Annotated in this window: 45 protein-coding genes and 3 pseudogenes (1 of these 48 running past the window's edge); 22 read left to right on the plus strand and 26 right to left on the minus strand. The window is 70.5% G+C overall.

The window, feature by feature from the left end; genetic code table 11:
- Window positions 1-93: 93 nt before the first annotated feature.
- Window positions 94-696: a hypothetical protein gene (locus ADK36_RS31925; RefSeq protein WP_053199996.1), complete on the minus strand. Its 603-nt coding sequence runs from the start codon at window positions 694-696 to the stop codon at window positions 94-96.
- 109 nt (window positions 697-805) lie between these two features.
- Here ADK36_RS31925 and ADK36_RS31930 point away from each other — a divergent pair, with 109 nt between their 5' ends.
- The 3 genes and pseudogenes from ADK36_RS31930 to ADK36_RS31940 all read left to right on the plus strand — a co-directional run bounded on the left by ADK36_RS31930 (window position 806) and on the right by ADK36_RS31940 (window position 2896).
- On the plus strand, window positions 806-1879 hold the full coding sequence (locus ADK36_RS31930; RefSeq protein ID WP_053199998.1) for a sialidase family protein: 1074 nt from the start codon (window positions 806-808) through the stop codon (window positions 1877-1879).
- A 52-nt stretch (window positions 1880-1931) separates the two neighbouring features.
- Window positions 1932-2657, plus strand: a complete 726-nt coding sequence (npdG, locus tag ADK36_RS31935) for an NADPH-dependent F420 reductase (protein ID WP_048587498.1) — start codon at window positions 1932-1934, stop codon at window positions 2655-2657.
- A 3-nt stretch (window positions 2658-2660) separates the two neighbouring features.
- Window positions 2661-2896 (plus strand): annotated as a pseudogene (locus tag ADK36_RS31940) (hypothetical protein).
- Here the strand turns inward: ADK36_RS31940 and ADK36_RS31945 are convergent.
- Window positions 2886-3686, minus strand: coding sequence for a site-2 protease family protein (locus tag ADK36_RS31945; protein ID WP_048587500.1), 801 nt, complete (start codon window positions 3684-3686; stop codon window positions 2886-2888). The pseudogene ADK36_RS31940 and the gene ADK36_RS31945 sit on opposite strands and share 11 nt — an antisense overlap.
- A 110-nt stretch (window positions 3687-3796) precedes the next feature.
- Between ADK36_RS31945 and ADK36_RS31950 the strand changes: the two genes are divergently transcribed.
- Window positions 3797-4483: a DUF6578 domain-containing protein gene (locus ADK36_RS31950; protein ID WP_048587501.1), complete on the plus strand. Its 687-nt coding sequence runs from the start codon at window positions 3797-3799 to the stop codon at window positions 4481-4483.
- Window positions 4484-4607: 124 nt separating this feature from the next.
- A complete protein-coding gene (locus ADK36_RS31955; protein WP_053199999.1) occupies window positions 4608-8153 on the plus strand; it encodes an AfsR/SARP family transcriptional regulator in 3546 nt (1181 codons plus the stop codon).
- 41 nt (window positions 8154-8194) lie between these two features.
- Here ADK36_RS31955 and ADK36_RS31960 read toward each other — a convergent pair whose 3' ends face one another.
- The 6 genes from ADK36_RS31960 to ADK36_RS31985 form a co-directional block, all read right to left on the minus strand.
- A complete protein-coding gene (locus tag ADK36_RS31960) occupies window positions 8195-9028 on the minus strand; it encodes an ABC transporter permease (RefSeq protein WP_048584762.1) in 834 nt (277 codons plus the stop codon).
- Window positions 9025-10050, minus strand: a complete 1026-nt coding sequence (locus ADK36_RS31965; protein WP_048584822.1) for an ATP-binding cassette domain-containing protein — start codon at window positions 10048-10050, stop codon at window positions 9025-9027. The genes ADK36_RS31960 and ADK36_RS31965 overlap by 4 nt, the downstream gene beginning before the upstream one ends.
- Window positions 10051-10269: 219 nt before the next feature.
- On the minus strand, window positions 10270-11505 hold the full coding sequence (locus ADK36_RS31970) for an MFS transporter (protein WP_053200001.1): 1236 nt from the start codon (window positions 11503-11505) through the stop codon (window positions 10270-10272).
- A 179-nt stretch (window positions 11506-11684) separates the two neighbouring features.
- Window positions 11685-12746 carry an endonuclease/exonuclease/phosphatase family protein gene (locus tag ADK36_RS31975; protein WP_048584764.1) on the minus strand — a complete coding sequence of 354 codons (1062 nt, stop codon included), beginning with the start codon at window positions 12744-12746 and terminating at the stop codon, window positions 11685-11687.
- 188 nt (window positions 12747-12934) lie between these two features.
- On the minus strand, window positions 12935-13564 hold the full coding sequence (locus ADK36_RS31980) for a TetR/AcrR family transcriptional regulator (RefSeq protein ID WP_048584765.1): 630 nt from the start codon (window positions 13562-13564) through the stop codon (window positions 12935-12937).
- Between the two features lie 99 nt (window positions 13565-13663).
- The gene (locus ADK36_RS31985; RefSeq protein WP_048584766.1) at window positions 13664-15250 is read right to left on the minus strand and encodes an MFS transporter; all 1587 of its coding nucleotides are present in this window, start codon (window positions 15248-15250) and stop codon (window positions 13664-13666) included.
- 181 nt (window positions 15251-15431) lie between these two features.
- On the opposite strand from ADK36_RS31985, the gene panB reads away from it, so the two are divergent.
- Both panB and ADK36_RS31995 read left to right on the plus strand, forming a co-directional pair.
- On the plus strand, window positions 15432-16307 hold the full coding sequence (gene panB, locus ADK36_RS31990) for a 3-methyl-2-oxobutanoate hydroxymethyltransferase (protein WP_048584767.1): 876 nt from the start codon (window positions 15432-15434) through the stop codon (window positions 16305-16307).
- Window positions 16308-16524: 217 nt separating this feature from the next.
- A complete protein-coding gene (locus ADK36_RS31995) occupies window positions 16525-17058 on the plus strand; it encodes a GNAT family N-acetyltransferase (protein ID WP_048584768.1) in 534 nt (177 codons plus the stop codon).
- Window positions 17059-17126: 68 nt separating this feature from the next.
- Here ADK36_RS31995 and ADK36_RS32000 read toward each other — a convergent pair whose 3' ends face one another.
- Window positions 17127-17549, minus strand: coding sequence for a MerR family transcriptional regulator (locus ADK36_RS32000; RefSeq protein ID WP_048584769.1), 423 nt, complete (start codon window positions 17547-17549; stop codon window positions 17127-17129).
- A gap of 116 nt (window positions 17550-17665) precedes the next feature.
- Between ADK36_RS32000 and ADK36_RS32005 the strand changes: the two genes are divergently transcribed.
- The gene (locus tag ADK36_RS32005) at window positions 17666-18637 is read left to right on the plus strand and encodes an SDR family NAD(P)-dependent oxidoreductase (protein ID WP_048584823.1); all 972 of its coding nucleotides are present in this window, start codon (window positions 17666-17668) and stop codon (window positions 18635-18637) included.
- A gap of 57 nt (window positions 18638-18694) precedes the next feature.
- Here ADK36_RS32005 and ADK36_RS32010 read toward each other — a convergent pair whose 3' ends face one another.
- The 3 genes from ADK36_RS32010 to ADK36_RS32020 all read right to left on the minus strand — a co-directional run bounded on the left by ADK36_RS32010 (window position 18695) and on the right by ADK36_RS32020 (window position 22101).
- Window positions 18695-20638 (minus strand): S53 family peptidase, encoded by a 1944-nt coding sequence (locus ADK36_RS32010; RefSeq protein ID WP_048584770.1) that lies wholly within the window; start codon window positions 20636-20638, stop codon window positions 18695-18697.
- 162 nt (window positions 20639-20800) lie between these two features.
- Window positions 20801-21424 (minus strand): DUF305 domain-containing protein, encoded by a 624-nt coding sequence (locus ADK36_RS32015; RefSeq protein WP_048584771.1) that lies wholly within the window; start codon window positions 21422-21424, stop codon window positions 20801-20803.
- The gene (locus ADK36_RS32020) at window positions 21421-22101 is read right to left on the minus strand and encodes a DUF3105 domain-containing protein (RefSeq protein WP_048584772.1); all 681 of its coding nucleotides are present in this window, start codon (window positions 22099-22101) and stop codon (window positions 21421-21423) included. Before ADK36_RS32020 ends, ADK36_RS32015 begins: the two co-directional genes overlap by 4 nt.
- A 130-nt stretch (window positions 22102-22231) precedes the next feature.
- On the opposite strand from ADK36_RS32020, the gene ADK36_RS32025 reads away from it, so the two are divergent.
- A complete protein-coding gene (locus ADK36_RS32025; protein ID WP_048584824.1) occupies window positions 22232-22672 on the plus strand; it encodes an Rrf2 family transcriptional regulator in 441 nt (146 codons plus the stop codon).
- 14 nt (window positions 22673-22686) lie between these two features.
- Here ADK36_RS32025 and ADK36_RS32030 read toward each other — a convergent pair whose 3' ends face one another.
- Window positions 22687-23895, minus strand: a complete 1209-nt coding sequence (locus tag ADK36_RS32030) for a globin domain-containing protein (protein ID WP_048584773.1) — start codon at window positions 23893-23895, stop codon at window positions 22687-22689.
- A 341-nt stretch (window positions 23896-24236) separates the two neighbouring features.
- Between ADK36_RS32030 and glnA the strand changes: the two genes are divergently transcribed.
- Window positions 24237-25598, plus strand: a complete 1362-nt coding sequence (gene glnA / locus ADK36_RS32035; RefSeq protein ID WP_048584774.1) for a type I glutamate--ammonia ligase — start codon at window positions 24237-24239, stop codon at window positions 25596-25598.
- A gap of 74 nt (window positions 25599-25672) precedes the next feature.
- Here glnA and ADK36_RS32040 read toward each other — a convergent pair whose 3' ends face one another.
- Window positions 25673-26116: a VOC family protein gene (locus ADK36_RS32040; protein WP_048584793.1), complete on the minus strand. Its 444-nt coding sequence runs from the start codon at window positions 26114-26116 to the stop codon at window positions 25673-25675.
- A complete protein-coding gene (locus ADK36_RS32045) occupies window positions 26116-26640 on the minus strand; it encodes a pyridoxamine 5'-phosphate oxidase family protein (protein ID WP_048584794.1) in 525 nt (174 codons plus the stop codon). The genes ADK36_RS32040 and ADK36_RS32045 overlap by 1 nt, the downstream gene beginning before the upstream one ends.
- A gap of 171 nt (window positions 26641-26811) precedes the next feature.
- On the opposite strand from ADK36_RS32045, the gene ADK36_RS32050 reads away from it, so the two are divergent.
- Complete coding sequence (locus ADK36_RS32050) at window positions 26812-29811, plus strand: bifunctional [glutamine synthetase] adenylyltransferase/[glutamine synthetase]-adenylyl-L-tyrosine phosphorylase (RefSeq protein WP_048584795.1); 3000 nt, start codon at window positions 26812-26814, stop codon at window positions 29809-29811.
- Window positions 29812-29883: 72 nt separating this feature from the next.
- On the opposite strand, the gene ADK36_RS32055 is transcribed toward ADK36_RS32050, so the two are convergent.
- Together ADK36_RS32055 and ADK36_RS32060 are read right to left on the minus strand one after the other, a co-directional pair.
- A complete protein-coding gene (locus ADK36_RS32055; protein ID WP_048584796.1) occupies window positions 29884-30867 on the minus strand; it encodes a phosphatase PAP2 family protein in 984 nt (327 codons plus the stop codon).
- Window positions 30868-31009: 142 nt separating this feature from the next.
- Window positions 31010-32044 carry a LacI family DNA-binding transcriptional regulator gene (locus ADK36_RS32060; RefSeq protein WP_048584797.1) on the minus strand — a complete coding sequence of 345 codons (1035 nt, stop codon included), beginning with the start codon at window positions 32042-32044 and terminating at the stop codon, window positions 31010-31012.
- 443 nt (window positions 32045-32487) lie between these two features.
- On the opposite strand from ADK36_RS32060, the gene ADK36_RS32065 reads away from it, so the two are divergent.
- From ADK36_RS32065 to ADK36_RS32080, 4 genes are all read left to right on the plus strand, one after another.
- Window positions 32488-33756 carry an extracellular solute-binding protein gene (locus ADK36_RS32065; protein ID WP_048584798.1) on the plus strand — a complete coding sequence of 423 codons (1269 nt, stop codon included), beginning with the start codon at window positions 32488-32490 and terminating at the stop codon, window positions 33754-33756.
- A gap of 107 nt (window positions 33757-33863) precedes the next feature.
- Window positions 33864-34868, plus strand: coding sequence for a carbohydrate ABC transporter permease (locus tag ADK36_RS32070; protein WP_048584799.1), 1005 nt, complete (start codon window positions 33864-33866; stop codon window positions 34866-34868).
- 13 nt (window positions 34869-34881) lie between these two features.
- Window positions 34882-35775, plus strand: coding sequence for a sugar ABC transporter permease (locus tag ADK36_RS32075; protein WP_048584800.1), 894 nt, complete (start codon window positions 34882-34884; stop codon window positions 35773-35775).
- 239 nt (window positions 35776-36014) lie between these two features.
- Window positions 36015-37691, plus strand: a complete 1677-nt coding sequence (locus ADK36_RS32080) for a glycoside hydrolase family 13 protein (RefSeq protein WP_053200004.1) — start codon at window positions 36015-36017, stop codon at window positions 37689-37691.
- 60 nt (window positions 37692-37751) lie between these two features.
- On the opposite strand, the pseudogene ADK36_RS46945 reads toward ADK36_RS32080, so the two are convergent.
- Window positions 37752-37886, minus strand: a pseudogene (locus ADK36_RS46945) (dihydrofolate reductase family protein); the annotation flags it as partial.
- Window positions 37887-38120: 234 nt separating this feature from the next.
- Here ADK36_RS46945 and ADK36_RS32090 point away from each other — a divergent pair.
- The 6 genes and pseudogenes from ADK36_RS32090 (at window position 38121) to ADK36_RS32110 (ending at window position 49049) form a co-directional block, all read left to right on the plus strand.
- Window positions 38121-39548: an alpha-amylase gene (locus tag ADK36_RS32090; RefSeq protein ID WP_048584803.1), complete on the plus strand. Its 1428-nt coding sequence runs from the start codon at window positions 38121-38123 to the stop codon at window positions 39546-39548.
- Between the two features lie 92 nt (window positions 39549-39640).
- A complete protein-coding gene (locus ADK36_RS32095) occupies window positions 39641-41041 on the plus strand; it encodes a glycoside hydrolase family 30 protein (protein WP_107083871.1) in 1401 nt (466 codons plus the stop codon).
- Between the two features lie 95 nt (window positions 41042-41136).
- A pseudogene (locus ADK36_RS50610) lies at window positions 41137-41265 on the plus strand (non-reducing end alpha-L-arabinofuranosidase family hydrolase); the annotation flags it as partial.
- A 116-nt stretch (window positions 41266-41381) separates the two neighbouring features.
- Window positions 41382-46802, plus strand: coding sequence for a pullulanase-type alpha-1,6-glucosidase (pulA, locus tag ADK36_RS32100; RefSeq protein ID WP_048584805.1), 5421 nt, complete (start codon window positions 41382-41384; stop codon window positions 46800-46802).
- Window positions 46803-46885: 83 nt separating this feature from the next.
- Window positions 46886-48658, plus strand: coding sequence for a fused response regulator/phosphatase (locus ADK36_RS32105; protein ID WP_048584806.1), 1773 nt, complete (start codon window positions 46886-46888; stop codon window positions 48656-48658).
- A 28-nt stretch (window positions 48659-48686) separates the two neighbouring features.
- On the plus strand, window positions 48687-49049 hold the full coding sequence (locus tag ADK36_RS32110; protein WP_048584807.1) for a 5-carboxymethyl-2-hydroxymuconate Delta-isomerase: 363 nt from the start codon (window positions 48687-48689) through the stop codon (window positions 49047-49049).
- Window positions 49050-49061: 12 nt separating this feature from the next.
- Here the strand turns inward: ADK36_RS32110 and ADK36_RS32115 are convergent, their stop codons facing one another.
- The 5 genes from ADK36_RS32115 to ADK36_RS32135 form a co-directional block, all read right to left on the minus strand.
- On the minus strand, window positions 49062-49751 hold the full coding sequence (locus ADK36_RS32115) for a TetR/AcrR family transcriptional regulator (protein ID WP_107083869.1): 690 nt from the start codon (window positions 49749-49751) through the stop codon (window positions 49062-49064).
- A gap of 56 nt (window positions 49752-49807) precedes the next feature.
- Window positions 49808-50836, minus strand: a complete 1029-nt coding sequence (locus tag ADK36_RS32120) for a PDR/VanB family oxidoreductase (RefSeq protein WP_053200005.1) — start codon at window positions 50834-50836, stop codon at window positions 49808-49810.
- Window positions 50836-51732, minus strand: coding sequence for a metal-dependent hydrolase (locus ADK36_RS32125; RefSeq protein WP_048584810.1), 897 nt, complete (start codon window positions 51730-51732; stop codon window positions 50836-50838). The genes ADK36_RS32120 and ADK36_RS32125 overlap by 1 nt, the downstream gene beginning before the upstream one ends.
- An 82-nt stretch (window positions 51733-51814) precedes the next feature.
- Window positions 51815-53740: a hypothetical protein gene (locus ADK36_RS32130; protein WP_053200007.1), complete on the minus strand. Its 1926-nt coding sequence runs from the start codon at window positions 53738-53740 to the stop codon at window positions 51815-51817.
- Window positions 53741-53922: 182 nt separating this feature from the next.
- Window positions 53923-54420: a tetratricopeptide repeat protein gene (locus tag ADK36_RS32135; protein WP_048584828.1), complete on the minus strand. Its 498-nt coding sequence runs from the start codon at window positions 54418-54420 to the stop codon at window positions 53923-53925.
- 100 nt (window positions 54421-54520) lie between these two features.
- On the opposite strand from ADK36_RS32135, the gene ADK36_RS32140 reads away from it, so the two are divergent.
- The gene (locus tag ADK36_RS32140; RefSeq protein WP_048584812.1) at window positions 54521-54952 is read left to right on the plus strand and encodes a hypothetical protein; all 432 of its coding nucleotides are present in this window, start codon (window positions 54521-54523) and stop codon (window positions 54950-54952) included.
- Between the two features lie 103 nt (window positions 54953-55055).
- Here the strand turns inward: ADK36_RS32140 and ADK36_RS32145 are convergent, their stop codons facing one another.
- From ADK36_RS32145 to ADK36_RS32155, 3 genes are all read right to left on the minus strand, one after another.
- Window positions 55056-56609, minus strand: coding sequence for a DUF1996 domain-containing protein (locus ADK36_RS32145; RefSeq protein WP_048584813.1), 1554 nt, complete (start codon window positions 56607-56609; stop codon window positions 55056-55058).
- 203 nt (window positions 56610-56812) lie between these two features.
- Window positions 56813-57466, minus strand: coding sequence for a LuxR C-terminal-related transcriptional regulator (locus ADK36_RS32150; RefSeq protein ID WP_048584814.1), 654 nt, complete (start codon window positions 57464-57466; stop codon window positions 56813-56815).
- On the minus strand, window positions 57451-57671 hold the end of the coding sequence (locus ADK36_RS32155) for a sensor histidine kinase (protein ID WP_053200009.1). The gene runs 1063 nt beyond the window's last position; only the last 221 of its 1284 coding nucleotides appear in the window; its start codon lies off the right edge, out of view; the stop codon is at window positions 57451-57453. The genes ADK36_RS32150 and ADK36_RS32155 overlap by 16 nt, the downstream gene beginning before the upstream one ends.

Here is a 57671-nt window from a genome sequence, read left to right on the forward strand (position 1 = left end):
GAGCGGGGGCGTCGTCCGTCACGAGGGGTCATGCGCGGGGGGGGCTGGTGGCGGAGGCAAGCGGATTTCGTGGACGTGGGCAGTCGCGCGCGCTCACCAGCCGGCGGGCGGCGGTGCCGTCAGTGAGTCCGCCAGCCGCGACAAGCGTTCCCGGAACCCTCGGCGCCTCCTCCCGGAGGGCGTCGCGTTCTCGCCGGCGGCCGCGCTCACCAGATGCTGCACGGTGTCCAGGTCCAGCTCCGCGCCCTGCGGCACGGCGAGCGTCTCGTGCGCCATGGTCGTCAGCTCCCCGTCGCCGGTGCCGAGCGCCAGCACCGTCGCCCCGGACCGCCGGACGTCGTGCACCCGTTCCAGGAGCGGGGCCCCGGGCTCGTCCGGCGCCACCACCAGCAGCGTCTCCCCGCGCCGTGCCGCAGTCAACCGCCCCAGACCGACCGCCAGATGCGCCGGATCGGAGGCCCGCGGGTCATGCCGTACGAGAGTCGGGGCCAGCTCCGGGGTCCCCGACCACGCGGCCTCGTCCACCAGGTGGGCCGCCAGATGCCACGGCTCGTAGTGCGGCGTGCCGACGAGCAGCAGCCCGCCCCCGTGCGCCACCGCCGACGCCCGCAGCGCCCCCGCGAACCGCCGGGTGGCTCCCAACCACTCGGTTCCGGCGAGTACTTCGCGCAGCAACGCGACACGTACGGCGTCCATGCGACCGCATCCTGCCCTAATCCACCACTCGTGACCCGGAGTTCACCACGAATTCGCCCAACCCGGGCAGAGGGGATCCGTCGAACCGTACAACCGTCCAGGAGCCCTCATGACCGAGACCAGCGTCCCCTTCCGCGCCGGCCGCGAGGGCTACGCGAGCTTTCGCATCCCGGCCGTCGTCGTCACCGCCGGGGGCACGCTCCTCGCGTTCTGCGAGGGCCGGGTCGGGTCCGCCAACGACGCCGGGCACATCGACATCGTGCTGAAGCGGTCGACGGACGGCGGCCGTACCTGGGGCCCGCTCACGGTGGCCGCCGACAACGGCAGGCACCTCGCCGGCAACCCCGCACCCGTCGTCCTCGACACCGGCCGCATCCTGCTCGTCCACATCCGCAACCACGCCGACGCCACCGAGGCCGCCATCCTGCGCGGCGAGGTGAGCGACGCCGACGGCCGCCGGATCTGGGTGCGCCACAGCGATGACGACGGTGTCACCTGGTCGAGCCCGAAGGAGATCACCGCGCAGGTGAAGCGGCCTGGGTGGCGCTGGTACGCCACCACGCCCGGCCACGCGATCCAGCTGAGCACCGGCCGGGTCGTCGTTCCCGCCAACCACACGATCCCGCCCACCGGCGCCGACGTCGGCAACGAGGCCAAGTACAACAGCGGGCACTGTCTCCTCAGCGACGACCGGGGGGCCACCTGGCGCATCGGCTACCTCGACGAGAACACCAACGGCTACATCAACGTCAACGAGACCACCGCCGCCGAACTCCCCGACGGCCGCGTGTACTTCAACACCCGCAACGACTCCCCGTCCCCCGGCAACCGCGCCGACGCCTACTCCGCGGACGGCGGCACGACCCTGGTGAAGCCCTTCCGCCCGCAGGCCGGCCTGTCCGCCCCGATCTGCGAGGGCAGCGTCCTGCAGCTCCGCGACCCCGACGTCCTGCTCTTCTCCGGTCCCGCCGACCCGGCCGTCCGCGCCCTGATGACCATCCGCGCCTCCACCGACGACGGCGTCACCTGGCGTTCCGCGCACACCGTGGACGGGCTGCCCGCCGCGTACTCGGATCTCGTACGGATCGACGACGCGACGGTCGGACTCCTCTACGAGACCGGCGACTTCGGCGCGTACGAGACCATCACCTGCCGGCGGGTGCCCGTGACGGACCTCACCTGAGCGGTGGGGGAGGGCCGGGGAGGCGTGCGGTCGGCCGACGTAAGGTCGGCCCATGACCTCTACCGACAGTGCACAGCAGCCCGCCGGGACCCCCGCGAAGGCCCCGGCCAAGGACCCCTGGGACCTTCCCGACGTCTCCGGGCTCGTCGTCGGCGTGCTCGGTGGGACCGGGCCGCAGGGCAAGGGCCTCGCCTACCGGCTCGCCAAGGCCGGGCAGAAGGTGATCATCGGTTCGCGGGCCGCCGACCGCGCCCGGTCCGCCGCCGACGAACTCGGGTACGGCGTCGAGGGCGCCGACAACGCCGAGTGCGCGCGGCGCAGCGACCTCGTGATCGTCGCCGTGCCGTGGGAGGGCCACGGCAAGACCCTCGAAGCGCTGCGCGAGGAGCTGGCGGGCAAGCTGGTCGTCGACTGCGTCAATCCGCTCGGCTTCGACAAGAAGGGTGCCTACGCGCTGAAGCCGGAGGAGGGCAGCGCCGCCGAGCAGGCCGCCGCCCTGCTGCCGGACTCGCGGGTGACGGCGGCCTTCCACCATCTGTCGGCGGTCCTGCTCCAGGACCCGGAGATCGACGAGATCGACACGGACGTCATGGTGCTGGGCGAGGTTCGCGCCGATGTCGAGATCGTCCAGGCACTGGCGGGCCGCATTCCCGGCATGCGCGGCGTCTTCGCGGGGCGGCTGCGCAACGCCCACCAGGTGGAGTCGCTGGTCGCGAACCTGATCTCGGTGAACCGGCGCTACAAGGCACACGCGGGGCTGCGCGTCACGGACGTCTGAGGGATGGGGGACACTGGTCGCCGTAGCAGTGTCCCCCGAAGGAGCCGACCGAAATGCCCCGCCTTGGTGTCTACGCCCTGATCGTCTGTCTGCTGGCCGTGGCCGCGGCCGTGATCTCCTTCGCGCAGGGCAGCCTGCTCGGGATCGTGTGGGTGCTGCTGGCCGGGCTGTCCTCGAACATGGCCTGGTACTACGTCAAGCGCGCCAAGGACGAGCGACGGGGCTCCGTCACGGGCTGATCGCGCAGTACTCGCTGGTGTCCTGCCAGAAGCGGTAGAGGCTTTCGCCGCAGTAGCGGTCCAGGCCGTGGACGCCCAGGTTGTCCAGCACCGTGTAGATCAGCCGGAAGAACTCCTGGTTCACCGCGGAGAGCATGAGCAGCGCGAACACGAGCAGCAGGCCGAACGGGGCGAACGGCTCCACCTGGCGCTTGACGCTCTGCGACAGCCAGGGCTCGATCACGCCGTAGCCGTCCAGGCCCGGGATCGGCAGGAAGTTCAGGATCGCCGCCGTGACCTGGAGCAGGGCGAGGAAGGCGAGCGCGAACCGGAAGTGCGGGGGGACGCCGTCCAGGGCGTCCAGCCAGAACGGGGCGGTGCACACGACGGCGAACAGCACATTGGTCAGCGGCCCCGCGGCCGAGATCAGACTGTGCCGCCAGCGCCCGCGGATCCGCCCGTGCTCGATGAAGACGGCACCGCCGGGCAGACCGATGCCGCCCATGATCACGAAGATGACCGGGAGCACGATGCTGAGCAGCGCGTGCGTGTACTTCAGCGGGTTGAGCGTCAGGTAGCCCTTCGCGCCGACCGAGATGTCGCCGCTGTGCAGGGCGGTACGCGCGTGTGCGTACTCGTGCAGGCACAGGGACACGATCCAGGCGGCCGTCACGAACAGGAAGACGGCCAGGCCCGGCTGCTCGGCGAACCCGGTCCAGGTGGCCCAGCCCGTCACGGTCGTGACGGCCAGGATCCCCAGGAAGACGGGGCTGATCCGCCGGTCGCTGCGGCGGCTGAGAGCGGTGGTCATGAGGGCGGGCTCCTGGGGGACGGGAGGACGGGGACGGGCCTGCCCGACCGTACCGGGCGCACGGGGAAAACGTCTCGCGGTGGGCCGGTGGTTCCGGAGAGGGTGGGGGCATGGGGCTTTGGCATGTGTTCTACGAGGACTGGCAGATGGAGTGCTGCGGTACACCGTTCCGACTGGGGGACGAGGTGAGCTGGCCGCTGCTGCTCAGTGACGCCGACGAGGTCCTGGGCGGCGGCTGGCACGACCAGCTCACCAGGATCGCCGGTCCGGTGGAGGACGTACCGGGCACGGCGGGCGCGACCCGCGTGGTCCGCGGGGAGACGGGGCTGACGGTCGCGTTGCAGGAGGACCCGGTCGACGTCGTCCCGGCGGAGGACCTGGGCGAGGTGCCTCCCGGCGACCGGATTCACGCGGTCGGCCTGCTCACGGCCGAGTCCCACACCGGCGCCGACCTGCCCGCCGCCCGGGGCCGGGTACGCGCGATCCAGGTCGTCACACAGGGCTTCGCCGAGCCGGTGCCGGGTTCCGGCACCTGGGAGCCGGTCGTGGGGGAGCGGTCGCTGCGGTCGGTACGGGAGTGCCCGAAGTGGTTCGCGAAGGCCGACGCCGGCGTCCTCGTGACGCTGGAGGTGCCGGACACGGACTCCTTGCTGTCGTACGCCCTCCGGGAGAACCGCGGCATCCCCCACGAGGGCGCGGCACCGGGCGCCGAGACCGAGGGCCTGCCGCCCGAGACCCTGGCGGCCGTACTGGAGATCCTCAGCAGGGCCCCGGCAGCCGGGCCGGAACGCCCCTAGAGCCTGTCCCCAGGGGTGCGGGGCCGGGTGGAGGTGCGCTTTGCCGCCCGGGCGGACCGGCCCGCTTCCCGCCGACCCGCCTCCCACCCCAACCCCGCGCCCCTCGCCGAACCGACCGGAGACAATGGACCCCGTGCGCTATCGCATCCTCGGCACCACCCAGGCAGTACGCCCCGACGGCAGCACCGTTCCGCTCGGCGGGGCACGTCTGCGTGCCCTTCTGACCGTGCTCGCGTTGCGGGGCGGCCGGACCGTGCCGGCGAGCATGCTGGTCGACGAGGTGTGGGCGGCCGGGCCGCCCGCCGACGCCACGGGCGCGTTGCAGGCGCTCGTCGGCCGGTTGCGGCGGGCGCTCGGGGCGGACGCGGTCGTCTCGGCGGACGGCGGATACCGCCTCGCCGCCCTGCCCGACGACATCGACCTGCACCGGTTCGAGCGGCTCGTCGGCGAGGGCACGCGCGCGTTGGCCGACGGCGACCCCGACAAGGCCGCCGTCGCCCTCGACGACGCCCTCGCGCTCTGGCACGGCCCCGCCCTCGCCGACCTCCCCGACCGCACCGCCGAGGCGTCCCGCCAGGAGGCCCGGCGCCTCGACGCCCTGCGCGCCCGCCACACCGCCGCCCTCGCCCTCGGGCACGCCGAGCAGTCCCTGCCCGAGCTGACCGCCCTGTGCGACAGCCACCCCCTGGACGAACCCCTCCAGGCGCTGCGCCTGCGCGCCCTGCGCGACGCGGGCCGCACGGCGGAGGCCCTGGCCGCCTACGAGGACGTACGACGACTCCTGGCGGACCGGCTCGGCTCGGATCCGGGGCCGGAACTGCGGTCGCTGCACGCGGAGTTGCTCCGGCCGGCGGAGGGCGGGCACGGGGTCGGCAGCTCCCGGGCGCCCAGTGGTCCCGCCCGCGACGGGCATGCCACCCGTTCTCCCGTCGGTGCCGACGACACCGGCCCGGAGGCGGCGCGCTCGACCTCCGGCAGTGCCGGCCCAGGCGCGTTCCGCGCGGTGACCGGACCGGGCGCTCCCAGCGATGCCGACGCTCGCCCCACGACCCCGGCCACGCCCGACGCGTCGCACACCCGCCGCACCGTCATCCGCCCCACCCAGCCCCTCGCCGCCCACCCGGACGCCGTCGTTCCGCCCGCCACCCCGCACCCGCCCCCCGGCAACCTCCGCGCCCGCCTCACCTCCTTCGTCGGCCGCGAAGCCGACATCGAGACCATCCGCGGCGACCTCGCCGGGGCCCGGCTCGTCACCCTGCTCGGCCCCGGCGGAGCCGGGAAGACGCGGCTGTCGCAGGAGGCCGCCGAGAGCGTGCGGGACGGCGCGCCGGACGGGGTGTGGCTGGTCGAGCTCGCGCCGGTCGACGACCCCGCAGCCGTACCCGAGGCCGTCCTCACGGCGGTCGGCGCCCGCGAGACCGTGCTGTACGGCGCCGGGGCCGAGGCCATGCGCGCCGGAGCGGAGCGCCCCGACGACCCCGTCGAGCGGCTCGCCGAGCACTGCGGCAAGCGTCGGATGCTGCTGATCCTCGACAACTGCGAGCATGTCGTCGAGGCCGCCGCCCGCCTCGTGGCGGAGCTGCTGGAGCGCTGCCCGGAACTGACGGTCGTGGCCACCAGCCGTGAACCCCTCGGCGTACCGGGGGAGTTGCTGCGGCCCGTCGAGCCGCTGCCCGAGCCGGTCGCGCTGCGGCTGCTCGCCGACCGGGGCGCGGCCGCCAGACCCGGCTTCCGCGTCGACGCCGACGACGCGACCGCGGCGGCCTGCGTCGAGATCTGCCGCCGCCTGGACGGCCTTCCCCTCGCCATCGAGCTCGCCGCCGCCCGGCTCCGTATGCTGACGCCGCGCCAGATCGCCGACCGGCTCGACGACCGCTTCCGCCTGCTGACCTCCGGCAGCCGTACCGTACGGCCCCGTCAGCAGACCCTCCGGGCGGTCGTCGACTGGTCCTGGGAGCTGCTGGACGAGGACGAACGGGACGTGCTGCGGCGGCTGTCCGTCTTCGCGGGCGGCTGTGACCTGCCCGCCGCCGAGGAGGTCTGCGGGCCCGCTGCCCTCGACACGCTCGGCTCGCTCGTCGACAAGTCCCTGGTCGTGGCCGCGCCCTCGGCGGACGGCGCGATGCGCTACCGGCTCCTGGAGACCGTCGCCGAGTACGCCGCCGAGCGACTCGACGAGACGGGACGGCGCGCCGAGGCCGAGCGCGCGCACCTGACGTACTACCGCGAACTCGCCCGCACCACCGACCCGTTGCTGCGCGGCCCCCGCCAGCTCGCCGCCATCGAGCGGCTGGAGCGCGAGTACGAGAACCTGAGGGTCGCCCTGCGCCGTGCCGTCACCGACCGTGACGAGCAGGAGGGGCTGTGCCTCATCCTGTCGCTCTCCTGGTACTGGCAGATGCGCGACCTGCGCATCGAGGCCCGCACCTGGTCCCGCGAGGTGCAGGCCCTCGGCCCCGACCCGTTCTCCGAGCCGGCCCGTCGAGCGCGGCCGGTGTGGGAGCGGTGCACGGACGCCCCGCCCCCGTGGACGGGAGAGGTTCTCGACGAGGCCCGGCGCGGTATCCATCTCGTCCATCTCGCCTGCATGGACACCGAGCTGGACGCCTGGCAGACCCCAAAGGCGCAGGCCAAACTGCGCGCCATCGCCGCCACCTACGAGCCCGGCATGCCGCAGACCTGCCGTCCCCCCGGCTCCCTCTGGTTCTTCGCCGTCATGCTGACCGGGGACATGGAGCGGCTGCGGGAGGTCATCGACGCCACCGTCCGCACGTCCCGCGAAACGCCCGGGTACGACTGGGAACTCGCCGTGGCCCTGCACTGGCGCGCCAACCTGCTCGCCAACCGCAGCGACTGGGCGGGCGACGCCACCCGTGACGCCGACGAGGCGCTGGAGATCTACGGGCGCCTCGGGGACCTGTGGGGCACCGCCGAGGCCCTCTCCGCGCGCGCCGAGGCATGCGAGCGCAAGGGCGAGTGGGAGACCGCCGCCGCCAACTACGAGGCGGCGATCGAGCACGCCGAACGGCTCGGCGCCCGCGCCCAGATGTCGGTCCTGAACGCCCGCCTCGGCAGCGCGCTGATGGAGATGGGCGAGTCCGAGCGCGGCGAACGCCTGCTGCACGAGGTGATCGCCGGCAGAGAGGGCGCGCGCAACGAGGCGATGCCGGCCGCCCGGATGTTCCTCGCGGGCCACCTCGGCATGACCGGCCGCATCCCGGAGGCGCGTGAGCAGCTCCGGCTGCTGCGCGAGGAGTTCTCCGTCGCCAGCTTCGTCATCTTCGACGCCTACATTCTCGGCTCGGAGGCATGGCTGGAAGCCGTCGACGGGTGCTACGAGGAGTGCCTGGGCAAGACCCGCCGGGCCCTGGAGCAGGCCGCGGACCCGCTGTCCCTGGCCATCGCGCCCAGCATGCGCACCCTGTTCCTGCACATCGCCGCCCTGGCCCTCGCCCACGTCGACGAGGGCGGCCGCGCCCGCGACGGCGCCCGCTGCGTCGGTGCCGGCGACGCGCTGCTGCCGTCCGGACATGTCCCGACGGCCATCGAGCGCGAGACGCGCGACAGGGCCGCACGGGAGCTGCGCGCCGTACTCGGCGACGAGGCGTACGAGTCGGCGCACGCGGAGGGCGGCGGCCTCTCCCCCGAGGAGGCCGCCGCACTGGTCTGACGCGGGCCGAGGGCCATCTCCGACCCGTGCCGTCGAGCCGGTCAGCTCTTCGTACGGAACTTGTGGATGGCGACCGGTGCCATGACCGCCGTGATGGCCACCGACCAGGCCAGCGTCACCCACAGGTCGTGCGCGACCGGCCCGCCCACCATCAGGCCGCGCGCGGCGTCCGCGAGCGTGGACAGCGGGTTGTAGTCGGTGAACGCCTGAAGCCAGCCCGGCATCGACGTCGTCGGCGCGAAGATCGACGAGCCGAACTGCAGCGGGAACAGCACCAGGAAGCCCATCGCCTGCACGGACTGCGCGCTCTTCATGATCACGCCCAGGGTGAGGAACACCCACATGATCGACGACGCGAACGCCGTGGACAGGGCCACCGTCGCGAACAGACCGGGCCAGTTGGTGATGTCGAACCCGACCGCCACGGAGACGATCATCAGCACGGTGGTCGCGAACAGCATCCGCAGCAGCTCCACCGAGATCTTCGCGAAGAGAACCGAACCGCGCCCGATCGGCAGGGACCGGAAGCGGTCCATGACACCGGAGTTGAAGTCCTGGCTGAACCCGGTGCCGACGCCCTGGGACAGCGTCATGCTCATCATCGCGATCATGCCGGGGATCACGTACTGCACGTACTGGTCCTGACCGCCGCCCAGCGCCTGCCCGATCGAGCCGCCGAACACGAACACGAACAGCAGGGTGAAGATGACCGGCATCAGCAGCGCGTCGGCCATCGACTCCGGGTCCTGCCGGATCCACAGCAGGTTGCGGCGGACGAGGGCGCCGGTGTGCCGAAGATGCGCGCGCAGGGTGATGCGGGCGTCGTCGGTGCCGGTTACGGCCGTGGGGGCCGGGGAAACGGTGGTGGCGCTCATACGGCGACCTCCTCGCGGGCGTCGGCGGGCATGGAGTCCTGCGGGGCACTGGCGCGGTGGCCGGTGAGCGACAGGAACACCTCGTCCAGGCTGGGCAGTTCGGTGGTGATGGAGGCGAGCGTGATGCCCTGCGCGGTGACCGCGCCGACGATGGCGGTGAGCTGCTCGTCGCTGAGCACCGGGACGAGCAGGGTGCCGGTCTCGGTGTCCACGGTGGTGGTCGCGAGGCCGGTGATGCCGAGCTCGTCGAGGTAGCCGGCGAGAGGCCGCAGCTGGAGGGCGTCGGCCGGCCGGATCCGCAGGGTCCGCCCGCCGACCTTGGCCTTGAGCTCCTCGATGCCGCCGCCCGCGATGACCTTGCCCCGGTCGACCACGGTCAGCTCGGAGGCGAGCTGTTCGGCCTCCTCCATGTACTGGGTGGTCAGCAGCACGGTCACCCCGTCGCCGACCATGGCCTTGACCTCGTCCCACACCTCGTTGCGGGTGCGCGGGTCCAGCCCGGTGGTCGGTTCGTCGAGGAAGAGGACGGAGGGCCGGCCGATCATGGAGGCGGCCAGGTCGAGCCGCCGCCGCATGCCGCCGGAGTAGGTCGAGGCGGGCCGCTTGGCCGCCTCGGTCAGCGAGAACCGCTCCAGCAGCTCATCGGCACGCGCGCGTGCGTCCTTCCGGGGCAGATCGAGCAGCCTCCCGATCAGATACAGGTTCTCCCACCCGGGAAGCTTCTCGTCCACGGAGGCGTACTGCCCGGTGAGGCCGATCACCCGCCGCAGCTGCCGAGGCTGCCGCACGACGTCGTATCCGGCGACGACGGCCTGTCCGGTGTCCGGTGCCAGCAGCGTGGACAGGATCCGCACCAAGGTGGTCTTCCCGGCCCCGTTCGGCCCGAGCACCCCCATGACGGTGCCCTCCCGCACATCCAGGTCCACCCCGTCCAGCGCCTTGGTCTCGCCGTAGTGCTTGACCAACCCCCGTACCGAGACGGCCGTGCTCGCACCGCCCGGGTTCTTGTCGATTCGCGTCATGGAGACGACGGTGTCAGCCCCCACCGACAAACCACCGACAGCTCACCGACACGACCGACAGGTGAACGACAGGGCCTGTGGCGGCACCCCCCAAGGGGGCCCAAGGGGGCCCTTGGGCCCCCTTGGGGCGCGGGGAACTGCGCGACCAGCCACAACGGCGCAGCAGTCGACAGACCACAGACCGCGGCACATCCGTGGTCGCGCCCTTGCCCCGACAGCTCAGTACCGAACCGCCTCGGCCCGCTCCGGAACCCGCCCCGCAACCACACGCTCCCGCCCGCCCCGCGGAGCGACTCGCGGAGCGACCCGACGCCGGTCCACCGCATACGCGACCGACGCCACCCCGAGCCCGAGCACGGCCAACGCCGCTCCGACCAGCGCCGGAGACGTCACACCGAAGCCGGCCGCGAGGGCGAGCCCTCCGATCCAGGCGCCGCCGGCGTTCGCGAGGTTGAAGGCCGCCTGGTTCGCGGAGGAGGCCAGGGACGGAGCCGACGACGCCTTCTCCATCACCATCAGGTTGAGCGGCGAGCCGGTCACGAACGCCGCCATGCCGAGCAGCGCCACCGCCAGGGCCGCGCTCCACGCCGTTGACATCAGGACCGGGAACAGGGCCAGCACCGCGGCCAGCGACAGCAGCCCCCCGAACAGCGTCCTGCGCATCGAGTGGTCCGCCAGCCGCCCGCCCAGCAGGTTGCCGACGGTCGCGCCCACGCCGAACAGCGCCAGCAGCAGCGTCACGCTGGCGTCGGCGTACCCGGCGGAGTCGGTCAGCATCGGCGTGATGTAGCTGTACGCGGCGAAGAGCGCGCCGAAGCCCGCGACCGTGGTGCCGAGCGCCAGCCACACCGGCAGGGAGCGCAGCGCGGCCAGCTCGCCGCGCAGGCCGGCCGCCGGAGCGGCGTGCGCCTCACCGCGGGGGATGAGCAGCGCCAGCGCCGCCATCGCGGCCAGGCCGATCGCGCTCACGCCGAGGAAGGTCGCCCGCCAGCCCATGCTCTGCCCCATGAGCGTGGCCACCGGCACGCCCGCGACGTTGGCCATCGTCAGGCCCAGGAACATCAGCGACACGGAGCGGGCCTTGCGCTCCGGCGCGACCATGTTCGTCGCCACGACCGCGCCGACGCCGAAGAAGGCGCCGTGCGGCAGACCGCTCAGGAAGCGGGCGGCCACCAGCCAGTGGTAGTCGGGGGCGAAGGCCGACAGGGCGTTGCCCGCGACGAACAGGGCCATGAGGCCGATCAGGACCGTGCGGCGCGGCATACGGGCCGTGACCGCCGCCAGCAGCGGGGCGCCGATGACGACGCCCAGCGCATACGCCGAGACCAGGTGCCCGGCGGTGGGGATCGAGATGTCCAGGTCGTTCGCGACTTCGGGCAGGAGGCCCATCATCACGAACTCGGTCGTACCTATGCCGAAGGCGCCGACGGCCAGGGCGAGCAGGGCCAGGGGCATGAAAAGAGCCTGTGCCTTTCAGGGGGTCGAGAGCAGAGTTCCGAACTTGTATGTTCAGTTACGGAACAAAGCCTCTCAGGCTCAGTATTCCGGCAGCTGACGATCAGGTTGCCGGGACCCGTCCGGAACCGGCCGACCCGTGGCTGGGCATGTGCTGACCAGGGGTTTTCAAGAGCGGGTCAGGACGCGGATGTGTCGACCTTCACACGCGCCGCCACCGGCAGATGATCACTTCCGGTCTCCGGCAGCGTCCACGAGCTCATCGGCTCGACGCCCTTCACCATGATCTGGTCGATCCGCGCCATCGGGAACGACGCCGGCCAGCTGAACCCCATCCCGCTGCCCGAAGCACCCTGCGTGGAGCGCATCTGGGCGGTGACGGCGCGCAGGGCGCGGTCGTTCATGGTGCCGTTCAGGTCGCCGAGCAGGACGACCTTCCGCACCGGCTCGTCGGCGATGGCCTCACCCAGCGCGTTGGCGCTCTTGTCGCGCTGCCGCGCGGTGAACCCGGCCTCCACCTTCACCCGCACCGACGGCAGATGGGCGACGTACACCGCGACCTGCCCGGACGGCGTGGCCACCGCGGCCCGCATGGCGCGGGTCCAGCCCAGCTTGATGTCGACGGGCTTGACGCCGCTCAGCGGGTACTTGCTCCACAGCCCGACGGTGCCCTGCACCGTGTGGTACGGGTACGTCGACGCCAGCGCCTTCTCGTACGTCGGGACCGCCGCCGTCGTCAGCTCCTCCAGGGCCACGACGTCCGCGCCGGACGCGGCCACGTCCTTGGCGGTGCCGGCCGGATCGGCGTTGTCGGCGTTGACGTTGTGCGTGGCCACCGTCAGGTCGCCGCCGCTGCCGGTCTTGTCGCTGAGCTGGCCGCCGAAGAGGTTCAGCCACACGATCGCCGGGAGCAGCACGGCGACGAGCGCGGTCGCGGACTTCCGCACCAGGGCCAGCAGGACCAGCACCGGGACGCACAGACCCAGCCAGGGCAGGAACGTCTCGGCCAGACTGCCGAGGTTGCCGATCGCGTTCGGGATCTTCGCGTGCAGCCCCATCACCAGGGCGAGGATCACCGCGAGGGCGGCCAGCACGATGCCGCGACGCCAGATGCGCCGGTCGCCGCGCCAGCCCGCCGACAGGCCCTTCAGGTGGTTCGTCAGGCGCCGAAGCCCGGATTCCCGACGCTCGGGACCCGAGCCGCCGTTGTCCGTCTCCGTCACGTACGCCTGCTGCGCCATACCGTCGCCTCACTACCTGCCGTGCACACCGTCGTCCCCCCGCGCCCAAAGAAACCCTAGGGGATGATCGGCTCCGATCCTGCCGTACTGATGACGGCCGTACGGGGGCGAGGACGTACAAGTCGCCTTCGGGAGTTCCGGTCACGGCGAGGGAAAGCGCGCTCTGTGACGAAACGCGCACATGCGATCTACGAGGTGCGTGAACTGACGGGCCGTAGACCTTCGAGCACGGCGTCGGCCATCTGCTCCGCCAGCCCCTCGGGGAGGTCGGTGTCCGGGCGCATGACCGCGCGCACCAGCATCGGACCGAAGATGATGTCGTTCATCACGTCGACCTCGATGTCCGTGCGCAGTTCGCCGTTCTCCTGCCCGCGGCGCAGGATCGCGTGCTGTTTCCTGCGCCGCGGCTCGACGACGATCGCGTGGTAGGCGTCCCAGATCTTCGGTGTGCTCTTCATCTGGGCGATGACGTTGTGCAGGAGCACCGACGAACGGGTCATCAGACCGCGCTGGCGCAACTGCTCCAGCAGCGCCACGAGATCGTCGCGCACCGAGGTCCCGGGCAGTTCGGGGTCCGGGGGTTCGGCGGCCCGCACGACGTCGACGAAGAGTTCCTCCTTGCCGCTCCAGCGGCGGTAGATGGTGGCCTTGCCGACGCCCGCGGTACGGGCGATGCGCTCGATGGAGAGTTCCGCGAGCGGCACGCCGTCCTCCAGCAGCTTCAGGATGCCCTCCATGATGGCCCGTTCCACGGCCTCGCTGCGGGGGCGGCCCCTGACCGGGCCGTCCGGCCGGGGCTGGCTGTCGGCGAGGCTCACTTGGTTCGGTCCTTTCCGTGGGCTGTGCTGATTCTCCCCCCGGATACGACGACGTCGCGCACGCGTCGGCGCCCGTCGGCGTGTGTCGCCGCCCTGTTCCTACTCGGTGGCGACCAACTCCCGCTTCTCCTCGCCCTCCTGGGGTGCCGTCGGCCGCCCCGGCAGGAAGAGCGCCACGACCACCGCGCCGAGCACCGCGATGCCCGCGCCCCACAACGCCGTGACGTGCATGGAGTGCAGGAAGGCGGTGTGGGCCGCGCCGACGAGGGACTCGCCCTGCGGGCCGAGCCGGCCCGCGAAACCGAGTGTGGCCTCGATGGACTCGCCCGCTGAGTGCCGTACGCCCTCCGGGAGCACCGTGAGCCGGTCCTCGATGCCGTTGCGGTACGCGGTCGACATGACGGAGCCGAGCACGGCGATGCCCAGGGCGCCGCCGACCTGGCGGAAGGTGTTGCTGAGGGCGGAGGCGGAGCCGGCCTTCTCGCGGGGCAGGGCCTGCATGATGACGACGCTGACCGGGGTCATGATGTGTGCCATCGCGGCGCCCATGAGGAAGAAGACGACCTCGAGGATCCAGATCGGCGTGTCCGCCTCGAACGTGGCGAACGCGGCCAGCGTGAGCGCGATGAGCAGCATGGCGCCGGTGGTCGTGGCCCGGTTGCCGAACCGGTCGACGACGAGCCGGGCACGCGGCGCGAAGATCATCTGGGCGGCGGCCAGCGGCAGCATCAGCAGGCCGGTCTCCAGCGGCGAGTAGCCGCGCACGCTCTGGGTGTAGAAGACCGAGAAGAAGGTCACGCCCATCAGCGCGAAGAAGACCAGCGCGATGACGCCGATCGCGGCCGAGAAGACCTTGTTCTTGAAGTACGTGACGTCGATGGACGGATGGTCGCTGCGCTTCTCGAACACCACGAAGGCGGCGAGGACGGCGAGCCCGGCGGCGATGGTCGCCAGCACCGTCACGTCCGTGAAGTCGGCGAGCTGGCCGCCCTTGATGATGCCGTAGACGAGCAGGACGAGCCCGACGACGGAGAGCACGACGCCGATCGGGTCGATCCGTCCCGGGTCCGGGTCACGCGAGTCCGGCACCAGCCACAGCATCAGCGCGAGCGCCAGCAGCACGATCGGTACGTTGATGAGGAAGACGGACCCCCACCAGAAGTGGTCGAGCAGCACGCCACCCGTGATGGGCCCGATGGCGATGGCGAGCCCGACGCCGCCGGCCCAGATGCCGATGGCCTTGGGCTGCTCGTCGCGCTCGAAGACGTTCATCAGGACGGCGAGGGTGGCCGGCATGACGAAGGCGGCGCCCAGGCCCATCACCGCGCGGAAGGCGATGAGCTCGCCGGGCGAGCCGGAGAACGCGGCGAGGGCGGAGCCGATGCCGAAGGCCGCGAGCCCGCCGAGCAGGACCTTCTTGCGGCCGAGCCGGTCACCGAGGATGCCCGCGCTGAACAGCAGCCCGGCGAAGACGAGCGTATAGGCGTTGATCGCCCACTCCAGCTCGCTCTGGGTGGCGCCCAGCCCGGTCGGGGCCGGGGTCGAGATGGTCTTGATGGCGACGTTCAGGATCGAGTTGTCAAGGACGACGATCAGCAGGCTCAGCATCAGCACGCCGAGAATCGCCCAGCGACGCCGGTGCACGGCTTCCGGTATGCGGGGGGCTGTGGCGGCGGGAGAAGTCATGCTGTCGAAGGTACCGGATTTACGATACGGGACCGTCTCGTATCTTAATTTCTTACCGAGAACTTACGCGCGGCGGAAGTCACGCGGCGTGGCCTAGCCCTCCCTGGCACGAAGTGCCACCATGGGAGGGATCCGGGGACGCCGTCAGGGCGCCTCGAGATGACGTGAAGGAGCCGTTGCAATGACGCAGCTTTCGGCTGCCCAGACGCCTCAGGCGAAGCCCTCCGACGGCAGCAAGGCGCTGTACGGGGGGAAGGGCACACGCCGCATCACTGTCCGGGACATCGCCCTCGCCAAGGAGCGGGGCGAGAAGTGGCCCATGCTCACCGCCTACGACGCGATGACCGCGTCCGTCTTCGACGAGGCCGGGATCCCGGTCATGCTCGTCGGTGACTCGGCGGGCAACTGTCACCTCGGGTACGAGACCACCGTGCCCGTCACGCTCGACGAGATGACCATGCTGTCGGCCGCCGTCGTACGGGGCACCTCACGCGCCCTGATCGTCGGCGACCTGCCCTTCGGGTCGTACCAGGAGGGTCCGGTCCAGGCGCTGCGCTCGGCGACCCGGCTGGTCAAGGAGGCCGGCGTCGGCGCCGTGAAGCTGGAGGGCGGCGAGCGCTCGCACGACCAGATCCGGCTCCTTGTCGAGTCCGGCATCCCGGTGATGGCCCACATCGGCCTCACCCCGCAGTCCGTCAACTCCATGGGCTACCGCGTCCAGGGCCGCGGCGAGGAGGCGGCCCAGCAGCTGCTGCGCGACGCCAAGGCGGTCCAGGACGCGGGCGCCTTCGCGGTCGTCCTGGAGCTGGTGCCGGCGGAGCTGGCGGCCGAGGTGACGCGCGTTCTGCACATCCCGACGGTCGGCATCGGCGCCGGACCGGAGACCGACGCGCAGGTCCTGGTCTGGACGGACATGCTGGGCCTGACCGGCGGCCGCGTGCCCAAGTTCGTCAAGCAGTACGCCAACCTCCGCGAGGTCATGGGCAACGCGGCGAAGGCGTTCGCGGACGATGTGGTCGGCGGAACGTTCCCGCTGGAGGAGCACTCCGTCCACTGAGTCCTACCGGGACCCACCGGGCTCACTGAGCCACTGCGGTACCACGGCAGCCCGCCGATCTTCCCCCGTCGGCGGGCTGTCGCCCCCCTTTGCGTCTGAACCGGCGCCGCTCTCGCGGACGTGGTTGCTCGTCGTCGTGGTTCCTCAATCGATGGTTGCTCTCGGGGGTCGCGGAAATGAACTTGGCCCGGATCTGCGGGACTTGAAGAATGGCGGCATGCGGATTCGGACGGCACGGCCTGAGGACGCGTCAGCGGTCGCCGATGTGTATGTGCGGTCCTGGCGGGCGGCCTTCGTCGGCCTCCTTCCGCAGTCCTACCTCGACGCCATGGATCCAGGCCGCGAGGAGCCCGGCTGGAAGGCGCTCATCGCCGAGGCGCGGTGGCCGTCGTCGGGCGTGCTGGTGGCCGAGTCCGACGCAGGGACCGCCGGGATCGCCGGCATTGTCGGATTCACCGGCTTCGGCCCGTCCCGGGAGGCCCCGGCCGTCGCGGAGATCGGCACGCTCTACACCCTGCCCGAGGTCTGGAGCACCGGCACCGGAAGGCAGCTGATGCGCGGTGCGCTGACGACCCTCGACCGGGCCGCCCACTACACGCACGCCACCCTGTGGGTCCTGGAGGCCAACGCACGCGCCCGGCGCTTCTACGAGACCACCGGCTGGAGCCCGGACGGCGCGTCCGTGACGGACACCACCGGCGGCGCATCACTGGGCAAGCTGCGCTACCGGCGCGCCGTCGGCGAGGCGTAGCTCGGGCCCGCACCGCCTTCGGAGCCCGCCTTCAGTGCCCGCTTCGGAGCCCGCTCCAGAGCCCGCCTTCAGACCGTCGGGTCCCAGAGCCCGTCGGCCTGTCCGCGGGCGAGGTGCTCGGCGTAGACGCCGACCTTCCAGGCGATGACCGACCGGCACTCCTCCAGCGCCCGGATCTGCGCCTCGACGCGCTGTTGATGGCTGTCGAGGAGCCGGAGACGCTCGGCCTCGTTGCCCGGACCCTGCCGGACCAGCTCGGCGAACCGCTTGAGGTCGGCGAGCGGCATGCCGGATTCGCGCAGCTTGACGCAGATCAGCAACCAGTCGACATCCACGCGCGTGTACCGGCGCCGGCCGCCCGAGGTGCGCCGCACCGGTCCGACCAGCAGGCCCTCGCGCTCGTAGAAGCGCAGGGCGTGCACGCTGAGTCCGGTTCGCTCGGCGACCTCGCCGATGCTCAGTGACTCCCCGCGAGTCTCGGCAGTCGTCATGCGGCCCAGCCTAGGAGTTGAGCCACGACCCGAGTCCAGGACTTGATCTAGACCTCGCTCTAGATCCTAGCGTCGTCGGCATGACCACCACGACGACCTTGACCACCTTGGCCACCATGACGACCACTGCGCAGCAGCCGCTCGGCTCGCCCTTCTCCGCCGCCGGCACCGCCGACGACGTCCTGGCGGGCCTCGACCTCTCCGGCGCGACCGCCGTCGTCACCGGGGGCTCTTCGGGGCTCGGCCTGGTGACCGCCCGGGGCCTTGCGGCGGCCGGAGCCCGGGTCGTCGTCCCGGCCCGCCGGCCCGGAACCGCCCGCGCCGCTCTCGCCGAGGCGGACGGGTGCGAAGTCATCCCCATGGACCTGACGGACCTCGAAAGTGTGCGCACCGCCGCCGCGCGGATCGCCGACTCCGTCGACCGGATCGACCTCCTCATGGCCGTCGCCGGCGTCATGGCCACCCCCGAACGCCGCGTCGGGCCCGGCTGGGAAGCCCAGTTCACCGCCAACCACCTGGGACACTTCGCCCTCACCTGCTCGCTCTACCCGCTTCTCGCCGCCGCCGACGGGGCACGCGTCGTCGTCAACAGCTCAGCCGGACACACCCTCACCGACATCCGCTGGCACGACCCGCACTTCCGCACCGGCTACGACAAGTGGCTCGCCTACGGCCAGTCCAAGACGGCCAACTCCCTGTTCGCCGTACGGCTCGACGCCCTCGGGAGGGAGGACGGCGTCCGGGCGTTCGCGCTCCATCCGGGCCGGATCATCACCGGCCTCCAGCGGGAGATGACTCTTGAGGAGCAGGTCGAACGCGGCTGGATCGACGAGGACGGCAATGTGATCGGCGCCGGCTTCAAGACGCCCTCGCAAGGCGCCGCCACCGGCCTCTGGGCAGCCACCTCGCCCCTCCTCGACGGCCGCGGCGGGCTCTACCTCGAAGACTGCGACGTCGCGCGTATCTCCGCTCCCGACGAGCCCATGGACGACGGCGGCGTCCGCGCCTACGCCGTCGACCCGGACGCCGCCGCACGGCTGTGGGAACTGTCCGCCGCGGCGACCGGGGCCACCCCGATCACCCGCTGAACGACCGGGTGGCGCGGCCCGCGTCCGCGCGCCGCGCCACCCTGCCGAAAACGCCGGTCAGCGCCGCCGGTACGACTCCACATAACCGGCCGCGGGCGTACCCACCCCGGTCACGTCGTCGTAGCCCTTCACGGCGCTCAGCGAGCTGTCCTTGCCGAGGGAGCGTACGGACGTGGTGAGGCCGTCCGTCGCGTCGTAGCCGTTGACGTAGTCGACGCGCGCGACCGCGAGGCCGGAGCCCGTCGGGTTGTCCGTGACGTCGTGGTACGCCTGCGACCCGTACCGCGCGTAGATCGACGGGTTGGCGAACCCGATCGGCTTCCCGCCGCGGGCCTCCTGGGCCAGGGCCTGGACGGCCGCGATGACCGGCGCGGCGAGCGAGGTGCCGCCGATGCGGTACTCGTCGTACGCCTGCGTCTTCCCGTCCGGCAGGGTCTGCGTCTGGCCCACCAGGAACCCGGTGTTCGGGTCGGCGATCGCCGCGATGTCCGGGACGACGCGGTTGCCGTCGGCGCTGTTGGCCTTGGCGAGCGCTTCCGGCACGACGCCCTGCTGCCAGTACGGCTCGGCGACGGTCTTGCTGGTGCCGCCGCCCGCGCCCGAGTTGAAGGCGCCGGGGAAGTCGGTCCAGCTCTTGCCGTCGGCCGACAGGACCGCCTTCTCGGTGCCCCAGCCGGTCTCCCACAGGTACTTGTCGCCCTTGCCGACCGCCAGCGAGGTGCCGCCGACCGCCGTCACCCACGCCGAACTCACCGGGATGTCGACCTGCTTGGTGCCGCTGCTCGCGACCTCGTCGCCGTCGTCGCCGGAGGAGTAGTAGAAGCCGATGCCCTCGACCGCGCCGAACTGGAAGACCTGGTCGTAGGCGGCCGCGAGGTCGGGCGTCTGGGCGGACTCCACCTCGCCCCAGGAGTTGGAGACGATGTCGGCCAGGTGGTTGTCGACGATCTTGCCGAGCGAGTCGAGCAGATCCTCGTCGTAGCAGGAGGCGGCGCCCACGTACGTGACCTGCGCGCCGGGCGCGACCGCGTGCACGGCCTCGACGTCGAGGGTCTCCTCGCCGTACCAGCCGGCCGCACCGCACTCCTCGGTCCGGGTGTACTTCGCCGGCAGGACCTGACGCAACTGACCGCGGGTGTAGGCCGCGTCGCCGTGCCTCTTCGCGTAGGTGGCCGCGTCGTAGGCGATGGTCGGGGAGGCGTACGCGTCGGTGATGGCGATGCGCACACCCTTGCCGGTGTGCTTGCCCGCGCCGTACGCGGCGCGCAGCTGCCTGCCGGTGTAGCCCTTGACGGCGTACGGGATCTTCGTGCCGTACGCGTCCGGCAGCGTGCTCGCGACGTTCGAGCCGTGGTACGTCGAGAAGGGCCCCGCGTTGCGGAACACGGTCTCCGGCTGTGGGAGTCGGTCCTTGTGGCTCGCCAGGTGCGGTGCGTTGTCCAGGCCGGTGACGGTGAGGACGGCGTCCTTCAGGCTGTCCGGCACGGACGCGGTCGCCGCCGGTGCGCGGTAGGTCCTGGCGCCCTTGGTGTAGTCGTGCAGCTGGGTGCCGAACGCCTTCTCCGCGGCGGCCACGTCACCGGAGACGGCGACGTAGTGCTGCGTGACGCCCGTGACCTTCAGCCCGGCGGAGGTCAACCACGCCTTCACTGCCGCGACTTGGGCCTCGGTGGCGCCGAATCGACCCCGGGCCTGGTCGGCCGTCAGGTACTTGCCGTACGACGCCGAGTCCGGGTCCGACACGGCCTTCGCGTAGGCGGCGAGGCCGGTCGCGTCCCGGCCCCGGAGGTACACGCGTGCGGAGACCCGGGCGCTGTCCGAGGTCGCCCCCCGGTCCGCCCGGGCCGTGGCCCAGGCGGGCTTGGTGCCGGTGAGCGTGTCCCGGCCCTGCTGGTCCGCGGCCTGCGCCGCGGGTATGCCGAGCGTCAGCGCTCCGGCGAGCAGAGGCAGTGTCGCCGCCAAGCTCACCGAGGCGCGCAGCGCGGCGCGTCGATATCTCATGGAATCCCCTGTGCGGTTCGTGTGCGCGAGTGGATCACCCGACGGTGGCCACTTAAGCGACGAACCGTTCACGCCAGGGGAATGCCCGGCCCAAGAAGGTTCCAACTAACCTAATGACAAAGCCATTTCGCGAAGCCGGCCGGCGGGCACGGCGCCGGGGACCTACGACCGCGGCTTCGCGCCCCGCTCCGCCAGCATCTCCTTCATCAGGTCGATCTCCGACTGCTGCGCGTCCACCATGCCCTGCGCGAGCCGCTTCTCCACACCGACCGTGCACTTGTCGACGCAGCCCTGGGCCATGTGGACGCCGCCCTTGTGATGGTCCGTCATCAGCTGGAGATAGAGAACCTCGGCCTGCCTGCCGTCGAGGCTCTCCAGCTTCTTCAGCTCCGTCCTGGTCGCCATGCCCGGCATCAGCGAGCCGTCCCCGGCCGAAGGCATGTCGCCCATGCCCATCCAGGTCATCGGCGGGTCCGACGACACCTTCGGCAGCCCCCACAGGTCCAGCCAGCCCAGCAGCATGCCGCGCTGGTTGGCCTGCGTCTGCGCGATGTCGTACGCCAGGAGCCGTACGTCCTTGTCGTCGGTGCGGTCCCGCACGATGAACGACATCTCGACCGCCTGCTGATGGTGCACCGCCATGTCGCGCGCGAACCCGGCGTCCGCCGAGTCCGCACTCGGCGTCGCGCTGGAACCGCCGTCCTCGGCGACCGCGTAGGTGAGCGCGCCGACCGCGACGAGCACGGCCGCGGCGGCCCCCGTGATCCAGCCGACGTGCCGCTTCACTCCGACAGACCGCCCGTGCAGGTCGCGCCCTTCTCGGGCGTCTGCTCGCCCTGGACGTACTTCTCGAAGAACCGGTCGACGTTCGGATCGTCCGCACCGGTCACCGTGCGCTGCACGCCCCACGCGGTGAGCATGATCGGATCCTTCTGCTTCTCGTCCGGGCTCATCAGCGTGTACGGCGTCTGCCCGACCTTCGCCGCCAGCGCCTCGACGTCGGCCTTGGCCGCCTTGGAGGTGTACGTCACCCACACCGCGCCGTGCTCCAGCGAGTGCACGGCGTTCATGTTGTCGACCGCCTTGGTGTAGACGTCGCCGTTGCAGTTCATCCAGGCCCGGAGGTGGTCACCGCCGACCGGGGGCTCCGTCGGGTACTTCACGGTCGTCGTGACGTGGGTGCGCCCGAGCGTCCCCTTCCAGACCTTCTCACCGTCCTCGCCCGCGACGAGCCGACCCGTGGTCTTCACCTTGTCGTCCTGCTTGTCGGCCTTGTTCGAGTCGGCCTTGCTGGACTGCGCCCTCAGGAGGAAGACACCTCCGACGACCAGCCCCGAGACGACCACCACACTGGCCGCGATCGTGAAGATCCGGTTGCGCCGCTCGCGGGCACGTTCGGCGCGCCGCATCTCCTCTATACGCGCCTTGCGCGACGCGTCGCTCTTGTTCTTGGCGGAACCCATGAGGTGTTGTCCTTCTGGGGGAAAGGGACGGGCGGGTCCGCTGATCGTAGTGGGGAAGACGGGATCTCTCGTAGAGCGGTTACGGGACAGATATTTTGAACGGTGGATGCGCATTATCTACGCTGCCCCCATGCGGCTGTTGCGCTCCACCGACCTGGCACTGCGGCTCCTCATGCGGCTCGCCGTCCTGGGGGACGCCATGCCGACGACCCGCGAGGTCGCGGCGGACATGGGGGTGCCGTACACCCACGCCGCCAAAGTGGTCGCCGAGTTGCAGCACATGGGCCTGGTGGACGCCCGTCGGGGCCGCGGCGGCGGGCTCTCGCTCAGCGACAGGGGCCGTACCGCGTCGGTAGGGGCGGTCGTACGCGCCTTCGAGGGGGACGGCGACGTCGTCGAGTGCGAGGGCGACAGCCCCTGCCCGCTCCACTCCGGGTGCCGTCTGCGCGGCGCGCTGCGGCGGGCCCAGGAGGCGTTCTTCGCCTCGCTGGACCCGCTGACGGTGACTGACGTGACCGCGGACCCGACCGGCCCGCTGCTCCTGCGGATCGGCCGGACGCCGGCGCCCTGAGGCCGGGCTCGGCCTCAGCCCTCGTGCGCCAGCCAGAGGTCCGGCCCGAACACCTCGTAGTGGATGTCGGCCGGTGCCACGCCCTTCTCGATCAGCTGCGCCCGCACCGCCCGCATGAAAGGCAGCGGACCGCACAGGTACGCGCGCGTGCCCTTCGGTACGGCGACAGGGGTGAGGTCGACCAGGCCGAGGCGGTGGCGGACGTCGGCATCCCCGGCATCCTCGGCGTCAGTCTCGTACCAGAAGTGGACCGACGCGTCCGGCAGCTTCCCGGCGTATGTCTCGTGGTCCGCGCGCAGGGCGTGCTCGGCGGGGGAGCGGTCGCCGTGCACGACGACCACCGGCCCCGAGTGCCCGGTGTCCACGAGCTGCCCCAGCATGGCGACCATCGGCGTCACACCGATGCCGGCGGAGGCGAGGAGCAGTGGTGCGGCCGTGTCGTTGCCGGCCAGGACGAGATCGCCGTACGGCGCCGACAGGCGCAGCCGGTCGCCGACGTGCACGCGCGCGTGGAGGTGGTTCGAGACCTCGCCGTCGGGAGTGGTGCCGCCGAGCACGCGCTTCACGCTGATCTGGCGTACCGGTGAGCCGGGTGCGGCGGAGAGGCTGTACTGGCGTATCTGCCGGGCCCCGTCCGCCAGCTCGACCTGGACGGAGACGTACTGCCCGGCCCGGAAGTCCGCCGCCGGGCCGCCGTCGGCGGGCCGCAGCCGGAAGGTGGCCACATCGGCGGTCTCCTCGACGCGCCCGACGACCTCCCACTCCCGCCATCCGCCCCCACCGCGCTCCTCGTACAGCCGCTTCTCGATCGCGACCAGCGCGTTCGCCATCAGCCAGTAGACCTCGTCCCAGGCGGCCGCGACCTCGGGCGTGACGGCCTCGCCGAGCACCTCCGCGATGGCGGCGAAGAGGTGCTCGTGGACGAGGGCGTACTGCTCCGCCGTGACGCCCAGCGAGGCGTGCTTGTGGGCGATGCGGCCCAGCATCGCGTCGGGCCGCTCGTCGGGACGCTCCACGAGGTGCGTCGCGAAGGCGGCGATCGAGCCCGCCAGGGCCTGGCGCTGGGTGCCGGCCGCCTGGTTGCCGCGGTTGAAGAGGTCGCGCAGCAGCTCGGGGCGGGCGGCGAACAACCCGGCGTAGAAACGCTCGGTGATCTCACCGATGGCCCCGCCGACGACGGGAAGGGTGGCACGCACGGTGGCGGCGGACTGCTCGGACAGCATCAGGGCTCCTCGGGGCACAGCGGGGCTCGACCGGGGCGATACGGAGGCGATCGCCCGCCATCATTAAAACTTGCATCCAAGATGCAAATTAAAGTGGGGTGGGTCCTGTGGGGCCGGGCATTACGGATGTCGGTGCGAGCAGGCAAGATGGGCGGCAGAGCAGTTCACCGGGCACCACGGAGGGACACCTGCCGTAGGCCGGGAGTTCAGCCCGGGGTCGCTCCGGCGATCAAGGTGCGCAACGCGCCTGAAATGGTGTTGTGGTGTGATGCTCAGGTGCCCGACCGCCTCCCGCTGTACCGGAGACAGGCGGCCTGACCAGCAAGGATGGGAAGCGGAAGATGGACAAGCAGCAGGAGTTCGTGCTCCGGACGTTGGAGGAGCGCGACATCCGGTTCGTACGCCTGTGGTTCACGGACGTGCTGGGCTTCCTCAAGTCCGTGGCCGTGGCCCCCGCCGAGCTGGAGCAGGCCTTCGACGAAGGCATCGGCTTCGACGGCTCGGCGATCGAGGGCTTCGCCCGCGTATACGAGTCCGACATGATCGCCAAGCCGGACCCGTCGACCTTCCAGATCCTGCCCTGGCGCGCGGAGGCCCCCGGCACGGCCCGCATGTTCTGCGACATCCTCATGCCGGACGGCTCCCCGTCCTTCGCGGACCCGCGCTACGTCCTCAAGCGCGCCCTGGCCCGCACCTCCGACCTGGGCTTCACCTTCTACACCCACCCGGAGATCGAGTTCTTCCTCCTGAAGGACCGCCCGCTGGACGGCTCGCGCCCGACCCCGGCCGACAACTCCGGCTACTTCGACCACACCCCGCAGAACATCGGCATGGACTTCCGCCGCCAGGCGATCACCATGCTGGAGTCGATGGGCATCTCGGTCGAGTTCTCCCACCACGAGGGCGCCCCGGGCCAGCAGGAGATCGACCTCCGCTACGCCGACGCCCTCTCGACGGCGGACAACATCATGACGTTCCGCCTGGTCATGAAGCAGGTGGCGCTGGAGCAGGGAGTCCAGGCCACCTTCATGCCCAAGCCCTTCTCCGAGCACCCCGGCTCCGGCATGCACACGCACCTCTCCCTCTTCGAGGGCGACCGCAACGCGTTCTACGAGTCCGGCTCGGAGTACCAGCTCTCCAAGGTCGGCCGCTCCTTCATCGCCGGCCTCCTCCGCCACGCGGCGGAGATCTCCGCGGTCACCAACCAGTGGGTGAACTCCTACAAGCGCATCTGGGGCGGCTCCGAGCGCACCGCGGGCGCCGGCGGCGAGGCCCCCTCCTACATCTGCTGGGGCCACAACAACCGCAGCGCCCTCGTCCGCGTCCCGATGTACAAGCCCGGCAAGACGGGCTCGGCCCGGGTCGAGGTCCGCTCCCTGGACTCCGGCGCCAACCCGTACCTGGCATACGCCGTCCTGCTGGCCGCCGGCCTCAAGGGCATCGAGGAGGGCTACGAGCTCCCGCCGGGCGCCGAGGACGACGTCTGGGCCCTCTCCAACGCCGAGCGCCGCGCGATGGGCATCGAGCCCCTCCCGCAGAACCTCGGCGAGGCCCTCACCCTCATGGAGAACAGCGACCTGCTCGCCGAGACGCTCGGCGAGCACGTGTTCGACTTCTTCCTGCGCAACAAGCGGCAGGAGTGGGAGGAGTACCGCTCCGAGGTCACCGCGTTCGAGCTGCGCAAGAACCTGCCGGTGCTGTAGCGCCCGGTCGATGTGAGGCGCCTTGGGGCGCGGGGACGTAGCGACGGCCCCGCGCCCCTGTCGGCTCCTGCTAGCTACTGCTCGGCCAGCTTCGACAGGACCTCGTGCAGCGGCTCGGTAGCCCTCCGGCGGTACTCCTGGACCGACCAGCCGTTGCCGTCCGGGTCCTTGAAGTACATGAACGTGGCGCCGTCGTCGGGGGAGTACTGCACGGGCTCCGAGACCTCCAGGCCGCGCTCCACCAGTTCCGCGTGGGCCGCCTTGATGTCGGCCACGCAGAGCTGGAGTCCCTGATAGGAGCCGGGCTGGGGAACGGTCTCGCCCTTGGTCAGGTCCCAGATGCTGTCGCCGAGGGCGATCGAACAGCCGGAGCCCGGCGGCGTCAGCTGGACGATGCGCATACCCGGCATGACCTCCTGGTCGATGTCGACGTGGAAGCCGACCTTGTCCCGGTAGAAGTCGCGGGCCCTGTCGATGTCACTCACGGGCAGCGGGATCACTTCGAGAGTGAAGTCCATTACTGGTCCTCCAAGGAGAATCGCCAGCGGGTCTGGCTGAACGGCTCACCCTTACCGAAGCCGAAAACCGTGCGCGGCGCCACCGAGTAGACGTAGGCGTGTCCCGCACCGTGCTGGAAACAGCCGTCCGCCACGTCGAAGTGCCAGAAGCTGCCGTACTTGGTCTCCCACCCGGCGGCCAGTTCGCGTAGACGGGCGTCGTCGGTGATCCGTACCGCCTCGCCCTCCATCACCAGGTCGTAGCCCTTGTCCCAGGTGTTCGTGCCGGTCGTCAGGACGAGGTTCGGGTTCGCGGCGAGGTTCCTCGCCTTGCGCTCCTCCGGGCCCGTGCAGAAGTGCAGCGCGCCGTCCGACCAGACCGCCGGCAGCGGAGTCACATGCGGCCGTCCGTCCGGCCGTACCGTGGAGATCCAGAACAGCTCGGCCTCGGCCAGCAGCTTCTCGGCCTCGGCCCACGGGATCGCCGTGGCCGTCTCGTCGCTGTAGCGCGCGTCCAGCCGGGTCTGTGGTTGGTTGTCGGTCATCGGACGCCCTCCAGATGTGTCGCCGGACGTGTCGCCGGACGTATACCTCGACAAGGCAGACCTCGCGCGGCGCCGGAACTCATCGGCGTCACTCCCCGGTACTCCGGCTAGGCTCGACCGCGTACGACCTTGATCGGGCGCGTACGGCCCCGATCGGACGGGAGGGCGAGCATGACGGCGCCGGGGCGCAGGAGCAGTACCTTCACACGGCTGCTGCGGCACGGATTCACCGACCCGTCGGCCGCCGACCGGCTGCTGGAGAGCCCCGAACTCGCGCCGATCAAGAACGACCCGGTGCTGCTGGAGGCCCTCGGCGCCACCGCCGACCCCGACCTCGCCCTCCACGGCCTCGTCCGGCTGCTCGAAGCACAGCCCGGCCCCGCCGCCCAGCGGGAACTCCTCGACACGGTGATAGCGGCCAAGCCCCTGCGCGACCGGCTGCTCGGCGTGCTCGGCGCCTCCGCCGCCCTCGCCGACCACCTCGCCAAGCACTCCGGCGACTGGCAGGCGCTGGTCATGTACGAGCCGCGGGACCTGCACCCCGAGGTGGAGGAGTTCGAGCAGGGTCTCGCCGAGGCCACCGACCCCGTCTCCCTGCGCGTCGCCTACCGGCGCTGCCTGCTGTCCATCGCCGCGCGCGACGTCTGCGGCACCACCGACGTGGCCCAGACCGCCGCCGAGCTCGCCGACCTCGCCACCGCGACCCTGCGCGCCGCCCTCGCCATCGCCCGAGCCGCCGCGCCGGAGGACGCCGCACAGTGCCGCCTCTCGGTGATCGCGATGGGCAAGTGCGGAGGCCATGAGCTCAACTACGTCTCCGACGTCGACGTCATCTTCGTCGGGGAGACCGCCGACGGCGCCGACGAGGCCAAGGCCCTGCGGTCGGCCACCAAGCTCGCCTCGCACATGATGCGGATCTGCTCCGAGACGACCGTCGAGGGATCCATCTGGCCCGTGGACGCCAATCTGCGGCCCGAGGGCAGGAACGGCCCCCTGGTCCGCACCCTCAGCAGCCACCTCGCCTACTACCAGCGCTGGGCCAAGACCTGGGAGTTCCAGGCGCTGCTCAAGGCCCGCCCGGTGGCGGGCGACATCGAGCTGGGCGAGGAGTACGTCGCCGCGCTGGAACCCCTGGTGTGGAAGGCCGCCGAGCGGGAGAACTTCGTCGCCGACGTGCAGAAGATGCGGCGAAGGGTCGTGGAGAACATCCCCGTCGCCGAGCTGGACCGCCAGCTCAAGCTCGGCCCCGGCGGCCTCCGGGACGTCGAGTTCGCCGTACAGCTGCTGCAGTTGGTACACGGCCGGGACGACGCCTCCCTGCGCAGCGGCACCACCCTGGACGCCCTCCAGGCGCTCGCCGCCGGTGGTTACGTCGGCCGTGCCGACGCGGCACAGCTCGACGACGCGTACCGCTACCTGCGTTCCATGGAGCACCGCATCCAGCTGTACCGGCTGCGGCGGACACACCTGGTGCCCGAGGACGAGGCCGACCTGCGGCGCATCGGCCGCTCCCTCGGCCTGCGCGTCGATCCGGTCGCCGAGCTGAACCGCGAGTGGAAACGGCACGCGAGCGTCGTACGGCGGCTGCACGAGAAGTTGTTCTACCGGCCACTGCTCGATGCCGTCGCCCAACTCGCCCCGGGCGAGGCCCGGTTGAGCGCCGGGGCGGCACGGGAGCGGCTGGTCGCGCTCGGGTACGCCGATCCGGCCGCCGCGCTGCGGCATCTGGAGGCGCTCGCCTCCGGGGTGACACGGAAGGCGGCCATCCAACGCACGCTGCTGCCCGTGCTGCTGGGCTGGTTCGCGGACTCCGCCAACCCGGACGCGGGCCTGCTGAACTTCCGCAAGGTGTCGGACGCACTCGGTAAGACGCCCTGGTATCTGCGGCTGTTGCGGGACGAGGGGGCCGCCGCCGAGAACCTCGCCCGCGTCCTGTCGGCGGGCCGGCTCGCCCCCGACCTGCTGATGCGGGCGCCGGAGGCCGTGGCGCTGCTCGGCGACGGGGACGGCGGGAGCGGGCTGGAGCCGCGCTCGCGGAGCCATCTGGAGCAGGAGATCCTCGCCGCGGTGCGCCGCGCGGACGGCGCCGCGCAGGCGGTCACCGCGGCCCGTGGGGTGCGCCGGCGGGAGCTGTTCCGTACGGTCGCCGTCGACGTCGTCGACTCCTACGGCACCGAGACGAAACCGGCCGAGGCCGACCGGGGCGCCCTGGTGGACCGGGTCGGCGCGGCGGTGTCGGACCTGACGGCGGCGACGTTGGCGGGCACGCTGCGGGCGGTGGTGCGCGAGGGGTGGGGCGACACCCTGCCGACCCGGTTCGCGATCATCGGCATGGGGCGCTTCGGGGGGCAGGAACTGGGATACGGCAGTGACGCCGATGTTCTGTTCGTGCACGAGCCGCGGGACGGGGTCGACGAACACGAGGCCGCGGTGGCCGCGAACCGGGTCGTCGAGGAGATGCGCCGGCTGCTGCAGATGCCCAGCTCGGATCCGCCGCTGCTGATCGACGCCGATCTGCGGCCGGAGGGCAAGTCGGGTCCGCTGGTGCGCACGCTGAACTCGTACGCGGCGTATTACCGCCGGTGGTCGCTGGTGTGGGAGTCGCAGGCGTTGCTGCGGGCCGTGCCGGTCGCGGGGGACGCTGACCTGGGGCGCCGTTTCATCGAGCTGATCGATCCGCTGCGGTATCCGGCTGACGGGCTCGGCGACGACGCCGTACGGGAGATCCGGCGCCTGAAAGCCCGTATGGAGTCCGAGCGGCTGCCGCGCGGGTCCGATCCCAAGCTGCACACCAAACTCGGTCCCGGCGGGCTGTCCGACGTGGAGTGGACGGTGCAGCTCCTCCAGCTGCAGCACGGGTGGGACGAGCCGGGGCTGCGGACCACCCGGACCCGGGAGGCGCTCGCCGCCGCCTGTGCGGCGGGGCTCATCCCCGAGGAGGAGGCGGCGATCCTTGACGAGGCGTGGGTGCTGGCCACTCGGGTGCGCAATGCCGTGATGCTCGTGCGAGGGCGGGCCGGGGACACGTTTCCCTCGGACAGCCGGGAGCTGGCGGCGGTGGGGCGCTACCTGGGGTACGAGCCCGGTCACGTGGGGGACATGCTCGACGCGTACCGGCGTACCGCGCGGCGGGCTCGTGGCGTGGTGGAGGAGCTGTTCTACGGGGGGTGACGGGTGCCTCCGGCGGTTGGGCCGGGAGTGCCTGCGGCGGCCTGTGCCGGTGAGCGGGGGTCCGCGTGGCGCCTACGGTCTTGTGGTGGGTCGGGGCCGCGCCGGGGTGTGTCCGTCCTCGGTCGGGCGGTTGCCGTTGGGCGGGACGTACTGTCCGTGGACGCCCGCCGTTGCGGGCGGAGACCCCCCGGCACGTCCTCTGCCCGCCATGGGCGGGTGCGGGTGCGTGTGTGGTTGCGCCACTCGCCTCGGGAGGGCGTGCGGGAGTGCTCCGTACCAGAGGCGGGCCACCATGTAGCCGAAGGCCAGGCAGATCAGGCCGCCCACCGCGTCCAGCCAGAAGTGGTTGGCCGTCGCCACGATCACGACGAGGGTGGCCAGCGGGTACAGCAGACCCAGGACCCGGACCCAGGGGATCCTCGCCAGGGCGAAGATCGTCAGGCCCGACCAGACCGACCAGCCGATGTGCATCGACGGCATCGCGGCGTACTGGTTCGACATGTTCTTCAGGTCGCCCGAGGCCATCGAACCCCAGGTGTCGTGGACCAGCACCGTGTCGATGAAGCCGCCGTTGGTCATCAGCCGTGGGGGAGCGAGCGGGTACAGGTAGTAACCGACAAGGGCCACTCCTGTGGTGGCGAACAGGACCAGGCGGGTCGCCGCGTAGCGCCCGGGGTGGCTGCGGTAGAGCCAGACCAGGACGGCCAGGGTGATGATGAAGTGCAGCGTCGCGTAGTAGTAGTTCATACCGACGACGAGCCAAGTCACCGAGTTCACGGTGTGGTTGATCGACTCCTCGGCGGCCATGCCGAGTTGGTGCTCCAGCTTCCAGAGCCAGTCGGCGTTGCGCAGGGCTTCGGCCTTCTGCTCCGGTACCGCGTTGCGGATGAGTGAGTACGTCCAGTAACTCACCGCGATCAGCAGGATCTCGAACCAGAGGCGGGGGCGGCGTGGAGTGCGCAAGCGGCGCAGGGGACCCCGCCCCGTCTCGTCCGCGACGGGGGACGGAACGGCCGCTTCCCGGCCTTCCAGTGTCGTCACGGTCGTGTCACCCATGGGCACAGAGTCTGCCAGAAAAGACTTCCCCGACCGATCATCCTCCGGTCGGGTTCAGGATGCACGTTCTACGGCGGGCGTAGAGCCTCGTTCTCCTGCCGACGGAGGGGTGGACGCGGGGATTCTCCGCCTTGCGGACGATTCAGGGCTGGTTTCTGTTCCCCGGTGCCGAAGCCGTCGAACCGCGCACCACCAGTTCCGGCATGAACACGAACTCGCTGTGGGGCGCCGGGGTCCCGCCGATCTCTTCGAGGAGCGTGCGTACCGCGGCCTGGCCCATCGCCGGGACCGGCTTGCGGACGGTGGTGAGGGGCGGGTCGGTGAAGGCGATCAGGGGGGAGTCGTCGAAGCCCACGACCGAGATGTCCGTCGGGACCTCCAGGCCGCGTTGCCGGGCCGCGCGTATCGCGCCCAGCGCCATCATGTCGCTGGCGCAGACGATCGCGGTGCAGCCGCGGTCGATGAGGGCCGTCGCGGCTGCCTGGCCGCCCTCCAGCGTGTAGAGGGAGTGCTGGATCAGGTCCGTCTCGATGGTGTCCGTGGGCAGGTTCAGCTGGTCCTGCATCGTGCGGACGAAACCCTCGATCTTGCGCTGGACGGGGACGAACCGCTTGGGGCCCAGGGCGAGGCCGATGCGGGTGTGCCCGAGGGAGGCGAGGTGCGTGACCGACAGGGTCATCGCGGCGCGGTCGTCGGGGGAGATGAAGGGCGCCTGGACCTTGGGGGAGAAGCCGTCGACCAGGACGAAGGGGACGCCCTGGGCGCGCAGCCGCTCGTAGCGCTGCATGTCGGCGGTGGTGTCCGCGTGCAGGCCGGAGACGTAGATGATGCCGGCCACCCCGCGGTCCACGAGCATCTCCGTCAGCTCGTCCTCGGTGGAGCCGCCCGGCGTCTGCGTGGCCAGCACGGGGGTGTAGCCCTGCCTGGTCAGCGCCTGGCCGATGACCTGCGCCAGTGCAGGGAATATCGGGTTCTCCAGCTCTGGCGTGATCAGGCCCACCAGGCCCTCGCTGCGTTGCCGCAACCGCACCGGGCGCTCATAGCCGAGCACGTCGAGTGCGGCCAGCACGGACTGGCGAGTGGTGGCGGCGACGCCCGGCTTCCCGTTGAGGACGCGGCTGACGGTCGCTTCGCTCACCCCCGCCTGAGCAGCGATGTCTGCAAGCCGTGTGGTCACGGCACTGGACTGTACCGGCCGTATGTCGCCTTGCACACCAATCGGACGCCGCGGGCGACCTGTTGGGCGGCCCGGTCCGGGTTGCTGCGTCATCGCGCTCCCTCGTGAAAGTGATGGCAAGAGCTTGCAGAGTCTTGCACAACCAGCCTCCATAGTGCTCCACCCGTGTAAACAAGCGTCTCACCCCGGTCGCCAAGAGGTCACACCCGGATAACTTCGGAGACCTCTTGCACTTTTTTTCTGCAAGGTCTTTCGTAAGTCTTTCAACGCTGTTACGTTCACGTCGCCCGGCCGCCGCAACGGCGCAGTCGGCAAGACATCAGGGTCAGGCAGACGGGGCCGACCCTGAGGGCCCTGTCGCCGCGAGGCCCGCCCTTCGGGCGGACGACGGGAATGTGACGACACGGCCCACCTACACGGGCTTTCACCCTCAAGGAGATCTCATGCGGCGTGGCATAGCGGCCACCGCGCTGGTGGCGTCCCTCGCCCTCGCGGCGACGGCCTGCGGCGGGGACGACAGCGGTAGCGACTCGAGCGGGCCGGTCACCATCACCTGGTGGGACACCTCCAACGCCACCAATGAGGCGCCGACGTACCAGGCCCTGGTCAAGGAGTTCGAGGCCGCCAACAAGGACGTCAAGGTCAAGTACGTCAACGTCCCCTTCGACCAGGCGCAGAACAAGTTCGACACCGCCGCCGGTTCCAAGGGCGCCCCGGACGTCCTGCGCTCCGAGGTCGGCTGGACCCCCGCCTTCGCCAAGAAGGGCTTCTTCGCGCCGCTGGACGGCACCGAGGCCCTCGCCGACCAGGCCAAGTTCCAGCCCAGCCTGATCGAGCAGGCCAAGTACGAGGGCAAGACGTACGGGGTTCCGTTCACCACGGACACCCTCGCCTTCGTCTATAACAAGGCCCTCTTCAAGAAGGCCGGCGTCGAGGCCCCCAAGACCTGGGGCGACCTGAAGAAGGCCGCCGCCACGATCAAGGACAAGACCGGCGTCGACGGCTACTGGGGCTCCACCCAGGCCTACTACGCCCAGACGTTCCTCTACGGCGAGGGCACCGACACCGTCGACGCCGACGCCAAGAAGATCACCGTCAACTCGGCCGCGGCCAAGAAGGGCTACGGCACCTGGCTGAGCCTCTTCGACGGCAAGGGCCTCCACAAGGCCGACACCACCGCCGACGCCTACGCCCACATCCAGGAGGCGTTCGTCAGCGGCAAGGTCGCCGCGATCATGCAGGGCCCGTGGGAGATCACCAACTTCTACAAGGGCTCCGCGTTCAAGGACAAGGCCAACCTCGGCATCGCCACCGTCCCGGCCGGCTCCTCCGGCAAGGCGGGCGCCCCGACCGGCGGCCACAACCTCTCCGTGTACGCCGGCTCCGACGAGGCGCACCAGAAGGCCGCGCTGAAGTTCGTGAACTTCATGACGTCGGCGAAGGCCCAGGAGACCATTGCGCTGAAGAACTCCACGCTGCCCACGCGTGACGACGCCTACACGGACAAGGTCAAGGCCGACCCGGGCATCGCCGGCTACCAGACCGTCCTCGCCGCCGCCCAGCCGCGCCCGGCCCTGCCCGAGTACAGCTCGCTGTGGGTTCCGCTCGACACCGAGCTGCTCAAGGTCGCCGGGGGCAAGGAGTCCCTCGACAAGGGCCTGAGCACCGCGGAGACCGAGATCACCAAGCTGGTCCCGGACTTCAGCAAGTGACCCCGCGTGGCCGTCGGATCCTCCTGATCATGGGGGGAAGGATCCGACGGCCACCGGCTGTGCGCCGTACACCCTGATCTGTCGATCCTCATGAAGGTTGTCGAACCATGACAGTCGCCATCGACCGCGCGACCGGGAAGCCCCGAGGCGAACGCGGGCCTCGCCGTGGGCTCGGCCAGCGTTTGAAGCACGGCTACCAGAAGCACTGGTACGCCTACGCGATGATCGCCCCCGTGGTGATCGTCCTCGGCGTGCTCGTCGTGTACCCCCTGGTGTACGGCTTCTACCTCACCCTCACCGACGCCAACAGCCTCAACAGCGCCCGCACCATCGGCGTCAACGAGATCGAGGCCACCTACAAGTTCATCGGCTTCGACAACTACGCCGACATCCTCTGGGGCGAGACGGCGTACGACCGCTTCTGGTCGCACTTCATCTGGACGGTCGTGTGGACGGCGGCCTGCGTCACCCTCCACTACACGATCGGCCTCGGCCTCGCCCTGCTGCTCAACCAGAAGCTGCGCGGGCGCACCCTGTACCGGCTGATCCTCATCCTGCCGTGGGCCGTGCCGACCTTCGTCACCGTCTTCGGCTGGCGGATCATGCTCGCCGACGGCGGCGTCGTGAACTCCTTCCTGGAGACACTTCACCTGCCGACCCCGCTGTGGCTGGAGGACACCTTCTGGCAGCGGTTCGCCGCGATCATGGTGAACACCTGGTGCGGTGTGCCGTTCATGATGCTGTCGCTGCTCGGCGGGCTGCAGTCCATCGACTCCTCGCTCTACGAGGCCGCCGAGATGGACGGCGCGAGCAGATGGCAGCAGTTCCGGTACGTCACCCTGCCGGGCCTCAGGTCCGTCAGCTCCACCGTCGTACTGCTCGGCATCATCTGGACCTTCAACCAGTTCGCGATCATCTTCCTGCTGTTCGGCAAGACCGCCCCGGACGCCGACATCCTCGTCACCTGGGCCTACCGCCTCGGTTTCGGACAGCAGCCGCGCGACTTCGCGCAGTCGGCGGCCTACGGCATGCTGCTGCTGGCCATCCTGATCGTCTTCACCTCCTTCTACCGCCGCTGGCTGAACCGCAACGACCAGCAGCTCGCGATCTGAGGCAGGAGTCCCCATGACCACCACCACTGTCGAGACCCCGGTGAACAAGCAGGACTCCGTGCCTACTGCAACCCCGCCCAAGGCCCGCCGCCGCGGTACGGCCCTCGTCTCCCACGGCATCCTCAGCGTGGCGAGCCTGATCGCGCTCTTCCCCGTCGCCTGGCTGCTCTTCCTGTCCCTCGGCCCGGACAAGGACGACTACCTCCACCCCGGCGGCATCTGGGGAAAGATGACGCTGGACAACTACACGTTCGTCCTCCAGGAGACGAAGTTCCTCGACTGGCTGACGAGCACACTCATCGTCACACTGGGCACCACGCTCATCGGCGTCGTCATCGCCGCCACCACCGGCTACGCGGTCTCGCGGATGCGCTTTCCGGGCTACAGGAAGTTCATGTGGGTGCTGCTGGTGACCCAGATGTTCCCGGTGGCCGTCCTCATGGTGCCGATGTACCAGATCCTGTCCGAGCTCCAGCTCATCGACAGCTACCTCGGCCTCGTCCTCGTGTACTGCACGACAACCGTGCCGTACTGTGCCTGGCTGATGAAGGGCTACTTCGACACGATCCCGTTCGAGATCGACGAGGCAGGACGCGTCGACGGGCTGACCCCCTTCGGCACGTTCGCGCGACTGATCCTGCCGCTCGCCAAGCCGGGCCTGGCGGTCGCCGCGTTCTACAGCTTCCTCACGGCCTTCGGTGAGGTCGCGTTCGCTTCGACGTTCATGCTGTCCGACACGAAGTACACCTTCGCGGTCGGTCTGCAGACCTTCATCAGCGAGCACGACGCGCAGCGCAACCTCATGGCCGCCACGGCGGTGCTGGTCGCCATACCGGTTTCCGCGTTCTTCTACTTCGTGCAGAAGAACTTGGTGACCGGACTCACGGCGGGCGGCACGAAGGGCTGAGCACCAACGGGAGGACTGCAGTTGATCGTCTGCGGCGCCGTCGTGGCTGGTCGCGCCCACGCGGCGGTAGCCGCACATTCAATACAGTCCCGCGCCCCAAAAGACGGGCGCTGCCGTCCCCTCCCCGTAAACCCGAGGCGGTCGCGGTGGCCATCCGACCCCGCTGTCACCGCGGCCGTCTCGTCATCACCCTTGTATGCACACCTGACCCCATGACCCCGTTACGTACCAAGGACGCCATGAGCCAGCAGCACTCCGCCCTCGCCCCGGCCCCGAACCCCGCCAAAGCCAAGCGCAGCGACTGGTGGCGGGACGCGGTGATCTACCAGGTCTATCCGCGCAGCTTCGCCGACAGCAACGGCGACGGCATGGGCGACCTGGAAGGCGTACGCTCCCGCCTGCCTTACCTGCGCGACCTCGGCGTGGACGCCGTGTGGCTCAGCCCCTTCTACGCCTCCCCGCAGGCCGACGCCGGCTACGACGTCGCCGACTACCGGGCCGTCGACCCGATGTTCGGGAACCTGCTCGACGCGGACGCGCTGATCCGCGACGCGCGCGAGCTGGGGCTCAGGATCATCGTCGACCTCGTCCCGAACCATTCCTCCGACCAGCACGAGTGGTTCAAGCGTGCCGTGGCGGAGGGCCCCGGCTCCCCGCTGCGCGACCGCTACCACTTCCGCGCCGGCAAGGGCGCGAACGGCGAACTCCCGCCCAACGACTGGGAGTCCATCTTCGGCGGCCCGGCGTGGACGAGGGTCACCGAGCCGGACGGCACTCCCGGTGAGTGGTACCTCCACCTCTTCGCCCCCGAGCAGCCGGACTTCAACTGGGAGCACCCGGCGGTGGGAGACGAGTTCCGCTCGATTCTCCGCTTCTGGCTCGACATGGGCGTCGACGGCTTCCGTATCGACGTGGCCCACGGCCTGGTGAAGGCGGAGGGGCTGCCGGACCTCGGATCCCACGATCAGCTCAAGCTGCTGGGCAACGATGTCATGCCGTTCTTCGACCAGGACGGCGTGCACGCGATCTACCGGCAGTGGCGCACGATCCTCGACGAGTACGCGGGCGAGCGGATCTTCGTGGCGGAGGCGTGGACCCCGACCGTCGAGCGCACGGCGAACTACGTCCGCCCGGACGAGCTGCACCAGGCCTTCAACTTCCAGTACCTGTCGACGGAGTGGGACGCGGCGGAGCTCCGCAAGGTCGTCGACCGCACCCTGGAGGCGATGCGCCCGGTCGGCGCCCCGGCGACCTGGGTCCTGTCCAACCACGACGTCACCCGCCACGCCACGCGCTTCGCCAACCCGCCCGGCCTCGGCACCCAGATCCGCACCGCCGGCGACCGCGCACTGGGCCTGCGCCGCGCCCGCGCCGCCACGCTGCTCATGCTCGCGCTGCCCGGTTCGGCGTACGTCTACCAGGGCGAGGAGCTGGGCCTGCCGGACGTCGTCGACCTGCCGGACGAGGTCCGCCAGGACCCGGCGTACTTCCGCGGCGCGGGCCAGGACGGCTTCCGCGACGGCTGCCGCGTCCCGATCCCGTGGACGCGTGAGGGCTCGTCGTACGGCTTCGGTACGGGTGGCAGCTGGCTGCCGCAGCCCGAGGGCTGGGGCGAGCTGAGTATCGAGGCGCAGACCGGCGACCCCGAGTCCACCCTGGAGCTGTACCGCTCCGCGCTGGCCGCCCGCCGCGAGCAGCCCGACCTGGGCGCCGGCGAGTCGGTGGAGTGGCTGAAGGCGCCCGAGGGCGTCCTAGCCTTCCGGCGCGGCGAGTTCGTCTGCGTCGCGAACACCGGCGGGGAGTCGGTGACGACCCCGGCGTACGGCCGTGTGCTGCTCACCAGCGGTGAGATCAGCGAGACGGACGGCGAGGCGAAGGTGCCGGGGGACACGACGGTGTGGTGGACGACCGCCTGACGGTCCGTCCCCGGTACGGGACCCGTTGCTCCGGGAGGAGCAGCGGGTCCCGTTCTCGGTTCAGGAGAGCACGCGGTACGTCACGTGCGTGACCAGGCTCGCTGACCGCGACTTCACTTGCTCCAGCTTCAGTGGCGGGACGCCCTGGAACACCCGGGTGCCGGCGCCCAGCGTGAGCGGCACGATGTGCAGCCGGCTGCGGCTCGCGCGCGTGGTGGGTGAGCAGACGACGGGGCTTCAGTATCCGCTGAGCGTGCGGCAGTTGAGAGGGGCACGTCAAGACTCGCACTGAAAGTGCTTGCTATGAGTTTCAATACTCTTGCTGTAAACCTTTCGTTAGCGGTACGTTCTCGCCGACGCCCGGCAATGAAGCCGCGCCGCGGCGCAGGGGGGATCCGAACTGAGCCGCAATCGCAAGGAGTCCAGCCTGTGATACCGAGAAGCTCGGCGCCCCCGAAGCGCCACCGCAAGCACCGTCGCACGGCTCCCGCAGCCGCCGTCACCGCGCTCGCCGCGGCCGCGGCCGCAGCCCTCGTGTTCCCCGGCGGCAGCGCCTCCGCCTCCCCGCCCGGCACCAAGGACGTCACCGCGGTGATGTTCGAGTGGAACTTCGCCTCGGTCGCCAAGGAGTGCACCAACACCCTCGGCCCGGCCGGTTACGGCTATGTCCAGGTCTCCCCGCCCCAGGAGCACATCCAGGGCTCGCAGTGGTGGACCTCGTACCAGCCCGTCAGCTACAAGGTCGCCGGTCGGCTCGGGGACGCCACCGCCTTCCAGAACATGGTGAACACCTGTCACAACGCGGGTGTGAAGGTCGTCGTCGACACCGTCATCAACCACATGTCCGCGGGCAGCGGCACCGGCACCGGCGGCTCGTCGTACACGAAGTACAACTACCCCGGCCTGTACTCCTCGGCCGACATGAACGACTGCACGGCCACGATCAGCGACTACACCAACCGCACCAACGTCCAGAACTGCGAACTCGTCGGCCTCGCCGACCTGGACACCGGCGAGGAGTACGTCCGCGCCACCATCGCCGGCTATATGAACACCCTGCTCGGCTACGGCGTCGACGGCTTCCGCATCGACGCGGCCAAGCACATGCCGGCGGCCGACCTCGCCAACATCAAGTCGCGCCTCAGCAACCCGAACGTCTACTGGAAGCAGGAGGCCATCTACGGCAGCGGCGAGGCCGTCCAGCCCACCGAGTACACGGGCAACGGCGACGTCCAGGAGTTCCGCTACGCCTACGACCTCAAGCGGGTCTTCAACAACGAGAACCTCGCCTATCTGAAGAACTACGGCGAGGGCTGGGGCTACATGAGCAGCGGCGTCTCCGGTGTCTTCGTCGACAACCACGACACCGAGCGCAACGGCTCCACCCTGAACTACAAGGACGGCGCCAACTACACGCTGGCCAACGTCTTCATGCTCGCCTACCCGTACGGCGCCCCGGACATCAACTCCGGCTACGAGTGGTCCGACACGGACGCGGGCCCGCCCAACGGCGGCTCGGTGACGGCCTGCTGGCAGGGCGGCTGGAAGTGCCAGCACGACTGGCCGGAGATCATCCGCATGGTCGCCTTCCGCAACGCCACCCGCGGCGAGTCGGTCACCAACTGGTGGGACAACGGCGGCGACGCGATCGCCTTCGGGCGGGGCAGCAAGGGCTACGTGGCCATCAACCACGAGTCGAGCAGCCTGACCCGCACCTACCAGACGTCCCTCGCGGCCGGCACGTACTGCAACGTGCAGAACAACACGACCGTGACGGTGAACTCCAGCGGGCAGTTCAGCGCCACCCTGGCCGCCAACACCGCGCTGGCGATCTACGCCGGCAAGTCCAGCTGCTGACAAGTCTCCGGGGAACGTGGGATTGACGCTCATGGAGTGTCGTCCTACGTTCCCTGGTGTTATGGGAGCGCTCCCATGAAGGGATGTGCAACATGCAGCGCAGACTCGGCAAGTGGGCGGTGGTGGCCTCGGCGGCTCTCCTGGCGGTCGCCGGCACCACCGCCGCCGGCCCGCCGGAGGCGACCGCCGCCATCACCGCCACCGTCAACGGCTCCACCACCTACCAGCCCATCGACGGCTTCGGCTTCTCCGAGCACTTCGGACGCGCCGACATCATGCGCGGCTCGCAGGGCTTACCGGCCCAGAAGCAGCGCGAGATCCTCGACCTCCTCCTCAACCGCACCACCGGCGCCGGCCTCAGCATCCTGCGCCTCGGCATCGACTCGGGCATCCAGCCCACCGACCCCGGCGGCCCGAACGCCACCCCCGAGTACGTCTGGGACCGCCAGGACAAGGGCCAGGTGTGGCTCGCCCAGCAGGCCAGGGCGTACGGCGTCACCCGCTTCTACGCCGACGCGTGGACCGCGCCCGGCTATATGAAGACCAACGGGACCGACGCCAACGGCGGCACCCTGTGCGGACTCTCCGGAGCCACCTGCGCGAGCGGTGACTGGCGGCGGGCGTACGCGAACTTCCTGGTCCAGTACGCGAAGTTCTACGGCCAGGAGGGCATCGGCATCACCGACCTCGGCTTCACCAACGAGCCCGACTGGACGGCGACGTACGACTCCATGCGGCTCACGCCCGCGCAGGCCGTCGAGTTCACGAAGGTGCTGGGGCCGATCGCCCACTCGGCCGGATACAAGGTCGCCTGCTGCGACTCCTTCGGCTGGAACCAGCAGAAGTCCTACACCAGCGCGATCGAGGCCGACGCGACCGCACGGAACCTCGTCGCCACCCACACCGGTCACACCTACGCCAGCCGGGTCGACGGGCCGCTGCCGACCCGGAAGCGCACCTGGATGTCGGAGTGGTCGCCCGACGGGACCGCCTGGAACGAGAACTGGGACGACGGCAGCGGCTATGACGGCTTCACGGTCGCCGCCGCGGTCCATGACGCCCTCACCAAGGGGAACACCAGCGGATATGTGTACTGGTACGGGGCTTCGGTCGGTGCCACCCGGGGCCTGATCCAGATGGACGGGGCGAACTACCGCGTGTCCAAGCGGCTGTGGGCGATCGCCAACTACAGCCGCTTCGTCCGTCCCGGGGCCACCCGCATCGCCGCCACGTCCCCGGACGCCGACCTCAGGCTGTCGGCGTTCCGCAACACTGACGGCACGCTGACCGTCGTGGCGCTCAACGCGGGCACCGGCGCCCAGCAGGTGTCGTACCGCCTGCAGAACACCGGCATCACGACCGGGACCGCGACCCCGTATCTGACCAACGGCTCGAACAGCATGGCCGGTCAGGCCGCCGTGCCGGTCAGCGGGGGAGCGCTCACCGCCACGGTTCCGGCCCGCTCGCTCGTCACCTACACCATCAAGCGATAGGAGACACGATGCGCCTGACAGGGCGTATGGCATGTGCTCGCAGCCGCCATGATCGGTAATGGCGTGGTGTACAGCATGGTCTACATCAACTACCTCAGACCCTCACCATCAACCAGTGCCGCCTGCAGTACCTGTACCAGGGTCTGGACCCGGCCGCCTCCGGCCCCTACAACACCCTGCCCTGGAAGCTCGGCCTGCTGACGCAGGCCAACTCCGCCTGCTGAGCACCCTACTGAAAATTCTTACCGATGGTTTCAAGACTCTTGCTGTAATCCTTTCGACGGCGATACGGTCACGCGGGGTCGGACCCAAGAGAGCCGCAATCGCAAGGAGTCCATCTGTGATACCGAGATGGCCGACGCCGTCGAGGCGCCGTACCGCACACGTCGGACGGGTCGCTGCGGTCACCGTGACCGCGCTGGCCGCAGCACTCGTCCAGCCTCTCGCGGCGCAGGCGGAGACTCCGCCCGTGCCCCCGTCCGACGCCAGGCTCGCCGCCGAGCCGGCCCGGCACGACGCCACCCGCGAGCAGTTCTACTTCGTCCTGCCGGACCGTTTCGCCAACGGCGACACGTCCAACGACAAGGGCGGTCTGACCGGCTCACGCCTCGCCACCGGCTACGACCCCACCGACAAGGGCTTCTACCAGGGCGGCGACCTCAAGGGCCTGACCAGGAAGCTCGACTACATCAAGGGCCTCGGCACCACCTCCATCTGGATGGCGCCGATCTTCAAGAACCAGCCCGTGCAGGGGACGGGGAGCGACGCCTCCGCCGCCTACCACGGTTACTGGATCACCGACTTCACCCAGGTCGACCCGCACTTCGGCACCAACAAGGACTTGGAGACCCTCATCTCCAAGGCCCACGCCAAGGGCATGAAGGTCTTCTTCGACGTCATCACCAACCACACGGCCGACGTCGTCGACTATGAGGAGAAGTCGTACGACTACCTCTCCAAGGGCGCCTTCCCCTACCTCACCAAGGACGGCAAGCCCTTCGACGACGCCGACTACGCGGACGGGAAGTCAAGGTTCCCCGCGGTCGACGCCGACTCCTTCCCGCGCACCCCGGCCGTCACCGCCGCGAAGAAGAACGTCAAGGTCCCGTCGTGGCTCAACGACCCGACGATGTACCACAACCGCGGCGACTCCACCTTCGCCGGTGAGAGCTCCGCACACGGTGACTTCGGCGGCCTCGACGACCTGTGGACCGAGCGTCCCGAGGTCGTCAGCGGCATGGAGAAGATCTACCAGCGGTGGGTCAGGGACTTCGACATCGACGGCTTCCGCATCGACACCGTGAAGCACGTCAACATGGAGTTCTGGACCCAGTGGGCCACGGCCCTCGACTCCTACGCGGCCAAGAAGGGCCGCGACGACTTCTTCATGTTCGGCGAGGTCTACTCCGCCGACACGGACGTCACCGCCCCGTACGTCACCCAGGGCCGCCTCGACGCCACGCTCGACTTCCCCTTCCAGGAGGCGGCACGGCAGTACGCCTCCCAGGGCGGCAGCGCGCAGAAGCTCGCGAGCGTCTTCGGCGACGACTACAAGTACACGACCGACAAGGCCAACGCCTACGAGCAGGTCACCTTCCTCGGCAACCACGACATGGGCCGCATCGGGTACTTCCTCGACCAGGACAACCCGAAGGCCACCGACGCCGAACTGCTCAAGAAGGACAGGCTCGCCAACGAGCTGATGTTCCTCAGCCGCGGCAACCCGGTCGTCTACTACGGCGACGAGCAGGGCTTCACCGGCGCCGGCGGCGACAAGGACGCCCGCCAGACGCTCTTCGCGTCCAGGACCGCCGACTACCTCGACGACGACCAGCTCGGCACCGACCGCACCCACGCGAGCGACGCCTACGACACGAGCGCCCCGCTCTACCGGCAGATCAGCGCCCTCTCCAAGCTCCGCAAGGCCAACCCCGCCCTCGCCGACGGCATCCAGACCGAGCGCTACGCCGCCGACGGCACCGGCGTCTACGCCTTCTCCCGCACCGACGCCAGGACCGGCACCGAGTACGTCGTCGCCTTCAACAACGCCGGCGACGCGAAGACGGCGACCTTCCCGACCGGCTCGGCGGGCATGACCTACAAGGGCATCTACGGCACCGACACCTCGCCGAAGAGCGACGCCGACAAGAAGCTCACCGTCACCGTCCCGGCCGGCTCGGCGATCGTCCTCAGGGCGGCCGGCAAGCCCGCCGAGCCCGCCGCCGAGCCGACGGTCACCCTCAAGGCCCCGGCCGCCGGCGCCACCGGCGCGGTGGAGATCGGCGCCGACGTCGACGGCGGACAGCTCAACCGCGTCGTCTTCGCCGCACAGGTCGGCAACGGCAAGTGGCGGACCCTCGGCTCCGCCGACCACGCCCCGTACAAGGTCACGCAGATCGTCGACAGGGCCGTACCGGCCGGAACGGCCCTGCGCTACAAGGCGGTCGTGATCGACTCGGCCGGCCGCACGGCGAGCGCGACGGCGGCGACCACCACCGGCACCCCGCCCGCCCCCGAGACCCCCTCCGCCTCCTCCCGTGACCACGCGATCGTCCACTACAAGCGCACCGACGGCGACTACGCGAACTGGGGCCTGTACGCCTGGGGCGACCTCGCCGACGGCGAGTCCACCGAATGGCCCGCCAGCCACCCGTTCGTCGGCCGCGACGCCTACGGCGCCTTCGCCTACGTCAAGCTGAAGCCGGGCGCCTCGAACGTCGGCTTCCTCGTCATCGACAAGGACGGCAACAAGGACGTCTCCGCCGACCGCGCGATCGACGTCACCAAGACCGGTGAGATCTGGATCGAGCAGGGCAAGGAAGCCGTCGTCACCGAGAAGCCGGCGGCCGACTACCCGGCCCCGGACAAGACCAAGGCGGTCCTGCACTACCAGCGCGCCGACGGGAATTACGACGGCTGGGGCCTGCACGTCTGGACGGGTGCCGCGAACCCCACCGACTGGTCGAACCCCCTCAAGCCGGTCAAGACTGACAGTTATGGCGCAGTCTTCGAGGTACCGCTCACCGACGGTGCCACCAGCCTCAGCTACATCCTCCACAAGGGCGACGAGAAGGACCTGCCCACCGACCAGTCGCTCGACCTCACGGCGAACGGCCATGAGGTGTGGCTGTTGAGCGGCCGGGAGAAGTACCTGCTCCCGCAGCCAGCGGGCGCCGCGTCCGCGCTCGACCTGACCACCTCCAAGGCGATCTGGATCGACCGGAACACGGTCGCCTGGAATGGCGCCGAAACGGCCGCCTCCACCCAGCTGCTGTACTCCCGCGACGGCTCGATCGAGGTCAAGAACTCCGCTCTGACCAGCGACGACGAGCGCTGGCTCCGACTGTCCAAGACCTCCCTCACCGACGCCCAGAAGGCCAGGTTCCCGCACCTGAAGAACTACGCGGCCTGGTCCGTCGACCCGCGCGACCGCGACCGGGTCCGCGAGGCCCTCCGCGGCCAGCTCGTCGCCTCCCAGCGTGCCGCCAACGGTGCCGTCCTGGCCGCGACCGGCGTACAGATCGCGGGCGTACTCGACGACCTGTACCCCGGCGCGACGAAGGCCGACCTCGGGCCGACCTTCGACAAGAGCGGTCGGCCCACGCTGGCCGTGTGGGCGCCGACCGCGCAGAACGTCGCCCTGGAACTCGACGGCGACACGGTGAGGATGAAGCGGAACCCGACCACCGGCGTCTGGTCCGTCACCGGCCCCAAGTCCTGGAAGGGCAAGCCCTACCGCTACGTCGTGAAGGTCTGGGCGCCCAGCGTCCGCAAGCTCGTCACCAACAAGGTCACCGATCCCTACGCCGTCGCGCTCACCGCGAACTCCGAGCGCAGCCTGGTCGTCGACCTCGCCGACCGGTCACTGGCGCCGAGCGGCTGGTCCACGTACACCAAGCCCAAGGCCGTACCGCTGAAGGACGCCCAGATCCAGGAGCTGCACATCCGGGACTTCTCGGTGGCGGACAAGACGGTGCCGGCCAAGGACCAGGGCACCTACCTCGCCTTCACCGACAAGGCCAGTGACGGCTCCAAGCACCTGAAGAAGCTGGCCGACGCGGGCACGTCGTACGTCCACCTCCTGCCCGCCTTCGACATCGCCACCATCCCCGAGAACAAGTCCGAGCAGGCGACCACCGACTGCGACCTGGCCTCCTTCCCGGCCGACTCCGCCAGGCAGCAGGAGTGCGTGGCGAAGATCGCCGCGAAGGACGCCTACAACTGGGGCTACGACCCGTACCACTACACGGTCCCCGAGGGCTCGTACGCCAGCGACCCGGACGGCACCGCGCGTACCGTCGAGTTCCGCAAGATGGTCAAGGCGCTCAACGACGACGGCCTGCGGGTCGTGGTGGACGTCGTCTACAACCACACGGCGGCGAGCGGCCAGGCGGACACCTCCGTCCTCGACCGGATCGTCCCCGGCTACTACCAGCGCCTGCTCGCCGACGGCTCGGTCGCCAACAGCACCTGCTGCTCCAACACGGCCACCGAGAACGCCATGATGGGCAAGCTGGTCGTCGACTCGATCGTCACCTGGGCCAAGGAGTACAAGGTCGACGGCTTCCGCTTCGACCTCATGGGCCACCACCCGAAGGCCAACATCCTGGCGGTCAGGAAGGCCCTGGACGAGCTGACCCTCGCCAAGGACGGGGTCGACGGCAAGAAGATCATCCTGTACGGCGAGGGCTGGAACTTCGGCGAGATCGCCGACGACGCCCGGTTCGTCCAGGCCACCCAGAAGAACATGGCCGGCACCGGCATCGCGACCTTCTCCGACCGCGCGCGCGACGCCGTGCGCGGCGGCGGGCCCTTCGACGAGGACCCCGGCGTCCAGGGCTTCGCGTCCGGCCTGTACACCGAGCCCAACTCCTCGCAGAACAACGGCACTTCCGAGGAGCAGAAGGCCCGTCTGCTGCACTACCAGGACCTGATCAAGGTCGGCCTGTCCGGCAACCTCGCCGACTACCGCTTCACCGACACCGGCGGCAAGGAGGTCAAGGGCTCCGAGGTCGACTACAACGGCGCACCCGCCGGCTACGCGGCCGCCCCGGGCGACGCCCTCGCCTACGCCGACGCGCACGACAACGAGTCGCTCTTCGACGCCCTCGCCTTCAAGCTGCCCACTTCGGTGAGCGCCGACGACCGCGCCCGGATGCAGGTCCTCGCCATGGCCACGGCGACCCTGTCGCAGGGCCCGGCGCTGTCCCAGGCCGGCACCGACCTGCTGCGCTCCAAGTCCCTCGACCGCAACTCCTACGACAGCGGCGACTGGTTCAACGCCATCCACTGGAACTGCGCCGACGGCAACGGCTTCGGACGGGGGCTGCCGCCGGCGGCCGACAACGAGTCCAAGTGGCCGTACGCCAAGCCGCTGCTCGGCACCGTGAAGGTGGGCTGCGAGCAGATCGGCGGCGCCTCGGCGGCGTACCAGGACCTGTTGAGGATCCGTACGACGGAGAGCGTCTTCTCCCTCGACACGGCCGGTCAGGTGCAGTCGAAGCTGTCCTTCCCGCTGTCCGGGAAGGAGGAGGCGCCCGGCGTGATCACCATGCGCCTCGGCGACCTCGTCGTCGTCTTCAACGCGACGCCCGAGAAGCAGGAGCAGCGGATCGCCTCGCTGGCCGGCGAGGGCTATCGACTGCATCCCACGCAGGCCACGGGTGCGGACCCTATCGTCAAGTCCTCGTCCTTCGAGCGGGAATCGGGCACGTTCGCCGTTCCGGGGCGTACTGTCGCCGTCTTCGCACGAACCTCTTGATGCCGCACTAATTTGAGTGGGGCGGCCCCGGTGCGATCGGGTCCGCCCCACTCGTGCGTATCCAAGGGCAAGGGCCCCCGACGATGGACGGTTTCGGCATGCAGTCGGGCACGACCGTGATGGTCGTCGACGACGTCTCGACCAGCCTCTTCGCCATGGGCGCCGTGCTGCGCCGCGCCGGCCACCACGTCGTGCCGGTCGCGAGCGCGGGTGAGGCGCTGAGCGAACTCGACCTACGGCTGCGCCTGGGCGCCCTGCCCGACGTGGCGCTCGTCGACGTCGGCCTGCCCGACATGAGCGGTTTCGAACTGTGCCGCCTGGTCAAGGCCCGGCCGTCCACGGCCGCGCTGCCCGTCGTCCACTTCTCCGCCGTGGCCGTGGACGCGGCGTACCGGTGCCGGGGTCTCGACGCGGGCGCCGACGCCTACCTGGCCGTGCCGGCCGAGCCGAGCGAGATCGAGGCCGTCGTGCGGGCGGCCGTCCGCGGGGGGCGTCGGCGCAGCGAGGCCGAGGTGCTGGCGCACCGGCTGACCCTGCTGTCCGAGGCGATCGTCACGGTGCAGACCGCGCGCTGTCTGGGCGAGCTGGCCGACGCCGCCGCCGCGGGCACGGCCCGGCTCACCGGCGCACCCGCCGTCGTCTTCGTCATCGGCCCGGACGGCGAGCCGCACTGGGGCAGCTCCCTGCGCCGACCGCGGGGCGACGGCTTCGCCCGCCCGGCGGGCACCCCCACCGTCCTCCCCGACACCGCCCCGCACGTGGCGGCGGCCCGGCTGATCACCCGACTCACGGAGGGCCGCACCGGCGGGACCGGCGTCCACAGCACGACCGTCCCCGCCTCCCTGTGGCCGGCGGGCTTCTTCCGCCCAGGCGTCCGAGAGGACGCCCACCTGGTACTGGCGTCGGCCCAGGAGGGCCGGGCCCGGGTATGCATCGCAACACCGGCGTGTCAGACCCCGGCACCCGCGGCGCCGTCAAGGGGCGCGGAGGGCGCGGAGCTGCATCGCTATGCGGCTCCGCCGCAGGGCGGGACCAGCCGCAGCGGACCCGCGGAAGACCGACGGCACAACGCGGCACTGCCTATAGCCGCATCCCCCACGGAGCGGCTCGCCCAGGCCACGGCCCTGGCCGCCGAGCCGCTGCTGATGTACCAGGCGGAGCGCCAGATCGCCCTCACCCTCCAGCACAGTTTCCTGCCCCAGCCCTACCGCCTGCCCTCCCTCCCCGGCGTGGAGGTCGTCGTCCGCTACGTCCCCGCATCCCGGCAGGCCGAGATCGGCGGCGACTTCTACGCCGCCCTGCGCACCCCGGACGGGGTACTCACCGCGGTCGGTGACGTCGTCGGACACTCCCTGGACGCGGCCACCGTCATGGTCGAGATCCGGCACGCGCTGCGCGCCTACTGCGTCGAGGAGAGCGACCCGGGCGTGCTGGCCGGACGGCTCGACCGGATGCTCGTGCACTACCACCCCGACGTCACCGCCACGGTCTGCCTGACCTTGGTCGACCCCGGCACCGGACGCACCCGGATCGCCAACGCGGGCCACATCCCGCCCCTGATCGTGCGGGACGGGGGCGACGCCGAGTACGTCCCGGTGGACGGTCCGCTGCTCGGCCTCGGCCTGGACCGGCCGGCGCCCACCGAGCTGGTGCTGAGCCCGAAGGACCGTCTGCTCATGGTCACCGACGGCTTGGTCGAGAGCCGCGGCATCGACCTCTCCGTCTCCCTGGAGCAGCTCCGCAAGGCCGCCGCCGACGCCCCGACCGGTGTGGACGAGCTGTGCGACACGCTGCTCGGGTGCTTCGGGCGGGACCAGGAGGACGACATCGCGATGCTGGCCCTGAGGTTAGGGTGAGCGCAGCTGCCGTAGAACAGGAGTGCCCATGCCGCAGATCACCGTCGACTACTCCGGCGTACTGTCCCACGCCTTCGACCGGAAGGGTTTCGCACGGGCGCTGCACACCGCCACCGTCGAGATCGCGGCGGCGAAGCCGGAGGCGTGCAAGACGCAGTTCCGGCCGAGCGAGTACACGGCGTTCGGCTATGAGGACCCCGAGGCCCGGGGCCACGCGGTCGTGCACGTCACGCTCGGCCTGCTCGCCGGCCGCACCGACGAGACGAAGGCGAAGCTGACCGAGGCCGTCCTGGAGCTGCTGCGCAAGCACGTGGCGGACGACGGTGTCGTTCTGCACGCCTCGGCCGAGGTACGCGACCTCGACCCCTCCTACCGCAAGTTCGAACGCTGAGGCGCCAGGACGCTAGGGCGCCAGCGAGATGAGCCGGCCGACCAGCTCGCTGAACGGGCCGTCGGTCGGCTCGTTCCTGAGCATGTGGCGCAACAGCGTGCCCATCTCCTCGTCGTAGGCGGCGCTGACGGCGGCCAGTGCGGCGAAGTCGTGCACGAGCTGTACCTCCAGCTCGGCGCGCGGGATGCGCCGGCCGTCCAGCCAGATCAGTGCCGTCGACTCCGCGAGCGAGATCCAGGAGCGGACCACCAGCTCCAGCCGCGCGGGCGGGTTCGCCACGTCCAGATGCGAAAGGATCTGGACATACGCGGCCTGCCGCACGGAGTCGATGAGCGCGTTCGTCGCGGTGGAGCCGACGGCCGGGCCGCCCCGCATCAGCGCCGCGAAACCGGGACCGTGGTCGTCCACGAAGTCGAAGAACCGCCGCATCACCCGCAGCAGCCGCGCCCCCAGGGGCCCCTCGTGCGGCTCGACGAAGCGGCCCGCCAGATCGTCCGAGGCACGCTTCAACGCGGCCTCGTACAAGCTGAGTTTGCCGGGGAAGTAGTGGTAGACCAGGGGTCGCGAGATGCCCGCCGCCGACGCTATCTCGTCGATGGAGACGTCGTCGGGCGAGCGCTGGCTGAACAGTTCGAGGGCGACGCCGATCAACTGCTGCCGCCGCTCCTCGACTCCCAATCTTCGGCGTACCCCGGTAGTCATGCGAACACCCTACCGATCGAATCCGGCCCCGAACGGACCGGACCGGTCACGGACGTTCACAGATCCAATACGAGTCGATCACCTCGCGCCCGCGACACACAGATCAGCATCGAGTCGGCCCGCTCCGCGTCGGTCAGCAACTCGTCCCGGTGCTCCACCTCGCCCTCCAGCACCCGCTGTTGGCAGGTCCCGCAGAAGCCCTGCTCGCACGAGTAGGCCGTGTCGGGCAACTCCGCGCGTACGGCGGCCAGGACGGTCGAGTCGGCGGCGACCGTCAACGTCCGTCCGCTGCGCCGGAGTTCGACCTCGAAGGCACCGCCCGCCGAGACGCGGGGCATGAAACGCTCCAGACGGACACGGGGGAACCGCTCCTGCACGGCGGCCATCAGTCCCTCCGGCCCACAGCAGTAGACGGCGGCGCCCTCGGGCACGTCCGCGAGGTGCGCGTCGAGATCCGGCACCCCCTCCACGACGGTCACCCTCCCCGTCCCGCCGCCCAGCTTCTCGACCTCCTCCAGGAACGGCATCGAGGCACGGTCGCGCCCGCAGTACAGCAGCCCCCACCCGACACCGTCGGGCAGCGCCCGCAGCATCGGCAGGACGGGCGTGATCCCGATGCCGCCCGCGACGAAGACGTACGACTCGGCCTCGGCCAACGGGAAACGGTTCCGGGGCCCCCGCACCTCCAGCTCCATCCCCTCCCGCACCTGCTCGTGCACCTCGCGCGAGCCGCCCCGCCCGTCCGGGACCAGCCTGGTCGCCACGGTGTACGACGAGGTGTCCTCCGGGTCGCCGCACAGCGAGTACTGCCGCACCAGCCCCGACGGCAGCACGAGGTCGAGATGCGCGCCGGGCTCCCAGCGCGGCAAGTCCCGCCCCTCCAGCCGTAGTTGTACGACCCCCTCGGCGACCTCTTCCCGCGAGGCCACCAGCAGCCGCAGCGCCCGCGACCGGGGCCGCCCCGAGACCGGCTCCTCCAGGGCGGGCATCGGCCACAACGGCGAGGTCCGGATACGGCGCCGCAGCGCCCGCCGGACGAGCAGGGCGGAACCGGCGACGACGGCGACGGTGCGGAGCTTCGGCATCAGGCGGCACCCTTCGCGGACTTCTCGGCGGTCTCGGCGGCCAGCGCGGCGGGGGAGGAGGCCAGATAGGCGACGGCCTGCGCGGTGGAACCCTCCTGCGAGGGGTGGTACGCACGGCTCAGATACCGGGGGATCGACCTGAGCATGTCCCCGGTCGCCGGCAGCGTGCCCCGCCTGCCCCGGACGTAGAGGTCCTTGAGGGAGACCCGGCCGTCGACGAGCGTCGGATCGTTCTCCATGAAGAAGCGCGCCCCGCGCTGCCACAGGAAGACGAGGGCGGTGAACGCGGTCGCCCAGGTCCGCACCCGCCGCCGGTAGCCACCGTCGACATGCATGAACAGGTCGAACGCGACCGACCGGTGCTCGACCTCCTCGGCACCGTGCCAGCGCAGCAGGTCCAGCATGGTCGGGTCGGCGCCGCGGCGGTCCAGCTCCTCCGCGTTGAGCACCCAGTCGCCGAGGAAGGCGGTGTAGTGCTCGATGGCCGCGATGATCGCCACCCGCTCCATCAGCCACCAGCGGCGCGCCCGGCCCGGCGGCAGGGTGCGGTCGCCGAGCAGCTTCTCGAAGAGCCAGTCGACCTGTGCGGTGTACGGCGTCGGATCGAGCCCCTGCTCCCGCAGATGCGGCAGCACCTCGTCATGGGCCTGCGAGTGCATGGCCTCCTGCCCGATGAACCCGATGACGTCCGCACGGAGCCGCTCGTCCCGGATGTACGGCAGCACCTGCTTGTAGACGTGCACGAACCACCGCTCGCCGGCGGGCAGAAGCAGATGCAGCACGTTGATGGTGTGTGTGGTGAGGGGATCGCCGGGCACCCAGTGCAGCGGGGTGTCGTCCCAGGAGAAGGACACCTTGCGGGCTTTGAGGGGTATCCGGTCCTGCGTATTGGACATGGCGTCAATGTACTGACGGGTAGGTCCGAGGTGAACCCTTGTGCGGCCCCTTATTTACATTCCTGTCAGCAAGCCGGGGGTCTCACTTGAGCCCGTCGATCGAGCGTCCGCTCTCCAACGTGCCCTTCAACTCGGCCCGCGCACCCTGCTCGGCCCGCACGGTCAGCAGGCTGCCCTGGGAGGTGCCGCGCACCCCGCCCGTGGCCCGGATCGACTCCGTGTCCCGGGTGCCCGCCGCCAGCAGATACCAGTTGCCCGCCTGCGCCTTCCAGAGCACCCCCGCCAGCACATGGGGATCACGCGCCCCGCACGCCGACACGTTCTGCGCCTTCGCCGTCACCGACGCGTGCGTCGAACCCGGCGTCCGGAACTGGGCCAGCACCCGCTCGCCGCCACCCCGCCAGGTCTCGGCGCGCGTGCACACCCAGTCCGCCGAGCCGGTCCCGTCGGGGAGCGCCTGCCGGGCGAACGCCCAGGCGTTGACCGTGCGCACACCCGCCGAGCGCATCGCGCCCAGCCAGCAGGAGTACGGCGCCCAGGCGTGCCGTGCCTGTGTGCCGGACACGTCCTTGGTCTCCCCGGGGCGGCCGGTGGTGAGGCGGGCCGGGACCAGCTCGGCGAGGTCGGTCAGCAGACGGGTGCCGGTGCTGTCGGTCACCTCCAAGGCGTTCCACGACGAACACGAGCCGGTCTGCTGGGCGGCGGGGCTCGCCAGCGGCGAGGTGACCCCGTCGGTCACGGTCAGGCCCATCGCCCCGGCGTCCGGCTTCAGCAGGTCCCGCTCGGCCGCCTTCTTCACCCAGGGCGCCATCAGATAGCGGACGTTGCCGTCGGCCCGGCTCAGCACCACCGCGCTCGCCTCTGCCCTGGTCGCGTTGTCGACCCGGGAGAAGTCCAGGGCGGCACCGGCCGTGCCGTCCTTCGGCTCGGCGTAGCGGGCGATGCGCAGCCCGTCGTAGAGGATCACCACGCGTACGTTGTCGATGAGCCCCGCGTACAGCAGCTGCGGCGCGCCGGACGGGCCGCCCGCCGGGGTGCCGGGTGTCGCCGAGACCGTGACCTTCTCGCTCGGGCGGGCCCACACGGCGAGCGCGCGGCGCAGCAGGGCCGAGTCGTCGGTGAGGTCGCCGCGCGCGGGCCACACGGAGAAGTCGGTCCGGGCGGAGGACTGCCAGGCCAGCGCGGGGACCTTCGTCAACTGGGCCGGATCGAGGGCCGCCTCGGCCGCCGGGTTCTGCGCGTACGAGGGCGCTGCGGGACCGTCGGGGCCCCAGCCCTCACCGGGCAGGCCGAGCAGCGCCCCGCACACGAGGAGGGCGGCCCCGGCGGCGAGCGCGGCCTTCGTGTGCTGCCGGCGCCGCATCAGATCGGTGGGCCGGGCGTGGAGCGAGCACGGGTCGAACTCGGGGGAGCCGAGCAGCGCGTGCTGCGCCGGCACGGTGTCGGCCTCCTCCAGAGCGTCGTCCACATCCTCGACGCCGGCCGCCGTCAGCACGTCCCGCACCTCGCCGTCCGGGAGCTTCTCCAGCCCGCGCAGGACGTAGGCGGCCCGCGCCGGGCCGGACAGCGCCGACAGTCGCTGGTCCAGAGCGAGCTCGTCGGCGCCGCCCGACCGGGGGAAGAGGCGCAGGCCCCAGATCTGGGGCAGCAGGGGCGGCAGTTGGGAACGCTTGGGCCAGGCCAGGCGGCGCAACGGCAGGCCCGCCTCCAACGCCGTACTCAGGATCCGGAGCCGGAGGAAGGCATACCCGGGGTCGCCCTCGCGTCCCGTCGACTGGGCCGGGATCGTGGGCGCCGACGCCGCCCGGCCCCGGGGCAGCGCACGCTGGGTGAGGGAGTGCGCGGTCACCACACGCCGGTTGCGGCCGAGGCTCGGCGGCAGCACCAGGTAGGCGAGCCGGACGAGACGCGGATAGTGCTCGACGAGCGCGGCCTCGGCCCGCTCGACGTCGACAACCGGATCGGCCGAGGCGGGCGCGGGGCGCGGGGCGACATCCTGTGACTGCACGTTCAGCAGAACGAGCGAATGGTCAGTAGGTCACAGGTGTGTGGACGGGCGCCGGGGCCGCAACGCCCTGAGGGGCGCGGGGCTGTATTGGACATGCGGCTGAAGCCGCGTGGGCGCGACCAGCCACGACGGGCCCGCAGACGCGAGACGGCCTGTCGCGGCTCTTCCTCCGGGCGGCTCCTCTAGCGGAGCGCAGCCGCGTAATTCGCCATCGACCTCTGGTAGCGCGGCAGATGCGCCGCAAGCGCCCCCAGCACCAGCGACAACCCCTCCCGATCCCGCCCGAGGCTCGACAGGCACAGCGCCAGCGTCGCCCGTACCGCGTCGTCCAGCTCGTCGGACGGCGCGTCAAGTTCGGGCGTCAGCAGCTTGACGCCCTCCTCCGCCTGCCCGATGTTCCGGAGCGAGCTGGACAGCTGGATCTTGGCCCGCCGCCCCTTGTAGCCGCTCACGTCGCTGAGCCCGCGCGCCAGCGCCTCCCGGTACAGCGGTACCGCCTTGTCCGAGTGCCCGGTCGAGTCCCAGGCGCATGCCTGCTCGAAGGGGGCCAGCGGGCTGTCGTACGGCAGTTCGGCGACGAGGGCGTCGATGACGGCACGGAAGTCGGCCGCGTCCTGCTCCGGGTAGGTGCCGAACGTCGACCACGCGGCGGTCACGCGATCTTCCCAGTCCTGGTTCATCGCGCCACTCTCGCACGGGAGGGCGAACACCGGCAGCGGTATTTTGAGCGCTCCGCGCGCGGGAGCCGTATCCATCGGGAGGCCCCTCAGGGAGGAAGACATGAAGGTGACCCGACCGATGCTCGTGGCGGCTGGTGTCGCGGCGGTGTTCGCGCTGGCTGGCTGTGGATCCGGCGGTGACGAGCAGGCCGCGGTGCCCGAGACCGCCACCGGCAGTCTGGAACACCTGGCCGCCGAGGCGAAGTGCAAGCCGAACATGCAGACCGACGCCGACGAGATCCGGCAGGCCATCTGCAAGAGCGGCAAGGACAAGTACGTCCTCGCCACCTTCGCCACCGACCGCGGCCAGGCCGAGTGGCTGAGCGGCGCCAAGGACTACGGCGGCTACTACCTCGTCGGCCGCAAATGGGTCGCCGTCGGTCAGGAGAAGACGGTCACGGCGTTGCAGAGCAAGCTCGGCGGGACCATGGAGGAAGGCTCCGAGCACATGAATCCCGGAGGCAGTCACAACAGCGGCAGCCACCACGGCTGACCCCGGATATCACTGACCGCGGATATCGCAGATATCCGGGACAGACGAAAGTCGGCGGTGGGAGGAGATCCCACCGCCGACTTTCGTTACCGGTCCAGAACCGCTACTGGCAGTCCTGCCCGCTGTTGATGCAGTTGACCATCTCGTTCATCGTGTTCTCGTCGAAGAAGTTGATGAAGTCGTTGTGGTCGGTGATCGCCTTGTGCAGCTGGTCCGGGAAGGAGTCGACCGCGAAGGCGTTCTGGACCTGTCCGTTCTGGATCTGCGGGGCCGGAACGTCGTAGACCAGGCGGACCTGGAGCTGGGGGATCGCCTGGAAACCGTTGGCGCAGGTGCCGTCGCCCTGGACGAACGCCACGTGCGTGCGGTGGTTGGCGCTGTCGATGTTCTGACCGTCCCAGCAGCTCTGGAAGTTGGACGTCCGCACCACGGAGCTGCCCTCGGGGCAGATCGGGAGCTTGTCGTGCAGCTGGACCTTGTCCTCGAAGCCGGTGCAGCTCCAGTTGGCGTTGGCGTTGGCGTTGCCGTTCACGAAGGACTTGGCGTCACCGGTGATGATGCGCAGGGCCTGCGGCATCGCGACGACATCGCTCGTCTTGTTGCCGACGAACTTCAGCTGTGCCTCGCTGGCCTCGACGATCGTGCCGACGTTGCCGTCCTGACCGCCGCCCGGGGCGTTGGCGTCGATGTCGTTCTGTCCGTCCTGCACCCGCAGCACCGGCCAGAAGTACGACGACTTGTCACCCTGGTTCTGGCAGGTGGTGTTGCCGTTCGCCAGGTCCTGGTCGCTCGCGAAAGCGTTGTTGGCCTGGTTGCCGACGTAGTCGTGCTGGTGCTGCGCACCGTTGCTGACACCGGGAGCGACGATCACGTTGTCCGAGTTGCGGTTCTCGTTCTCGTTGACGCCGCAGTTCGTGGTGAAGCTGCCGGTCGAACCGCTGTCCCCGTTCGCGGGGAGGCCGTTCGCGCCGACGCCCAGCTGGGCGTTGCCCTGGACCTGCGTGATGTCCACGAAGTCGTCCGCGTTCGGACCGTTGCCGGCCTGACCACCGTTGCCGCCCTGGTCCTGTCCGCCGCCGTCCTGGCCGCCCTGGTCCTGGCCGCCCTGGTCCTGACCGTCCTGGTTCTGGTCCTGACCGTCCTGGTTCTGGTCCCCGCCCTGCTGGCCGTCGTTGGTCTCCGGCTGCTCGGCCGGGACGCCCTGGCACTGGGCGAGCTGCTCCAGGTTCTGCGGTCGCTGGCCGCCGGCCCGGTTGATGTTGATGCCGATCCGGTCGAGCGTGGCCACGCGCTTGGACTTCAGCGGGCCGAGGATGGCGTTGTTGACGAAGTTCGCGTCCCCCGCCTGGGCCTGCCGCGTCTCGGCGAGACGCTTGTAGGCATCCGTGACCTGCCTGTCCAGCAGCGCCAGCTCCTTGGCGACGCCCTGGCGCGCGCTCTTCGGCACCTTCGTCAGCTTCTGGCCGACATCAGGGCAGTTGATCGTCGCGACCTGGGCGTTCGCGGACTTCGTCTGGTTCCACCCAGAGCTGTCCTCGTGCGCCGAAGCATAGAAGTTGGCCCATACAAGCCCGCCCCCACCGAGCGCTAGGGCTGCCGATGCGGCTATGGCCTTGGTGGCCAGCGGCGTACGGCGTTTTCTTGTGTTGCGTCCCATGGAACTCCTCTGACTTCCTTTTTCGGGGCATCGAGGGCGCCCGACAGGAGTGAAGCGGCTCCCATTCATACGGAGCGCGTCCCAGGGGTGTTCAGTCGTCCCGGAAATTGTTGAGAGATTCGTGAGAGCGCTGTGTGCTCAACAGCCCCGGAAACACCGGTAGTTGTTGATCCCGCACGGCGGGTGAATGGCCGGGTCCGTTTTCACCGGCCGTGGTCGAGATACGCGAGAACCGCCAGCACGCGACGGTTGTCGTCGTCCGACACCTCCAGGCCCAGTTTGGCGAAGATATTGGCGGTGTGCTTCGCGATCGCCCGTTCCGTGACCACCAGTCGCTCGGCGATCGCCGCGTTCGTCCGCCCCTGCGCCATCAGCTCCAGCACCTCCGTCTCGCGAGGTGTGAGCCGGGCCAGCGGCTGGTCGTCGGCCGCGCGCCGGGTCAGCAACTGCTGGATCACCTGCGGATCCATCGCCGTGCCGCCCGCCGCGACCCGCCGTACGGCGTCCACGAACTGGTCCGCGTCGAACACCCGGTCCTTCAGCAGATACCCCACCCCGCCACTGCCGTCGGCCAGCAACTCCCGGGCGTACAGCTGCTCCACGTGCTGCGACAGCACCAGCACCGGCAGCCCGGGCTTCTTCCGGCGGGCCTCCAGCGCGCACTGCAGCCCCTCGTCGGTGTTCGTCGGCGGCAGGCGTACGTCGACGACGGCGACGTCCGGCTCCAGCTCGGCCAGCGCGCGGGCCAGCTCGGGGCCGGTCTCCACGGCCGCCGCGATCTCGAAGTCGTAGGCCTGGAGGAGCCGGACGAGTCCGTCGCGCAGCAGGAACAGGTCTTCGGCTAGGACAACGCGCAAGGGATCTCCATGGTGACCATGGTGGGACCGCCCGCGGGACTGCTGACGGCCAGGACGCCGTCGAATGTACCCAGTCGCCGCTCGATCCCGGCGAGACCCGAACCGGCCTCGATCACGGCACCGCCCTTGCCGTTGTCGGTGACGGTGACGCGCAGCATGCCGGCGCTCTCCGTGTGCGCCGTGTGGTGGAGGTCGATCCAGATCC

The sequence above is a fragment of the Streptomyces viridochromogenes genome, assembly GCF_001270495.1.
In the GTDB taxonomy this organism is placed as follows: domain Bacteria; phylum Actinomycetota; class Actinomycetes; order Streptomycetales; family Streptomycetaceae; genus Streptomyces; species Streptomyces viridochromogenes_A.

Coding starts and splice junctions, on each gene's coding strand:
- ADK36_RS32055 (WP_048584796.1), bottom strand. CDS start 30,867: ATGGGTGACACGACCGTGACGACACTGGAAGGCCGGGAAGCGGCCGTT.
- ADK36_RS31960 (WP_048584762.1), bottom strand. CDS start 9,028: ATGAGCGCCACCACCGTTTCCCCGGCCCCCACGGCCGTAACCGGCACC.
- ADK36_RS31955 (WP_053199999.1), top strand. CDS start 4,608: ATGGACCCCGTGCGCTATCGCATCCTCGGCACCACCCAGGCAGTACGC.
- ADK36_RS31965 (WP_048584822.1), bottom strand. CDS start 10,050: ATGACGCGAATCGACAAGAACCCGGGCGGTGCGAGCACGGCCGTCTCG.
- ADK36_RS32040 (WP_048584793.1), bottom strand. CDS start 26,116: ATGGACTTCACTCTCGAAGTGATCCCGCTGCCCGTGAGTGACATCGAC.
- ADK36_RS31995 (WP_048584768.1), top strand. CDS start 16,525: ATGCGGATTCGGACGGCACGGCCTGAGGACGCGTCAGCGGTCGCCGAT.
- ADK36_RS32005 (WP_048584823.1), top strand. CDS start 17,666: ATGACGACCACTGCGCAGCAGCCGCTCGGCTCGCCCTTCTCCGCCGCC.
- ADK36_RS31950 (WP_048587501.1), top strand. CDS start 3,797: ATGGGGCTTTGGCATGTGTTCTACGAGGACTGGCAGATGGAGTGCTGC.
- ADK36_RS32105 (WP_048584806.1), top strand. CDS start 46,886: ATGGACGGTTTCGGCATGCAGTCGGGCACGACCGTGATGGTCGTCGAC.
- ADK36_RS32095 (WP_107083871.1), top strand. CDS start 39,641: ATGCAGCGCAGACTCGGCAAGTGGGCGGTGGTGGCCTCGGCGGCTCTC.
- ADK36_RS32080 (WP_053200004.1), top strand. CDS start 36,015: ATGAGCCAGCAGCACTCCGCCCTCGCCCCGGCCCCGAACCCCGCCAAA.
- ADK36_RS32145 (WP_048584813.1), bottom strand. CDS start 56,609: ATGGGACGCAACACAAGAAAACGCCGTACGCCGCTGGCCACCAAGGCC.
- ADK36_RS31970 (WP_053200001.1), bottom strand. CDS start 11,505: ATGCCCCTGGCCCTGCTCGCCCTGGCCGTCGGCGCCTTCGGCATAGGT.
- npdG (WP_048587498.1), top strand. CDS start 1,932: ATGACCTCTACCGACAGTGCACAGCAGCCCGCCGGGACCCCCGCGAAG.
- ADK36_RS32070 (WP_048584799.1), top strand. CDS start 33,864: ATGACAGTCGCCATCGACCGCGCGACCGGGAAGCCCCGAGGCGAACGC.
- ADK36_RS31930 (WP_053199998.1), top strand. CDS start 806: ATGACCGAGACCAGCGTCCCCTTCCGCGCCGGCCGCGAGGGCTACGCG.
- ADK36_RS32120 (WP_053200005.1), bottom strand. CDS start 50,836: ATGCCGAAGCTCCGCACCGTCGCCGTCGTCGCCGGTTCCGCCCTGCTC.
- ADK36_RS32000 (WP_048584769.1), bottom strand. CDS start 17,549: ATGACGACTGCCGAGACTCGCGGGGAGTCACTGAGCATCGGCGAGGTC.
- ADK36_RS32125 (WP_048584810.1), bottom strand. CDS start 51,732: ATGTCCAATACGCAGGACCGGATACCCCTCAAAGCCCGCAAGGTGTCC.
- ADK36_RS32045 (WP_048584794.1), bottom strand. CDS start 26,640: ATGACCGACAACCAACCACAGACCCGGCTGGACGCGCGCTACAGCGAC.
- ADK36_RS31975 (WP_048584764.1), bottom strand. CDS start 12,746: ATGGCGCAGCAGGCGTACGTGACGGAGACGGACAACGGCGGCTCGGGT.
- ADK36_RS32010 (WP_048584770.1), bottom strand. CDS start 20,638: ATGAGATATCGACGCGCCGCGCTGCGCGCCTCGGTGAGCTTGGCGGCG.
- ADK36_RS32075 (WP_048584800.1), top strand. CDS start 34,882: ATGACCACCACCACTGTCGAGACCCCGGTGAACAAGCAGGACTCCGTG.
- panB (WP_048584767.1), top strand. CDS start 15,432: ATGACGCAGCTTTCGGCTGCCCAGACGCCTCAGGCGAAGCCCTCCGAC.
- ADK36_RS32030 (WP_048584773.1), bottom strand. CDS start 23,895: ATGCTGTCCGAGCAGTCCGCCGCCACCGTGCGTGCCACCCTTCCCGTC.
- ADK36_RS32140 (WP_048584812.1), top strand. CDS start 54,521: ATGAAGGTGACCCGACCGATGCTCGTGGCGGCTGGTGTCGCGGCGGTG.
- ADK36_RS32110 (WP_048584807.1), top strand. CDS start 48,687: ATGCCGCAGATCACCGTCGACTACTCCGGCGTACTGTCCCACGCCTTC.
- ADK36_RS32025 (WP_048584824.1), top strand. CDS start 22,232: ATGCGGCTGTTGCGCTCCACCGACCTGGCACTGCGGCTCCTCATGCGG.
- ADK36_RS32065 (WP_048584798.1), top strand. CDS start 32,488: ATGCGGCGTGGCATAGCGGCCACCGCGCTGGTGGCGTCCCTCGCCCTC.
- ADK36_RS32115 (WP_107083869.1), bottom strand. CDS start 49,751: ATGACTACCGGGGTACGCCGAAGATTGGGAGTCGAGGAGCGGCGGCAG.
- glnA (WP_048584774.1), top strand. CDS start 24,237: ATGGACAAGCAGCAGGAGTTCGTGCTCCGGACGTTGGAGGAGCGCGAC.
- ADK36_RS31985 (WP_048584766.1), bottom strand. CDS start 15,250: ATGACTTCTCCCGCCGCCACAGCCCCCCGCATACCGGAAGCCGTGCAC.
- ADK36_RS32135 (WP_048584828.1), bottom strand. CDS start 54,420: ATGAACCAGGACTGGGAAGATCGCGTGACCGCCGCGTGGTCGACGTTC.
- ADK36_RS31945 (WP_048587500.1), bottom strand. CDS start 3,686: ATGACCACCGCTCTCAGCCGCCGCAGCGACCGGCGGATCAGCCCCGTC.
- ADK36_RS32020 (WP_048584772.1), bottom strand. CDS start 22,101: ATGGGTTCCGCCAAGAACAAGAGCGACGCGTCGCGCAAGGCGCGTATA.
- ADK36_RS32050 (WP_048584795.1), top strand. CDS start 26,812: ATGACGGCGCCGGGGCGCAGGAGCAGTACCTTCACACGGCTGCTGCGG.
- ADK36_RS31925 (WP_053199996.1), bottom strand. CDS start 696: ATGGACGCCGTACGTGTCGCGTTGCTGCGCGAAGTACTCGCCGGAACC.